General features: G+C 58.4%; 50 protein-coding genes, 1 other RNA gene and 1 other annotated feature (1 of these 52 cut by a window edge). Of the genes, 23 read left to right on the top strand and 28 right to left on the bottom strand.

What is annotated here, in order from left to right:
- Nucleotides 1–398: 398 nt before the first annotated feature.
- The 3 genes from clpB to rluD all read right to left on the bottom strand — a co-directional run bounded on the left by clpB (nucleotide 399) and on the right by rluD (nucleotide 4,810).
- Nucleotides 399–2,972: an ATP-dependent chaperone ClpB gene (gene clpB / locus CW267_RS06290; RefSeq protein ID WP_008806080.1), complete on the bottom strand. Its 2,574-nt coding sequence runs from the start codon at nucleotides 2,970–2,972 to the stop codon at nucleotides 399–401.
- A 129-nt stretch (nucleotides 2,973–3,101) separates the two neighbouring features.
- Nucleotides 3,102–3,833 (bottom strand): purine nucleoside phosphorylase YfiH, encoded by a 732-nt coding sequence (yfiH, locus tag CW267_RS06285; RefSeq protein ID WP_008806081.1) that lies wholly within the window; start codon nucleotides 3,831–3,833, stop codon nucleotides 3,102–3,104.
- The gene (gene rluD, locus CW267_RS06280; protein ID WP_008806082.1) at nucleotides 3,830–4,810 is read right to left on the bottom strand and encodes a 23S rRNA pseudouridine(1911/1915/1917) synthase RluD; all 981 of its coding nucleotides are present in this window, start codon (nucleotides 4,808–4,810) and stop codon (nucleotides 3,830–3,832) included. Before rluD ends, yfiH begins: the two co-directional genes overlap by 4 nt.
- Before the next feature lie 131 nt (nucleotides 4,811–4,941).
- Here rluD and bamD point away from each other — a divergent pair, with 131 nt between their 5' ends.
- The 4 genes from bamD (at nucleotide 4,942) to pheA (ending at nucleotide 7,701) form a co-directional block, all read left to right on the top strand.
- Nucleotides 4,942–5,679, top strand: coding sequence for an outer membrane protein assembly factor BamD (gene bamD, locus CW267_RS06275; RefSeq protein WP_004145664.1), 738 nt, complete (start codon nucleotides 4,942–4,944; stop codon nucleotides 5,677–5,679).
- Between the two features lie 271 nt (nucleotides 5,680–5,950).
- Nucleotides 5,951–6,286 carry a ribosome-associated translation inhibitor RaiA gene (raiA, locus tag CW267_RS06265; RefSeq protein ID WP_002914111.1) on the top strand — a complete coding sequence of 112 codons (336 nt, stop codon included), beginning with the start codon at nucleotides 5,951–5,953 and terminating at the stop codon, nucleotides 6,284–6,286.
- 105 nt (nucleotides 6,287–6,391) lie between these two features.
- Nucleotides 6,392–6,516: a sequence feature (Phe leader region), on the top strand.
- Nucleotides 6,393–6,440, top strand: a complete 48-nt coding sequence (gene pheL / locus CW267_RS06260; protein WP_100632159.1) for a pheA operon leader peptide PheL — start codon at nucleotides 6,393–6,395, stop codon at nucleotides 6,438–6,440. It overlaps the preceding feature by 48 nt.
- A gap of 24 nt (nucleotides 6,517–6,540) precedes the next feature.
- Nucleotides 6,541–7,701, top strand: coding sequence for a bifunctional chorismate mutase/prephenate dehydratase (pheA, locus tag CW267_RS06255; RefSeq protein WP_012540845.1), 1,161 nt, complete (start codon nucleotides 6,541–6,543; stop codon nucleotides 7,699–7,701).
- On the opposite strand, the gene CW267_RS06250 is transcribed toward pheA, so the two are convergent.
- The 3 genes from CW267_RS06250 to aroF form a co-directional block, all read right to left on the bottom strand.
- Nucleotides 7,698–8,570 carry an SMP-30/gluconolactonase/LRE family protein gene (locus tag CW267_RS06250; protein WP_100781484.1) on the bottom strand — a complete coding sequence of 291 codons (873 nt, stop codon included), beginning with the start codon at nucleotides 8,568–8,570 and terminating at the stop codon, nucleotides 7,698–7,700. The two genes, pheA and CW267_RS06250, sit on opposite strands and share 4 nt — an antisense overlap.
- A gap of 62 nt (nucleotides 8,571–8,632) precedes the next feature.
- Nucleotides 8,633–9,754, bottom strand: coding sequence for a bifunctional chorismate mutase/prephenate dehydrogenase (tyrA, locus tag CW267_RS06245; protein ID WP_008806085.1), 1,122 nt, complete (start codon nucleotides 9,752–9,754; stop codon nucleotides 8,633–8,635).
- Nucleotides 9,755–9,763: 9 nt separating this feature from the next.
- Nucleotides 9,764–10,834, bottom strand: a complete 1,071-nt coding sequence (gene aroF / locus CW267_RS06240) for a 3-deoxy-7-phosphoheptulonate synthase AroF (RefSeq protein ID WP_022064802.1) — start codon at nucleotides 10,832–10,834, stop codon at nucleotides 9,764–9,766.
- Nucleotides 10,835–11,176: 342 nt separating this feature from the next.
- Between aroF and CW267_RS06235 the strand changes: the two genes are divergently transcribed.
- From CW267_RS06235 to CW267_RS06225, 3 genes are read left to right on the top strand one after another with little or no spacing between them, the layout of a single operon-like run.
- Complete coding sequence (locus tag CW267_RS06235; protein WP_012540842.1) at nucleotides 11,177–11,686, top strand: YfiR family protein; 510 nt, start codon at nucleotides 11,177–11,179, stop codon at nucleotides 11,684–11,686.
- The gene (dgcN, locus tag CW267_RS06230) at nucleotides 11,679–12,902 is read left to right on the top strand and encodes a diguanylate cyclase DgcN (RefSeq protein WP_100781485.1); all 1,224 of its coding nucleotides are present in this window, start codon (nucleotides 11,679–11,681) and stop codon (nucleotides 12,900–12,902) included. The genes CW267_RS06235 and dgcN overlap by 8 nt, the downstream gene beginning before the upstream one ends.
- A gap of 13 nt (nucleotides 12,903–12,915) precedes the next feature.
- The gene (locus CW267_RS06225) at nucleotides 12,916–13,398 is read left to right on the top strand and encodes an OmpA family protein (protein ID WP_008806089.1); all 483 of its coding nucleotides are present in this window, start codon (nucleotides 12,916–12,918) and stop codon (nucleotides 13,396–13,398) included.
- Nucleotides 13,399–13,406: 8 nt separating this feature from the next.
- Here the strand turns inward: CW267_RS06225 and CW267_RS06220 are convergent, their stop codons facing one another.
- The 7 genes from CW267_RS06220 to ffh form a co-directional block, all read right to left on the bottom strand.
- A complete protein-coding gene (locus CW267_RS06220; RefSeq protein WP_100781486.1) occupies nucleotides 13,407–14,774 on the bottom strand; it encodes a PepSY-associated TM helix domain-containing protein in 1,368 nt (455 codons plus the stop codon).
- A 56-nt stretch (nucleotides 14,775–14,830) separates the two neighbouring features.
- Entirely contained in the window at nucleotides 14,831–15,289 is a 459-nt protein-coding gene (locus tag CW267_RS06215; protein ID WP_050887278.1) for a DUF2946 domain-containing protein, read from the bottom strand.
- 118 nt (nucleotides 15,290–15,407) lie between these two features.
- On the bottom strand, nucleotides 15,408–15,755 hold the full coding sequence (gene rplS / locus CW267_RS06210) for a 50S ribosomal protein L19 (RefSeq protein WP_002914145.1): 348 nt from the start codon (nucleotides 15,753–15,755) through the stop codon (nucleotides 15,408–15,410).
- A 39-nt stretch (nucleotides 15,756–15,794) separates the two neighbouring features.
- Nucleotides 15,795–16,562: a tRNA (guanosine(37)-N1)-methyltransferase TrmD gene (gene trmD / locus CW267_RS06205; protein ID WP_008806092.1), complete on the bottom strand. Its 768-nt coding sequence runs from the start codon at nucleotides 16,560–16,562 to the stop codon at nucleotides 15,795–15,797.
- 31 nt (nucleotides 16,563–16,593) lie between these two features.
- Nucleotides 16,594–17,142: a ribosome maturation factor RimM gene (gene rimM / locus CW267_RS06200; RefSeq protein WP_008806093.1), complete on the bottom strand. Its 549-nt coding sequence runs from the start codon at nucleotides 17,140–17,142 to the stop codon at nucleotides 16,594–16,596.
- Between the two features lie 18 nt (nucleotides 17,143–17,160).
- The gene (rpsP, locus tag CW267_RS06195; protein WP_012540839.1) at nucleotides 17,161–17,409 is read right to left on the bottom strand and encodes a 30S ribosomal protein S16; all 249 of its coding nucleotides are present in this window, start codon (nucleotides 17,407–17,409) and stop codon (nucleotides 17,161–17,163) included.
- A gap of 306 nt (nucleotides 17,410–17,715) precedes the next feature.
- The gene (gene ffh, locus CW267_RS06185) at nucleotides 17,716–19,080 is read right to left on the bottom strand and encodes a signal recognition particle protein (protein WP_002914152.1); all 1,365 of its coding nucleotides are present in this window, start codon (nucleotides 19,078–19,080) and stop codon (nucleotides 17,716–17,718) included.
- A 163-nt stretch (nucleotides 19,081–19,243) separates the two neighbouring features.
- Here ffh and CW267_RS06180 point away from each other — a divergent pair, with 163 nt between their 5' ends.
- Together CW267_RS06180 and CW267_RS06175 are read left to right on the top strand one after the other, a co-directional pair.
- Nucleotides 19,244–20,035 (top strand): inner membrane protein YpjD, encoded by a 792-nt coding sequence (locus CW267_RS06180; RefSeq protein WP_002914153.1) that lies wholly within the window; start codon nucleotides 19,244–19,246, stop codon nucleotides 20,033–20,035.
- Nucleotides 20,036–20,054: 19 nt separating this feature from the next.
- Nucleotides 20,055–21,341 carry an HlyC/CorC family transporter gene (locus CW267_RS06175; RefSeq protein ID WP_012540838.1) on the top strand — a complete coding sequence of 429 codons (1,287 nt, stop codon included), beginning with the start codon at nucleotides 20,055–20,057 and terminating at the stop codon, nucleotides 21,339–21,341.
- 120 nt (nucleotides 21,342–21,461) lie between these two features.
- On the opposite strand, the gene grpE is transcribed toward CW267_RS06175, so the two are convergent.
- Nucleotides 21,462–22,052, bottom strand: a complete 591-nt coding sequence (gene grpE / locus CW267_RS06170) for a nucleotide exchange factor GrpE (RefSeq protein WP_008806096.1) — start codon at nucleotides 22,050–22,052, stop codon at nucleotides 21,462–21,464.
- A gap of 124 nt (nucleotides 22,053–22,176) precedes the next feature.
- On the opposite strand from grpE, the gene nadK reads away from it, so the two are divergent.
- The 3 genes from nadK (at nucleotide 22,177) to bamE (ending at nucleotide 25,292) form a co-directional block, all read left to right on the top strand.
- On the top strand, nucleotides 22,177–23,055 hold the full coding sequence (gene nadK, locus CW267_RS06160; protein WP_002914158.1) for an NAD(+) kinase: 879 nt from the start codon (nucleotides 22,177–22,179) through the stop codon (nucleotides 23,053–23,055).
- An 86-nt stretch (nucleotides 23,056–23,141) separates the two neighbouring features.
- Entirely contained in the window at nucleotides 23,142–24,803 is a 1,662-nt protein-coding gene (recN, locus tag CW267_RS06155) for a DNA repair protein RecN (RefSeq protein ID WP_012540837.1), read from the top strand.
- Between the two features lie 147 nt (nucleotides 24,804–24,950).
- Complete coding sequence (bamE, locus tag CW267_RS06150) at nucleotides 24,951–25,292, top strand: outer membrane protein assembly factor BamE (protein WP_008806098.1); 342 nt, start codon at nucleotides 24,951–24,953, stop codon at nucleotides 25,290–25,292.
- 69 nt (nucleotides 25,293–25,361) lie between these two features.
- Here the strand turns inward: bamE and CW267_RS06145 are convergent, their stop codons facing one another.
- Nucleotides 25,362–25,652 carry an RnfH family protein gene (locus CW267_RS06145; RefSeq protein ID WP_004145682.1) on the bottom strand — a complete coding sequence of 97 codons (291 nt, stop codon included), beginning with the start codon at nucleotides 25,650–25,652 and terminating at the stop codon, nucleotides 25,362–25,364.
- Complete coding sequence (locus tag CW267_RS06140; protein ID WP_008806099.1) at nucleotides 25,642–26,079, bottom strand: type II toxin-antitoxin system RatA family toxin; 438 nt, start codon at nucleotides 26,077–26,079, stop codon at nucleotides 25,642–25,644. Before CW267_RS06140 ends, CW267_RS06145 begins: the two co-directional genes overlap by 11 nt.
- A 149-nt stretch (nucleotides 26,080–26,228) precedes the next feature.
- Here CW267_RS06140 and smpB point away from each other — a divergent pair, with 149 nt between their 5' ends.
- Both smpB and ssrA read left to right on the top strand, forming a co-directional pair.
- Nucleotides 26,229–26,711: an SsrA-binding protein SmpB gene (gene smpB / locus CW267_RS06135; protein WP_002914164.1), complete on the top strand. Its 483-nt coding sequence runs from the start codon at nucleotides 26,229–26,231 to the stop codon at nucleotides 26,709–26,711.
- A gap of 144 nt (nucleotides 26,712–26,855) precedes the next feature.
- Nucleotides 26,856–27,218, top strand: a transfer-messenger RNA (tmRNA) gene (ssrA, locus tag CW267_RS06130).
- 279 nt (nucleotides 27,219–27,497) lie between these two features.
- On the opposite strand, the gene CW267_RS06125 is transcribed toward ssrA, so the two are convergent.
- Together CW267_RS06125 and CW267_RS06120 are read right to left on the bottom strand one after the other, a co-directional pair.
- Complete coding sequence (locus CW267_RS06125; RefSeq protein WP_012967416.1) at nucleotides 27,498–28,298, bottom strand: hypothetical protein; 801 nt, start codon at nucleotides 28,296–28,298, stop codon at nucleotides 27,498–27,500.
- 124 nt (nucleotides 28,299–28,422) lie between these two features.
- Nucleotides 28,423–29,307: a LysR family transcriptional regulator gene (locus CW267_RS06120; RefSeq protein ID WP_012967415.1), complete on the bottom strand. Its 885-nt coding sequence runs from the start codon at nucleotides 29,305–29,307 to the stop codon at nucleotides 28,423–28,425.
- A gap of 210 nt (nucleotides 29,308–29,517) precedes the next feature.
- Between CW267_RS06120 and CW267_RS06115 the strand changes: the two genes are divergently transcribed.
- Nucleotides 29,518–30,090: a flavin reductase family protein gene (locus CW267_RS06115; RefSeq protein ID WP_008806104.1), complete on the top strand. Its 573-nt coding sequence runs from the start codon at nucleotides 29,518–29,520 to the stop codon at nucleotides 30,088–30,090.
- Nucleotides 30,091–30,109: 19 nt separating this feature from the next.
- On the opposite strand, the gene CW267_RS06110 is transcribed toward CW267_RS06115, so the two are convergent.
- Complete coding sequence (locus CW267_RS06110; protein ID WP_048268071.1) at nucleotides 30,110–30,463, bottom strand: helix-turn-helix domain-containing protein; 354 nt, start codon at nucleotides 30,461–30,463, stop codon at nucleotides 30,110–30,112.
- Nucleotides 30,464–30,796: 333 nt separating this feature from the next.
- Here CW267_RS06110 and oqxA point away from each other — a divergent pair, with 333 nt between their 5' ends.
- A complete protein-coding gene (gene oqxA / locus CW267_RS06105) occupies nucleotides 30,797–31,972 on the top strand; it encodes a multidrug efflux RND transporter periplasmic adaptor subunit OqxA (protein ID WP_008806106.1) in 1,176 nt (391 codons plus the stop codon).
- A 23-nt stretch (nucleotides 31,973–31,995) separates the two neighbouring features.
- A complete protein-coding gene (oqxB, locus tag CW267_RS06100) occupies nucleotides 31,996–35,148 on the top strand; it encodes a multidrug efflux RND transporter permease subunit OqxB (RefSeq protein WP_023298090.1) in 3,153 nt (1,050 codons plus the stop codon).
- 66 nt (nucleotides 35,149–35,214) lie between these two features.
- On the opposite strand, the gene CW267_RS06095 is transcribed toward oqxB, so the two are convergent.
- The 4 genes from CW267_RS06095 to CW267_RS06080 form a co-directional block, all read right to left on the bottom strand.
- Entirely contained in the window at nucleotides 35,215–35,694 is a 480-nt protein-coding gene (locus CW267_RS06095) for an RrF2 family transcriptional regulator (protein ID WP_032736298.1), read from the bottom strand.
- A gap of 272 nt (nucleotides 35,695–35,966) precedes the next feature.
- Nucleotides 35,967–36,359, bottom strand: coding sequence for a DUF6379 domain-containing protein (locus CW267_RS06090; RefSeq protein WP_012967411.1), 393 nt, complete (start codon nucleotides 36,357–36,359; stop codon nucleotides 35,967–35,969).
- Between the two features lie 11 nt (nucleotides 36,360–36,370).
- On the bottom strand, nucleotides 36,371–37,384 hold the full coding sequence (locus CW267_RS06085) for a sugar phosphate isomerase/epimerase family protein (protein ID WP_049011101.1): 1,014 nt from the start codon (nucleotides 37,382–37,384) through the stop codon (nucleotides 36,371–36,373).
- A gap of 20 nt (nucleotides 37,385–37,404) precedes the next feature.
- A complete protein-coding gene (locus CW267_RS06080) occupies nucleotides 37,405–38,178 on the bottom strand; it encodes a TIM barrel protein (protein ID WP_023323142.1) in 774 nt (257 codons plus the stop codon).
- 220 nt (nucleotides 38,179–38,398) lie between these two features.
- On the opposite strand from CW267_RS06080, the gene CW267_RS06075 reads away from it, so the two are divergent.
- From CW267_RS06075 to CW267_RS06065, 3 genes are all read left to right on the top strand, one after another.
- Nucleotides 38,399–39,856 carry an MFS transporter gene (locus CW267_RS06075; RefSeq protein WP_023298093.1) on the top strand — a complete coding sequence of 486 codons (1,458 nt, stop codon included), beginning with the start codon at nucleotides 38,399–38,401 and terminating at the stop codon, nucleotides 39,854–39,856.
- A gap of 128 nt (nucleotides 39,857–39,984) precedes the next feature.
- Nucleotides 39,985–41,484 (top strand): GMC oxidoreductase, encoded by a 1,500-nt coding sequence (locus CW267_RS06070; protein ID WP_012967407.1) that lies wholly within the window; start codon nucleotides 39,985–39,987, stop codon nucleotides 41,482–41,484.
- A gap of 269 nt (nucleotides 41,485–41,753) precedes the next feature.
- Nucleotides 41,754–43,001: an MFS transporter gene (locus CW267_RS06065; protein WP_012967406.1), complete on the top strand. Its 1,248-nt coding sequence runs from the start codon at nucleotides 41,754–41,756 to the stop codon at nucleotides 42,999–43,001.
- An 11-nt stretch (nucleotides 43,002–43,012) separates the two neighbouring features.
- On the opposite strand, the gene CW267_RS06060 is transcribed toward CW267_RS06065, so the two are convergent.
- Nucleotides 43,013–43,657 (bottom strand): TetR/AcrR family transcriptional regulator, encoded by a 645-nt coding sequence (locus CW267_RS06060; protein ID WP_012967405.1) that lies wholly within the window; start codon nucleotides 43,655–43,657, stop codon nucleotides 43,013–43,015.
- A gap of 202 nt (nucleotides 43,658–43,859) precedes the next feature.
- Between CW267_RS06060 and CW267_RS06055 the strand changes: the two genes are divergently transcribed.
- Genes CW267_RS06055 through CW267_RS06045 form a run of 3 tightly spaced genes read left to right on the top strand, consistent with a single transcriptional unit; the run spans nucleotide 43,860 to nucleotide 48,017 of the window.
- On the top strand, nucleotides 43,860–44,954 hold the full coding sequence (locus tag CW267_RS06055) for an LLM class flavin-dependent oxidoreductase (RefSeq protein WP_014907086.1): 1,095 nt from the start codon (nucleotides 43,860–43,862) through the stop codon (nucleotides 44,952–44,954).
- A gap of 20 nt (nucleotides 44,955–44,974) precedes the next feature.
- Nucleotides 44,975–45,598: an NADPH-dependent FMN reductase gene (locus tag CW267_RS06050; RefSeq protein WP_012967403.1), complete on the top strand. Its 624-nt coding sequence runs from the start codon at nucleotides 44,975–44,977 to the stop codon at nucleotides 45,596–45,598.
- Complete coding sequence (locus CW267_RS06045) at nucleotides 45,573–48,017, top strand: glycoside hydrolase family 3 protein (RefSeq protein ID WP_100781487.1); 2,445 nt, start codon at nucleotides 45,573–45,575, stop codon at nucleotides 48,015–48,017. The genes CW267_RS06050 and CW267_RS06045 overlap by 26 nt, the downstream gene beginning before the upstream one ends.
- 135 nt (nucleotides 48,018–48,152) lie before the next feature.
- Here the strand turns inward: CW267_RS06045 and CW267_RS06040 are convergent, their stop codons facing one another.
- The 4 genes from CW267_RS06040 to CW267_RS06025 form a co-directional block, all read right to left on the bottom strand.
- Nucleotides 48,153–49,463, bottom strand: coding sequence for a carbohydrate porin (locus CW267_RS06040; protein ID WP_023323147.1), 1,311 nt, complete (start codon nucleotides 49,461–49,463; stop codon nucleotides 48,153–48,155).
- 196 nt (nucleotides 49,464–49,659) lie between these two features.
- On the bottom strand, nucleotides 49,660–50,862 hold the full coding sequence (locus CW267_RS06035; RefSeq protein ID WP_223168617.1) for an MFS transporter: 1,203 nt from the start codon (nucleotides 50,860–50,862) through the stop codon (nucleotides 49,660–49,662).
- A gap of 229 nt (nucleotides 50,863–51,091) precedes the next feature.
- A complete protein-coding gene (locus CW267_RS06030; RefSeq protein ID WP_012967399.1) occupies nucleotides 51,092–51,883 on the bottom strand; it encodes a cyclase family protein in 792 nt (263 codons plus the stop codon).
- A gap of 3 nt (nucleotides 51,884–51,886) precedes the next feature.
- Nucleotides 51,887–52,713, bottom strand: partial view of a fumarylacetoacetate hydrolase family protein gene (locus CW267_RS06025; RefSeq protein ID WP_032731116.1) — the 3' portion only. The gene runs 157 nt beyond the window's last position; only the last 827 of its 984 coding nucleotides appear in the window; its start codon lies off the right edge, out of view — the gene reads right to left on this strand; the stop codon is at nucleotides 51,887–51,889.

Below are 52,713 nucleotides of genomic sequence, written 5' to 3'. Positions count from 1 at the left end.
TTTTTTGTCCGAAGACATTAAGAATCCATGTCACTTTGAGTGCCCACACAGATTGTCTGATAAATTGTTAAAGAGCAGTTGCGACGCGCTTTAGCGCTCTGTCGCGAGGTGGCGTATATTACGCTTTCCTCATTCAGAGTCAAGCGCTTATTTTGCTTTTCTCTGTCGGCTTTCAACGTCGATTTCCGTCGTTGAATCCTCCTGACCCGGCGGCTTGTTTGCCGTTGTTCCGTGTCAGTGGAGGCGCATTATAGGGAGTAATTCTGAAGTGACAAGGATAAATTCAAAAAAAGAATTCAACCGCTCACTTTTCAACCAAACCAGGTGTTGAGCTTTAATTCTTGCCTGGTTTTTAAACAAAAACGAGCCCGTTGGGCCCGTTTTTGTCGTTTTGTGATTTACTGCACTGCCACAATACGGTCGTCTTTCACCACCAGCTCGACAGCTTTCCCCGGAACCAGCTCACCGGAAAGGATCTGCTGGGCTAACGGGTTCTCAATCTGCTGCTGAATAGCGCGTTTCAGTGGCCGCGCGCCGTATACCGGATCGTAACCGTTGGCGCTCAGCAACTTCAGCGCCTCATCGGACATCCGCACTTCATACCCACGCTCTTCCAGGCGTTTATACAAACGCTGCAGCTGGATCTGGGCAATAGAAGCAATGTGTTTCTCACCCAGAGGATGGAAGACCACCACTTCGTCGATACGGTTAATAAACTCCGGACGGAAGTTCTGGCTTACCACTCCCAGTACCAGATCCTTCATATGACCGTAGTCCAGTTCGCCAAACCGTTCCTGAATCAGATCGGAACCGAGGTTCGAGGTCATGATGACCACCGTATTACGGAAGTCGACCGTTCTCCCCTGCCCGTCGGTCAGACGCCCGTCGTCGAGTACCTGCAGCAGAATGTTGAACACATCCGGGTGCGCTTTTTCCACTTCATCCAGCAGAATGACGGAATAAGGACGACGACGCACCGCCTCGGTCAGGTAACCGCCCTCTTCATAGCCGACGTATCCCGGAGGCGCACCGACCAGACGCGAGACGGAGTGTTTCTCCATAAACTCGGACATATCGATACGCACCATCGCGTCGTCGCTGTCGAACATAAAGTTAGCCAGCGTTTTACACAGCTCGGTTTTACCGACCCCGGTTGGACCGAGGAACAGGAACGAACCAATCGGCCGGTTCGGATCGGATAGCCCAGCGCGGCTACGGCGAATGGCGTTCGATACCGCTTCAACCGCCTCATCCTGGCCAATCACCCGATGATGCAGCTCCTGCTCCATACGCAGCAGTTTGTCGCGCTCGCTTTCCATCATCCGGGAGACCGGGATACCGGTCCAGCGGGCCAGCACTTCGGCGATCTCAGCATCCGTCACTTTATTACGCAGCAGACGCATGGTTTTCCCTTCGGACTGAGTGGCAGCCGCCAGCTGTTTCTCCAGTTCCGGAATTTTGCCGTACTGCAGCTCGGACATCCGCGCCAGATCGCCGACGCGACGCGCCTGTTCGATAGCGATTTTCGCCTGTTCCAGCTCGGCTTTAATAGTCTGGGTGCCGGAGAGAGAGGCTTTTTCCGCTTTCCACTCTTCTTCCAGTACCGAGTACTGACGCTCTTTATCCGCCAGCTCCTCGTTGAGCATATCGAGACGTTTCAGGCTCGCTTCATCAGACTCTTTCTTCAGCGCCTGCTGTTCCAGTTTCAGCTGGATAATACGTCTATCGAGACGGTCCAGCTCTTCCGGCTTGGAGTCGATCTGCATACGAATGCTGGACGCCGCCTCATCGATAAGGTCGATGGCTTTATCCGGCAGCTGACGGTCGGCAATATAGCGATGCGACAAGGTCGCCGCCGCGACAATCGCCGGGTCAGTGATCTGCACGTGGTGGTGCAGCTCGTAACGTTCTTTCAGGCCACGCAGAATAGCGATGGTATCTTCTACCGTCGGCTCGGCGACGAACACTTTCTGGAAGCGACGTTCCAGCGCGGCGTCTTTTTCGATGTACTGACGGTATTCATCAAGCGTTGTCGCCCCGACGCAGTGCAGTTCACCACGCGCCAGCGCCGGCTTCAGCATGTTACCCGCATCCATCGCGCCGTCGGCTTTACCAGCGCCCACCATGGTATGCAGTTCGTCGATAAACAGAATGACGTTGCCTTCCTGTTTTGACAGGTCAGTCAGCACGCCTTTCAGACGCTCTTCAAACTCACCGCGGTATTTCGCCCCAGCCACCAGCGCCCCCATATCCAGCGCCAATACCCGACGGCCTTTCAACCCTTCTGGTACTTCGCCGTTGACGATACGCTGCGCCAGTCCTTCGACGATTGCCGTTTTACCCACCCCGGGTTCACCAATCAGTACCGGGTTGTTTTTGGTACGACGCTGCAGTACCTGGATGGTACGGCGAATCTCTTCATCACGGCCGATCACCGGATCCAGCTTGCCCTGCTCGGCTCGCTCGGTCAGATCGACGGTAAATTTCTTCAATGCCTGACGTTGGTCTTCGGCACCCTGATCGTTCACGCTTTCACCTCCGCGCATTTGTTCAATCGCCTGAGTCACGTTGGCGGTTGTTGCTCCGGCGGATTTTAAAAGGTCGGTCAGCGTACCGCGCGATTCAAGCGCCGCCAGAACGAACAGTTCCGACGAAATAAAGTTGTCCTTTTTCTTTTGCGCCAGCTTGTCGCAAAGGTTCAGGATCCGCACTAAATCCTGAGAAGGTTGTACATCGCCGCCGGTGCCTTCCACCTGCGGTAAACGGCTCAAGGCCTGCTCGATGTCAGTGCGTAGTTTCCCGGCATTGACGCCCGCCGAGGTTAATAAAGGACGTACCGATCCCCCTTCCTGATTCAGTAAGGCGCTCATTAAATGAAGAGGTTCGATGAATTGGTTGTCGTGCCCGAGTGCGAGTGACTGGGCATCGGCAAGAGCAAGCTGGAATTTATTGGTAAGACGATCCAGACGCATAACTCCTCCCATAAACAGGTCAAATTTGCTACTGGAGATTAAATGAGGTCATCCCTCAATTATTCAAGGTTAAAGACCTGAACTATGCGAAAAATAAGTTTGCCTTCTGGATCGTCTTGATTCTCTAGGTTATATCAGCCAAATGAAACTTGCCATACGACCGGTGGTCTTGTCGCGCCGGTAAGAGAAAAAATCATCCTTTTCGCTTAGCGTGCAGCGATCGCCGCCGAAAATCTGCTCAACGCCGACGTTTGCCAGACGCTGCCGAGCCAGTTGATAGATATCAGCAAAATATTTCTCGCCTGCCGGACGAAAAGCCCGGTGCGCGTTCTCGTCTTTCGCCATAAAGGCATCCCGGACTTCCGGCCCCACCTCAAATGCCTGCGGACCAATGGCAGGGCCCAGCCACGCCATCATGTTTTCGGCTTTATCGGCGAAACGGGCAACCGTCTCTTCCAGAACCCCTTCGCATAAGCCGCGCCATCCCGCATGCGCCGCGGCGACTTCGGTGCCGTCGCGGTTACAGAACAGGACCGGCAGGCAGTCGGCGGTCATCACCGCACAGACGGTGCCTGGCGTACGACTATAAGAAGCATCTGCGCGTTTCGATGGATAGGGTCCGCCGTCCAGCGTCAGAACATCGGTGCCATGAACCTGCTCCAGCCAAACCGGGTAAGACGGCAAGCCACCGGCGGCAAACATCCGCCGCCGGTTTTCTTCAACATGCTGCAGATTGTCTCCGCAATGGGCGCCCAGGTTGAGCGAGTCATAGGGCGGCAGACTCACGCCGCCAATGCGGGTCGAACTACAGGCCGCCACGCTGCGGGGCATCGGCCACTGCGGTACAATCAGTTTAGTCATAACCAGTCAATATCGTCCTTATGGGCTTCAAAATCGGCACGCATCGCCTCGATGAGCTCGACCATATCCTGTGGGATGGGCGCGTGCCACTCCATTTCAATGCCGGTGATCGGGTGATACAGACGCAACATGGTGGCGTGCAGCGCCTGACGGTCGAATTTACGCAGCGCGGTGATGAACTCCTCCGACGCGCCCTTCGGCGGACGCGGCCGGCCGCCATACACCTGGTCACCCACCAGCGGATGGGTGATATGCGACATATGCACACGGATCTGATGCGTACGACCGGTTTCCAGGCGCAGGCGCAGGCGCGTATGGATGCGGAAATGTTCCATAATCCGGTAGTGGGTCACCGCCGGTTTGCCCATCGGATGCACCGCCATATGGGTACGTTTTGTCGGATGACGACTGATCGGCTCTTCCACTGTGCCACCGGAAGTCATGTGGCCGATGGCCACCGCTTCATACTCGCGAGTGATCTCGCGCAGCTGCAGCGACTCCACCAGCCGGGTTTGTGCCGGAATGGTTTTCGCCACCACCATCAGACCGGTGGTGTCTTTATCCAGACGGTGCACGATCCCCGCGCGCGGCACATCGGCAATCGGCGGATAGTAGTGCAGCAGCGCATTCAGCACAGTACCGTCAGGGTTGCCCGCGCCAGGATGCACAACCAGATCGCGCGGTTTGTTAATCACGAGGATGTCATCATCTTCGTAAACGATATTGAGCGGAATATCCTGCGGCTGGAAGCGCGCCTCTTCTTCGATTTCGACATCGATAGCGATGTGCTCTCCCCCCAGCACTTTTTCTTTCGGCTTATCGCCAATGTTGCCATTGACTAATACGCGTTGGTCCAGGATCCATTCTTTTATCCGCGATCGCGAATAATCAGGGAACAATTCGGCCAAAGCCTGATCTAAGCGTTGACCGAGTTGATTTTCGGTCACCGTTGCGGTGAGTTGTACTCGTTGTGCCATATACAGCTTCTTCGTTTAACGTTGGGTTTTACGGCTTTGCCGTTTAATATAGTGTGCTATTGTAGCTGGTCTTAATCGGGAGCAGGAACAGAGATTCTCCCGCATAAACATTTTGAGGAAGTCAAAACGTCATGACGCGCATGAAATACCTGGTGGCAGCCGCCACACTGAGCCTGGCTTTGGTGGGTTGCTCCGGCTCTAAGGAAGAGGTGCCTGATAATCCGCCGAATGAAATCTACGCGACCGCCCAGCAAAAACTGCAGGACGGTAACTGGAAACAGGCGATAACGCAACTGGAAGCGTTGGATAACCGTTATCCATTCGGCCCTTATTCCCAACAGGTACAGCTGGATCTGATTTATGCGTATTACAAAAACGCCGATCTGCCGCTGGCTCAGGCGGCCATCGATCGCTTCATGCGTTTGAACCCCACCCACCCGAATATCGATTACGTCATCTATATGCGCGGCCTGACCAACATGGCCCTGGATGACAGCGCCCTGCAGGGCTTCTTTGGTGTTGATCGCTCTGACCGCGATCCACAGCACGCGCGCGATGCCTTCAATGACTTCTCCAAACTGGTGCGTGGTTACCCGAACAGCCAGTACGCCACTGACGCCTATAAACGTATGGTGTTCCTGAAAGATCGCCTGGCCAAATATGAGCTGTCGGTCGTGGATTACTACACCGACCGTGGCGCATGGGTTGCCGTCGTGAACCGCGTGGAAGGTATGATGCGTAACTATCCGGATACCCAGGCCACCCGCGATGCCCTGCCGAAGATGGAAAACGCCTATCGTCAGATGCAAATGAACGCCCAGGCGGACAAAGTCGCGAAGATAATCGCCGCGAACAGCAAGAACACCTGAGTCTGATTCATGGATCGCAAACGGCAGCCACTGGCTGCCGTTTTTTTATACTTTATCTCGTCAAGCTGAAGCGGTTTAGCGCCGGGTTAACTCATCAAATATGGCCTGCTTTACCGGGTTCGACAAGTAAAATCTCACTTCTTCCTGCCCTGTCTCACAAAATGAATTCGTTGACAAAAAGTGACAATAAAATGTGATTTAGATCACGCTTTTTGACATTGGGAAAGGTATGCTGGATTCACCAAGACGGGAAAGACAAGAGGTAAAATTTATGACAATGAACATTACCAGTAAACAAATGGAAATTACTCCGGCAATCCGCCAGCATGTCGCAGACCGTCTCGCCAAACTGGATAAGTGGCAAACTCATTTAATCAACCCGCACATCATTCTGTCTAAGGAGCCGCAGGGTTTTATCGCTGATGCAACCATCAATACGCCAAACGGTCATCTGGTTGCCAGTGCGCGTCATGAAGATATGTACGCCGCCATTAACGAATTGATCAACAAGCTGGAACGGCAGCTGAATAAAGTGCAACACAAAGGGGAAGCCCGCCGCGCCGCAACATCGGTGAAAGAGGCAGGCTTTGTGGAAGAAGAAGAGTAATCCTTAACTTAAGTTGTGTCATGCCACGCGCCTTCGGGCGCGTTTTTTATTGACAGAGTGAAAACAGTACAGGTACTGTAATCCCCACTACCTCAAGGAATTTACCATGAAACGTGTCCCGTTCTTCTTCGCATTCTTTTTTACCTTCCCCTGACCGGGAGGCAATTCGTCGTATAAGAAAGAATGCGAAGACGAACAATAAGGCCTCCCACCCGGGAGGCCTTTTTTATTTGATAACAACAAAGGCAACATCTATGACCGAGGAAAACCCATTACTGGCGCTGCGCGATAAGATAAGCGCACTGGACGAGAAACTGCTTGCTCTGCTGGCGGAGCGCCGCGGGCTGGCTGTTGAGGTTGGTAAAGCCAAACTGGCCTCTCACCGTCCAGTGCGTGATATTGACCGCGAACGCGATCTGCTGGAGCGTCTGATGACCATCGGCAAGCGCCATAATCTGGATGCGCACTACATCACCCGCCTGTTCCAGCTGATCATCGAAGACTCCGTCCTGACCCAACAAACCCTGCTGCAGCAGCATCTGAATAAAATTAATCCGCATTCGGCCCGCGTGGCCTTCCTTGGCCCTAAAGGCTCTTATTCGCATCTGGCGGCGCGTCAGTACGCCGCTCGCCATTTTGAGCAGTTTATTGAGAGCGGCTGCGCGAAGTTCGCCGATATTTTTAATCAGGTAGAGACCGGCCAGGCCGATTACGCCGTGGTGCCGATTGAAAACACCAGCTCTGGCGGGATCAACGACGTCTACGATCTGCTGCAGCACACCAGCCTGTCGATCGTTGGCGAGCTGACGATCCCTATCGATCATTGCGTGCTAGTTAGCACCTCGACGGATGCCGATAAAATTCAGACCGTCTACAGCCATCCGCAGCCGTTCCAGCAGTGCAGCCAGTATCTGAGCCGCTACCCGCACTGGAAGATTGAATATACCGAGAGCACCTCGGCGGCAATGGAAAAAGTGGCGCAGGCGAACTCCCCGGCCGTTGCGGCACTGGGCAGCGAAGCGGGTGGCGCCCTGTATAGCCTGCAGGTGCTGGAGCACTGCCAGGCCAACCAGACGCAGAACATCACGCGCTTCCTCGTCCTGGCGCGCAAAGCGGTGAACGTCTCCGATCAGGTTCCGGCCAAGACCACGCTGTTAATGGCGACCGGTCAGCAGGCGGGCGCCCTGGTGGAAGCCCTGCTGGTGCTGCGCAACCACAATCTGATCATGACCAAACTGGAATCTCGCCCGATCCACGGCAATCCCTGGGAAGAGATGTTTTATCTCGATATTCAGGCCAACCTGGACTCGCTGCCCATGCGCAAGGCATTAAAGGAGCTGGCGGAAATCACCCGCTCCATGAAGGTCCTCGGTTGCTACCCCAGCGAAAACGTGGTGCCAGTGGATCCGGTTTAACGTTCGCGGAACGGTAATTTCTTCATCCCTGCCACCGCAACCGGCAGGGTGAAGATGGCGCCTGACAGCGGGTACTTCGCCAGCTCATCGTCCTCCATGTTTTCCCGGGTTGTGGTGATATAGAGCGTTTTCATATCCGCCCCACCGAAGCAGACCATTGTCGGACAACGAACCGGCATCGGGTAAGTCTCCAGCTCCTCGCCCTGCGGCGAGAAACGAGCAATCCGCCAGCCGTCAAACATCGCGCTCCAGTAACAGCCCTCCACATCGATCGCCGCCCCGTCAGGGATGCCTTCGCCCGGCTGGAAACGGCGAAACACCTCGCGTCGTCCAGGCTCACCCTGTTCATCCAGCGGCGTACGGTAGATCACGGCGTTCGGCGTATCAGAGGTATACATCCAGCGCTGGTCGGCGCTAAACGCCAGACCGTTGGCGCCATGGATATCACACTGGATCACTTTCGGCTTCAGGTCATTATCGACTCGCATCAGCAGCGCGCCGTTGTAATCCCCCGGCCCCCAGAAGGTGCCGGCATAAAAACGCCCCTCGCGATCGGTCCCACCATCGTTAAACCGCGCCAGCTCCGGATTGCTCGGATTATCACAGACTTTCCGCCGCAGCAGGCCGTGGGCGTCGGTCATCCAGATGCCACTGCGTAATGCAACGATAAATCCGCCCTTCTCACGCAGGGAGAAACAGCCGACCTCCTCCGGAAACTGCAGCACCTGGTGTTCGCCGCTGCGGGTATCGTAGCGGTGGATTTCACACTCCATGATATCGGCCCAGTAGAGGGCCTGTTCAGCCTCGCTCCAGGTCGGGCATTCCGGCAGGTATCCGGTGTAGTCAAACAGCGGTTGTGGTTCAGCCATCGTTGTCATCCCTATAAAAAAAGCCAGCGGTCGCTGGCTTTATTGTATACATCTTTTTCGCTTTACTGCCGATTATCGTTCGCCTGACGCAGTAGCGTGCGGCTCTCGCTCTGGAAACGCTGAGCGTAATCGCCAAACCAATGTTCGACTTTACGGAAGCTGTCGATAAACGCCTGCTTATCGCCCTGCTCCAGCAGGCCAATCGCTTCGCCGAAACGCTGGTAATAGCGCTTAATCAGCGCCAGGTTATTTTCCGATGACATAATAATGTCGGCGTACAGCTGCGGATCCTGGGCAAACAGGCGCCCCACCATCGCCAGCTCCAGCCGGTAAATAGGTGACGAAAGCGCCAGCAGTTGCTCAAGACGCACATTCTCTTCTGCCAGGTGCAGACCATAGGCGAAGGTGGCAAAGTGGCGCAGCGCCTGAATAAACGCCATGTTCTGATCGTGCTCAACGGCGCTGATGCGGTGCAGCCGCGCGCCCCAAACCTGAATTTGTTCGAGGAACCACTGATAGGCCTCCGGCTGGCGGCCATCACAATAGACCACCACCTGCTTCGCCAGGCTGCCGCTGTCCGGACCGAACATCGGGTGCAGGCCAAGAACCGGGCCCTGATGCGCTGCCAGCATCGCCTGCAGCGGCTCCGCTTTCACCGAGGCAAGGTCTACCAGAATGCAATCCGCCGGCAGCGGCGGCAGCCTGCCGATCGTCTCCACAGTGGTGTGAATCGGTACGCTGACGATGACCATGCCGGCATCGGCGACGATATCCGCCGCCCGGGCCCAATCGTCTTTTTCCAGAATACGCACCTGGTAGCCGGACAGCGTTAACATCTTCTCAAACAGACGCCCCATCTGCCCGCCGCCGCCGACGATGACCACCGGCCGCAGATTCGGGTGCAGGGTTTTGAAGCCTTTGTCGTTTTCGCTGGAATAGGATTCCCGCATCACGCGACGCAGAACATCCTCGATCAGATCCGGCGGTACGCCGAGCGCAGCCGCCTCTTCACGCCGGGAGGCGAGCATCGCCGCCTCGCGCTCCGGGACGTAAATCGGCAGACCATACTGGCTCTTCACCTCGCCGACTTCGGCCACCAGTTCCAGACGCTTAGCCAGCAGGCTAAGCAACGCTTTATCCACTTCATCAATTTGATCGCGTAACGCGGTCAGTTCAGCAACCATACTTTCCTCTTACACCAAACGGGCCGCCAGATGGCCGCGGAGATCCTTATCCAGTTCACGCAGCAGCGCATCGGTGGTTTCCCAGCTGATGCAGGCATCCGTCACCGAAACGCCGTATTTCATCGTCTCACGCGGCTGTTCAGAGGACTGATTGCCTTCGTGGATATTACTCTCGATCATCAGGCCGATAATGGAGCGGTTGCCATCTTTGATCTGTGCGACAACGGATTCAGCCACGGCTGGCTGGCGGCGGAAATCTTTATTGGAGTTCCCATGACTGCAATCTACCATCAGCGACGGTTTCAGTCCCGCCTGCGCCATCTCTTTTTCGCATTTCGCCACATCTTCCGGACCGTAGTTCGGCGCCTTACCGCCGCGCAGGATCACATGGCCGTTCGGATTACCCTGCGTTTGCAGCAGGCAGACCTGCCCGGCCTGGTTGATGCCGACGAAACGGTGCGGCATCGCCGCGGCGCGCATGGCGTTGATGGCCGTCGCCAGACTACCGTCGGTACCGTTTTTAAAGCCGACCGGCATCGACAGGCCAGAGGCCATTTCGCGGTGCGTTTGTGATTCCGTGGTACGTGCGCCGATAGCGGACCAACTGAACAGATCGCCAAGGTATTGCGGGCTGTTCGGATCCAGCGCTTCCGTCGCCAGCGGCAGTCCCATATTGACGAGCTCGACCAGCAGACGACGCGCAATCTTCAGGCCGCCTTCAACATCAAACGAACCATCCATGTGCGGATCGTTAATCAGCCCCTTCCAGCCGACAGTGGTACGGGGTTTTTCAAAGTAGACGCGCATCACCAGGTAGAGGCTATCGCTGACCTCTGCGGCAAGAGCTTTAAATCGACGAGCATATTCAATCGCGGCTTCCGGATCGTGGATCGAGCAAGGGCCGCAAACCACCAGCAGGCGCGGATCGCGGCCGGCGATAATATCGGAGATAGTCTCACGGGCATGCGCAATCTGCGCTTCCTGTTCAACGCTTAGCGGGAATTCCGCCTTCAGTTGCTCCGGGGTCATTAACACCTGTTCGTCGGTAATATGTACGTTATTCAGCGCGTCTTTTTGCATGATTGCGATCCTGTGTAGCTCGTTTGCGATAAAGGGTGCCTCAGCGGGCATGGCGTAACGATACCACACAAAGTAAAGAATTCAATCCATATTCCGTAAATTTTAATTTACACCAACAAATTAATTGCCACTTAACTCGACAAAATTCGTACAAAAATGTTTACACAACCAAAATTCACAGCAAACTTGCGCGCTATCGCGATCGCGATTACGAAAAATCCTGGTGAGATTTGTCCCAAAGCAAAGGGCGCATGTAATGACGGGTTTTGTTAACAGTGGTATTCTGCGCCGGGCATCGGCAGCGGCTTTTCCCGCGCTATGGCGAATTTGACGGAAGCGTTAATGACAGTATTACACCGTCTTTTATTGACTGTATTTTTTCTCATCGCGGTATCTCCTGTTTTTGCTGCCGGACCTTCAGAACATGTTCGCGCTATTGTTTCCGGGATCGTGACCTACACCCGTTGGCCGGCATTAACAGGGGCGCCGAAGCTGTGCATTTTTGCCTCATCACGCTTCACCCATAGCCTGGCTCATGAAGATCCGGATGCCTTGCCCTATCAACCGGTGATAGTACGTAATAGTGAAGAAGCGTTAAAAACAACCTGCGATGGTTTTTATTTTGGCAGCGAATCGCCGACCCAACAGTCGGAATTAACTCGCCGCTATGGCCCGAAGCCGCTTTTACTCATCGCAGAACAAAATACGGATTGCTCCATTGGTAGCGCGTTTTGCCTGATCATCAACGACGACAGGGTCCGCTTCTCCGTTAATCTGGACGTTCTGACGCACAGCGGGGTCCGGGTTAACCCGGACGTCCTGATGCTTGCCCGGAAAAAACCACATGAATAAGGACTTTTCACAGACCGCGCGCCCGACATTTAAACGCGCGCTTCGTCGAATTAGCGTGATAAGCGTGGTGATCTCCATGACGCTGGTCTGGCTGCTGCTAAGCACAGCCTCAATCTTCACGCTCAAGCAGTATGCGCAGAAAAATCTAGAGCTCACTGCCGCGACCATGGGTCGCAGCCTCGAAGCCGCCCTGGTGTTTGGCGATAGCGCGGCGGCGGAGGAGACCCTTGCTTCGCTGGGGAAGCAAGGGCAGATTTCCCAGGCGATTGTACTCAACGGCCAGAAGCAGCACTTCGCCGCATGGCGCCATGAACCGCTGGCCAACAAAGAACAAGTGAGCGGCCTTATCAGTCAATGGCTGTTTCCGGAGCCCACGGTGCAGCCCATCTGGCACCAGGGCAAACAAATCGGCGAGCTGCGACTGACCGCGCTTGATGAACTGATCAGCCACTTTCTCGGTATCTCGATTCTGGTACTGACCGGCAGCATTCTGCTCGCCTCGTTCATCGCCCTGCTGCTGACCCACTCCCTGCACCGGGGGATCGTCACCGCCCTGCAGAGCATCACCGAGGTTGTGCACGATATTCGTGAAAACCGTCATTTCTCACGTCGGGTGCCCGAGGAGCGTATTGAGGAATTCCATCTTTTCGCCCAGGACTTTAACAGCCTGCTGGGGGAGATGGAGGACTGGCAGCGCCAGCTGCAGGCCAAGAATGCCCAGCTGTTGCGTAGCTCGCTACATGACCCGCTGACCGGCCTGGCTAACCGCGCCGCCTTTCGCAACGCGCTCGCCGAACTGATGAAGAACGAGGTGGATCACCAGACCTCGGCATTACTGTTTCTTGACGGCGATAACTTCAAGCTGATCAATGACAACTGGGGGCACGCGGCAGGCGATAAAGTGCTGACGGAGGTCGCCAGCCGCCTGATGGCCTTCGCCGGAAAACGCCATCTGGCATGGCGTCTCGGCGGCGATGAGTTTGCCGTTCTGCTGCGTGGGGTGCGCTCGGAAGCCGAAGTGCAGGCTCTGTGCCAGGCGCTGTCGGAACAATTTCTTCCGCCATTCAACCTGCACAATGGCCATAGCGCCACGCTCTCGCTGAGCGTCGGTTATGCCCTGGCGTGGGAGCACGCCACCGCGGAATCACTGCAAGAACTTGCCGATCAGAATATGTATCGCATGAAAAACCAACGTATCCAGCAGACGCTGAAATAATAAAGGACTCATTATGCTCAGAAAATATTTCGTCCCCGCCCTGATGGCGGCGGCGCTTTTGACAGGTTGCCAGGCTCCTCAGGGAAAATTTACCCCCGAGCAGGTGGCGGCGATGAAATCTTACGGCTTCACTGAAAGCAATGGCGATTGGTCCCTGGGCTTATCCGATAGCATCCTGTTTGATAAGAATGACTACCGACTACGTCCCGACAGCCGCCAGCAGATCACCACGATGGCCTCGCGGCTGGCGGCGACCGGGATCACCCATAGCCGCCTTGAAGGCCACACCGATAATTACGGTGAGGATAGCTATAACGAAGCCCTGTCGCTTAAGCGCGCCAATAGCGTAGCCGATGCCTGGGCGGAAGGCGCCCATGTCCCGCGCAGTCATTTAGTCACCCGCGGCCTTGGCAAGAAATACCCGATCGCCAGCAACGACACGGCGGCCGGGCGCGCTGAAAACCGCCGGGTCACGGTGGTCATCAGCACGCCGTAAGCCTTCGCTTAATCGCTGGACTTCGCCATCCTCATTGCCGTTGCCGCGCGCCAGCGCAGGTAGTCAACGGCAATGAACAGCACCAGACTTGCCCCCATCAATGGCATGGCCAGACCCAGGGCTAACGCTATCCCCAGTACCAGCCCACGGGCAGGCCAGGCGAGCGACAGCCATGCCTGCAGCAGCGAATGCGCCGGATCCCAGACCGGCTGAGGCGGACGGCGGATCCACCACAGCCGGTAGCCCACGCCGATGGTGACGCACAGCGCGCAGCCGAACCCTACCAGCAGCAACTGATTCGCCAGACCAAAGAGGACCCCCATGTGGAAATCGACGCCCCAGCGGGTGAGCTTCGCCATCAGCGGGAAGTCGGCGAACCGGGTGCGATCCACCACCTGCATCGTGGCGCCATCGATCGCCACCGCGTCCACCTGCGTCGGCCAGCGGCGGTCGATCTCATTTACCGTCCAGGCACGTTCCTTCGAAACCGGCGGACGGATCTCCAGCCGGCTGGCGTTCAGCCCCGCCTGACGGGCCACCGCCAGCACCAGGTCAAACTGCGCTGGCTGCAGCACTGACTGATGCTGCATGGCCATCCCGTCCATATGATGCCCGGCGTGGGGATCGTGCGCCATCGGCGCCTCACCGTGCAGCAGGGTATTCACCTGCGGCGTCCACCAGCCGAAAGCCGCCCGCATTTTATCCACATTACCGCCAGCCCATTGCGACCAGGTCAGGCCGGTGGCGGAGAAGAGCAGCATGCCCAGCAGTAAGCCCCAGCCCAGCGTCACGTGCAACCGACGATGATTCTGCAGGACGTTATTGATCCGCCGTTTTGGACGTGTCATCGCCCACAGGGCAATGCCACCCAGCGCGGCAACCCACATCCATGAGGCAGCCAGTTCGCTGTATAACCTCCCGCTGTCGCCCAGCAGCAGCGAACGATGCGCATAATCAATCCACTGGCGCAGCGGCAGGATGCCGCTGGTACCGTAGACCGTCATATCGCCCTTCACCCGTAGCGAGATCGGATCGACGAAAATGGCCCGGGATTCTGACTCGCCCAGGCTCGGGTCAACAAACATAATCCGGGTGGTCTCCCCCATCGCGGGGGCCGGCCGCACCGCCAGTAGCCGCAGATTACCCTGGGTCGCTTCTTCCGCCACTGCAATCTGGGCGCTGAGCGGCTGCGGGGCCCCGTCGGCAAGGCCATGCAGCGCGTCGTGATAGAGCCAGTTTTCCAGCTGCGGCGTCGCCACGTACAGCGTGCCGGTCAGGGCAGCGACAAAGATAAACGGCCCGATAAACAGTCCGATGTAAAAATGGAGGCGACGCAGCAGGTTTAACCATGCCGCGCGCGAGGTGCAGGTTGTCATACTCTTCCTTTTTTAAAGCAAAAGAGGTTATTGCGCCGTGCGCAGATTGATTTTTATTAAAGGGAAAAAGCAGACAGCCGCGGCGGGGCGCGGGTTTCAGGGTAGAGCCAGGGGAAGTAGTGCCAGTGTTTTAATACCGGGCGAGAAACCGGCAGGCGAATGCGCCGCAGGAGTATGGCGACGAACAGCGCCAGCGCGAAAAGCAGCCCCGGGACATGGGCTAACAGCACGCAATAGCCACACGCTTCGGCATGGTCCAGCGGCAGTTCGTGTCCGGTATGCATGGCGCCGTCTGTGCTATGCATCATCGCCATCTCGTGGTCGGGCATTTGCGCCATGCTCGCGGACGAGCTGTCCATCATCATGGCGTGGTGCATGCCGGGCATGGCGCTCATGGGGTCTTTTTGCAGGGAGATGGAGATCAGGGGGGCCACGACGATCAACAGGATCGCCAACAGTGCCAGCCAGGCGGCTCGCCGTTTAGGTGTCGTTTGCTGGAAACTGTTGCTGACCACCGCCCCTCCGAATAGAGGGCGTATTGTAAATGATTTACATCACGATGGTTACAACAAAGATAAAAAAAGGGCCAGCCATCTGGCCAGCCCTTCTGTCAGGATGTCGCGAAAGCGAATCTTAGTTAAGACGCTCTTTGATACGAGCAGACTTACCAGTACGCTCACGCAGGTAGTACAGTTTAGCTTTACGTACAGCACCACGACGTTTAACAGCAATGCTGTCAACTACCGGAGAGTGAGTCTGGAAGACACGCTCAACGCCTTCGCCGTTGGAAATTTTGCGAACAGTGAATGCAGAGTGCAGACCGCGGTTACGAATAGCGATAACCACGCCCTCGAATGCCTGCAGACGTTTTTTGGAACCTTCAACAACCCATACTTTCACTTCCACGGTATCACCCGGACGGAAGGAAGGTACGTCCTGCTTCATCTGTTCTTGTTCAAGTTGCTTAATAATGTTGCTCATAATTTAATCTCTTATCCTGGGTAAACTGATATTGGGGGCTCACGCCTGCCCATCATGTTTATGCTGCTGTTGCGCGTGTTCGCTTTTGAACTGCGCCAGCAACTTTGCTTGCTCTTCAGTCAGAGCCAGGTTTTCCAGAAGTTCAGGTCTTCTAAGCCAGGTGCGGCCCAGCGACTGCTTCAGACGCCAGCGACGTATCTCAGCATGGTTTCCCGACAGCAATACTGGCGGTACTTCCATCTCTTCTAACACTTCAGGACGGGTATAGTGCGGGCAATCCAGCAACCCATCAGCAAAGGAATCTTCCGTTGCCGAAGCTTCATGGCCCAGTACTCCCGGAATGAACCGGGAAACGGAGTCAATCAGCGTCATTGCCGGTAACTCACCACCGCTGAGAACGTAATCGCCGATTGACCATTCTTCGTCAATTTCGGTTTGGATTACGCGCTCGTCTATCCCTTCGTAGCGACCGCACACCAGAATCAGTTTCTGATTCGTTGCCAGTTCGCTGACGCCCGCTTGATCAAGCTTGCGTCCCTGAGGTGACAGATAAATCACCTTCGCGCCTTCACCTGCCGCGGCTTTTGCTGCATGAATAGCATCCCGTAAAGGTTGCACCATCATTAGCATCCCCGGTCCGCCGCCGTAAGGACGATCGTCCACGGTACGGTGCCGGTCATGAGCGAAGTCGCGAGGACTCCAGCTTTCGATGCTCAGCAGGCCATTTTTTACTGCCCGGCCAGTTACCCCGTAATCGGTAATTGCGCGGAACATTTCAGGAAACAGGCTAATTATGCCAATCCACATAGCGCCGTCTTTTACCGTTTATCCGGAGAATTTAAAAACCAGGATCCCAATCTACTTCGATAGTACGCGTAGTGAGATCGACTTTCTTGATAACCTGCCCATCGAGGAACGGAACCAACCGCTCCTTGATGCCAAATGCATCTTTCAGGTTTGCCTTGATGACGAGTACGTCATTAGACCCGGTTTCCATCATATCAATGACTTTACCCAGGCTATAGCCTTCCGTCGTAACTACCTGGCAGCCCATCAGGTCTTTCCAGTAGTAGTCACCCTCTTCCAGCTCCGGCAACTGCGATGAATCCACGATAATTTCGCAATTAGTCAGTAGATTCGCGGCATCACGATCGTCAACGCCTTTCAGCTTGATGATGATGTCCTGATTGTGGTGGCGCCAGCCTTCCAGCTCAACAACCTGCCACTGACCCGCCTTCTGGATTAACCAGGGCTGATAGTCAAAAATGCTTTCGGCGTCTTCGGTGGAGGAAAACACTCTGAGCCAACCACGGATACCGTAGGAAGAACCCATTTTCCCCAATACGATCGGATCAACAGGTGCTTGTGCGGTGTGTTGCTTGCTCATCATGACCACCGTGACAGATTAAGCTGCTTTGTTAGCGGCTTTGATCAGCGCGGCAACGCGATCGGAAACAGTAGCGCCCAGGCCAACCCAGTGAGCGATACGATCCAGATCCAGGCGAGTTTCTTCTTCCGCGCCGCTAGCGATCGGGTTGAAGAAACCAACGCGCTCGATGAAGCGACCGTTGCGTGCATTACGGCTGTCGGTGACAACAACCTGGTAGAACGGACGCTTTTTAGCGCCGTGACGTGCTAAACGAATAGTTACCATAACATCCTCTTGTGTGAATAAAACAACCGGGCCCCATCGAGGAACGGAGCCCGGTGTCATATTAAAAGCCCGAAAATTTTACTGATTTCTGTGCAAAAATCAATTCAAAACTATATACGCTAAATAATTCGAGTTGCAGGACAAAACGCGAAAGCGTTTTGAACAGCGCTTGAGCTGGCCCCGAAGGGGTGAGGCCGAATGGCCGAATCACGCGGCAAGTGAGTAAATCCCCGGGAGCGTACACAAGTACGTGACCGGGGTGAACGAACGCAGCCAACGCATCTGCGGCTTGAATTATGACGCGTATTAGCGGCCAGGGAAGCCTGGCGGCATCATCCCTTTCATCCCGCGCATCATCTTCATCATGCCGCCTTTCGATTTCATCTTCTTCATCATGCGCTGCATGTCGTCGAACTGCTTGAGCAGACGGTTCACATCCTGCACCTGCATCCCGCAGCCGGCGGCGATACGGCGCTTACGTGAACCTTTGATGATTTCCGGTTTGGCGCGCTCTTTCAGGGTCATCGAGTTGATGATGGCTTCCATACGCACCAGCACTTTGTCGTCCATCTGCGCTTTTACGTTGTCCGGGATCTGGCCCATACCCGGCAGCTTGCCCATCAGGCTGGCCATGCCGCCCATGTTTTTCATCTGACGCAGCTGCTCAAGGAAGTCGGTGAGATCGAAACCGTCGCCTTTCTTCAGTTTGGAGGCCAGCTTCTCGGCCTGCGCGCGGTCAACTTTGCTCTCGATATCTTCGATCAGCGACAGCACGTCGCCCATGCCGAGGATGCGGGAAGCGACGCGGTCCGGATGGAACGGCTCCAGCGCTTCGGTTTTCTCGCCGACGCCGAGGAATTTAATCGGTTTGCCGGTAATATGGCGAATCGACAGCGCCGCACCGCCGCGGGCGTCGCCGTCCACTTTAGTCAGCACCACGCCGGTCAGCGGCAGCGCTTCGTTAAAGGCCTTCGCGGTATTCGCCGCATCCTGACCGGTCATCGCATCGACGACGAACAGGGTTTCAACCGGGTTAATGGCGGCGTGGACGTGCTTGATTTCGTCCATCATCGCTTCGTCAACGTGCAGACGACCGGCGGTATCCACCAGCAGCACGTCGTAGAATTTGAGTTTCGCTTCTTTCAGCGCCGCATTGACGATATCCACCGGCTTCTGCCCGACGTCAGACGGGAAGAAATCGACGCCGACCTGCTCGGCCAGGGTTTCCAGCTGTTTAATCGCCGCCGGGCGGTAAACGTCCGCGGAAACGACCAGCACTTTCTTCTTGTGCTTCTCGCGCAGGAATTTCCCCAGCTTACCGACGCTGGTGGTTTTACCGGCACCCTGCAGGCCCGCCATCAGCACCACGGCCGGCGGCTGCGCGGCCAGGTCGAGCGTCTGGTTCTCTTCGCCCATCGCCGCCACCAGCTCGTTGCGGACGATTTTGACGAACTCCTGACCCGGGGTCAGGCTTTTATTGACTTCATGGCCGACCGCGCTCTCTTTCACGCGGCTGATGAAATCACGAACCACCGGAAGCGCAACGTCCGCTTCCAGCAGCGCCATGCGCACTTCGCGCAGGGTGTCTTTAATATTGTCTTCTGTAAGGCGTCCGCGGCCGCTAATGTTGCGCAGCGTACGCGACAAACGATCGGTTAAATTATCAAACATTGTCTCTCGCCTGAGGTGGAAACGGTCGGTCGCCGCAGCGACACACAAAACGAATGTGGCGGAGTATAACACGACATCAATCTGAATGTGCTGCAACGGTTGGAGCAGAGGCCTGCTGACGTTATACTGCTTCTCTTTCTTATTTAGCCAACAGCCGACACCTATGCCTGTTTTTGCTCTACTCGCCCTTGTCGCCTACTCCGTCAGCCTCGCGCTGATTATCCCCGGCTTGCTGCAAAAAAACAGCAGCTGGCGGCGAATGGCGATTTTATCTGCGACTATCGCGTTGATCTGCCATGCTTTTGCGCTGGAAGCACGGATATTCCCCGGCGGCGAGAGCGGGCAAAACCTCAGCTTACTGAACGTCGGGTCGCTGGTCAGCCTGATGATCTGTACGGTGATGACTATCGTGGCCTCGCGCAATCGCGGCTGGCTGCTGCTGCCTATCGTCTATGCCTTCGCACTGATCAATCTGGCCTTCGCCACTTTCGTGCCTAACGAATATATCACCCACCTGGAAACCACCCCGGGGATGCTGGTGCATATCGGCCTGTCGCTCTTCTCGTACGCCACGCTGATCATCGCCGCGCTGTATGCGCTGCAGCTGGCGTGGATCGACTACCAGTTAAAGAATAAAAAGCTGGCCTTCAGCAGCGAAATGCCGCCGCTGATGAGCATCGAGCGCAAAATGTTCCACATCACCCAGGTCGGCGTGGTGCTGCTGACTCTGACGCTGTGCAGCGGCCTGTTCTATATGCACAATCTGTTCAGCAGCGAAAACATTGATAAAGCGGTGCTGTCGATTATTGCGTGGTTCGTCTATATCGTTCTGCTGTGGGGCCACTATCATGAAGGGTGGCGCGGACGTCGCGTGGTCTGGTTCAGCGTCGCTGGCGCCGGTCTGCTGACGCTGGCCTATTTTGGTAGCCGCGTGCTGCAGCAGTTCGTGAGCTAAGTCTTTTAAGGAATCCTACGTGGAACATATCTCCACCACCACGCTGATCATAACGCTGATCGTCATGGTGATTATCTCTGCCTATTTCTCCGGCTCCGAAACCGGCATGATGACGCTGAACCGCTATCGGCTGCGTCATATGGCGAAACAAGGCAACCGCCCCGCCAAGCGCGTGGAGAAGCTGCTGCGCAAGCCGGACCGCCTGATTAGCCTCGTGCTCATCGGCAATAACCTCGTCAACATTCTCGCCTCGGCGCTGGGCACCATCGTCGGCATGCGCCTGTACGGCGACGCCGGCGTCGCGATCGCCACTGGCGTGCTCACCTTTGTGGTACTGGTATTTGCCGAGGTGCTGCCGAAGACCATCGCCGCGCTCTATCCGGAAAAGGTCGCCTACCCCAGCAGCTTCCTGCTGGCGCCCCTGCAGGTGCTGATGATGCCGCTGGTGTGGCTGCTGAATACCATCACCCGCATGCTGATGCGCATGATGGGCATCCGCACCGATACCGTCATCAGCAGCGCTTTGAGCAAAGATGAACTGCGCACGATTGTGAATGAATCCCGTTCACAAATCTCCCGGCGCAACCAGGATATGCTGCTGTCGGTCCTGGATCTGGAAAAAGTCAGCGTTAACGACATCATGGTGCCGCGCAATGAGATTGTCGGCATCGACATCAATGATGACTGGAAATCTATCGTCCGCCAGCTGACCCACTCGCCACATGGCCGCATCGTGCTCTACCGCGATTCACTGGACGATGCCATCAGCATGCTGCGCGTTCGCGAAGCCTACCGTCTGATGACGGAGAAGAAAGAATTCACAAAAGAGATCATGCTGCGGGCGGCAGATGAGATCTACTTTGTTCCGGAAGGGACGCCGCTCAGCACCCAGCTGGTGAAATTTCAGCGCAATAAAAAGAAAGTCGGTCTGGTGGTCGATGAATACGGCGATATTCAGGGGCTGGTCACCGTAGAAGATATTCTTGAAGAGATTGTCGGCGACTTCACCACCTCCATGTCACCCACCCTGGCGGAGGAAGTGACCCCGCTTAACGACGGCACGGTGATTATCGACGGCAGCGCCAACGTTCGCGAAATCAACAAAGCGTTTAACTGGCACCTGCCGGAAGATGAAGCGCGCACCGTCAACGGTATCATCCTCGAAGCGCTGGAAGAGATCCCGGTCCCGGGCACCCGCGTGCGCATTGAGCAGTACGATATAGATATCCTCGACGTGCAGGACAACATGATCAAACAGGTGAAAGTGATGCCGGTGAAATCATTACGCGAGAGCGTCGCGGAGTAGCGCGAGCGAAGGAATTAACATCACGGCGGGCTGCGGCCCGCCGTTTTTTTATCTCGCGCCGGGAGCGGTGGCATAAAAAAACGGCCGCCCGCGGGCAGCCGTTGAGCAATGCAGCAAACGTTATTTCGCTTTCGCTACCGTCACCATCGCGGCGCGAATAGTACGGCCGTTCAGGGTATAACCTTTCTGCATCACGGCCAGCACGTTGCCCGCCGCCACGTCTTCAGATTCGACCATCGCAATGGCCTGGTGGACGTTCGGATCCAGCGGAACGTTGGTGTCGGCGATCACTTCCACGCCGAACTTACGCACCACGTCCAGCATAGATTTCAGGGTCAGTTCGATCCCTTCCACCATCGGCGCCAGGTCCGGGTTAGCCTTGTCGGCCACTTCCAGCGCGCGGTCCAGGCTGTCGATCACCGGCAGCAGTTCATTGACGAATTTTTCCAGCGCGAATTTGTGCGCTTTCTCGATATCCTGCTCGGTACGGCGACGCAGGTTATCTTCGTCGGCTTTGGCACGCAGCATCACTTCACGTTCACGTTTCTGCGCTTCAGCCAGCTGGGCTTCCAGATTCGCAATTTTTTCATCGCGCGGATCCACCTGCTCAGCCGAAACTTCAGGCTCTACTGCCTCAACGTCGTCGTGCTGCTCCGTGATAATTTCTTCCGGGGCTTGCCCCTCAGGCGTTTTCTGTTCTTTACTACTCATGAATTTCTCCGCGTTTTTTTCGCATTCATCTCGCTAACTTCGCTTATTATGGGGATCAGTTTCCGGGTTTCAAGGGAAGCGGACAGATTGTCACTATTTCATTTAACGCAAGGACATCCAGATCATGAAGAACCATTTCAAGTGTATCGGCATTGTGGGACATCCTCGTCACCCCACCGCCCTGACCACACATGAAATGCTCTGGCGCTGGCTGTGCAGCAAAGGGTATGAAGTGCTGGTTGAACAGCAGATCGCCCATGAACTTCAGCTCAGCAACGTGAAAACCGGCACGCTGGCGGAGATTGGCCAACAGGCCGACCTCGCGGTGGTGGTGGGCGGCGACGGCAATATGCTCGGCGCGGCGCGGACCCTGGCCCGTTACGACATTAACGTCATCGGCATTAACCGCGGCAACCTCGGCTTTCTCACCGACCTTGACCCGGACAACGCCCTGCAGCAGCTCGCCGACGTGCTGGAAGGCCACTACATCGCCGAGAAACGCTTTCTGCTGGAGGCCCAGGTGTGCCAGCAGGATTGCCAGAAACGCATCAGCACCGCCATCAACGAAGTAGTGCTGCACCCCGGCAAAGTGGCGCATATGATTGAGTTCGAAGTCTATATCGACGAAGTCTTTGCGTTCTCTCAGCGCTCTGATGGCCTGATAATCTCCACCCCGACCGGCTCCACCGCTTATTCATTGTCGGCCGGCGGCCCGATCCTCACCCCGTCGCTGGACGCTATCACCCTGGTGCCGATGTTCCCGCACACCCTTTCAGCGCGACCGCTGGTGATCAACGGCGACAGCACCATCCGCCTGCGCTTCTCTCATCGCTGCAGCGATCTGGAGATCAGCTGCGACAGCCAGATTGCCCTACCGATCCAGGATGGCGAAGACGTTCTCATTCGCCGCTGTGATTATCACCTCAATCTGATTCACCCGAAAGATTACAGCTATTTCAATACATTAAGCACCAAGCTCGGCTGGTCGAAAAAATTGTTCTGATTTACATCGCTGCCTCTTTACTGGATAAAAAACCAGTCTATACTGTACGAAAACACAGTATTGGTTTTTCATACAGGAAGGCAGCTATGTTGGCGCAACTCACCATCAGTAATTTTGCTATCGTTCGTGAACTGGAAATTGATTTCCACAGCGGCATGACCGCCATCACCGGGGAAACCGGCGCCGGGAAATCCATTGCCATCGACGCGCTGGGGCTGTGCCTCGGCGGCAGAGCGGAAGCCGACATGGTGCGTCGCGGCGCCACCCGCGCCGACCTGTGCGCGCGCTTCGCGCTGAAAGATACCCCGGCCGCCCAGCGCTGGCTGGAAGAGAACCAGCTGGAGAGCGGGCGTGAGTGTTTACTTCGTCGGGTGATCAGCGCTGACGGCCGCTCTCGCGGCTTTATCAACGGTACCGCCGTCCCGCTCTCTCAGCTGCGCGAACTGGGCCAGCTGCTGATCCAGATCCACGGCCAGCATGCGCACCAGCTGTTGACCAAACCCGAACACCAGAAAACGCTGCTCGACGGCTATACCGGTGAGTATGCGCTCACTCAGCGCATGGCCGAGCATTACCGCCAGTGGCACCAGAGTTGCCGCGAGCTGGCCCTGCACCAGCAGCAGAGCCAGGAGCGCGCCGCCCGCGCCGATCTGCTGCAGTACCAGCTTAAAGAGCTGAACGAATTTAACCCGCTGCCGGGAGAATTCGAGCAGATTGACGAAGAGTACAAGCGCCTGGCCAACAGCGGCCAGCTGCTCAGCACCTGCCAGCACGCCCTGACGGTACTGGCGGACGGTGAAGAGGCCAATCTGCAGAGCCTGCTTTATACCGCGAAGCAGCTGGTCAGCGAGCTGGTGGGTATGGACAGCAAGCTTTCCGGCGTGCTGGATATGCTGGAAGAGGCGGCCATTCAGCTCAGCGAGGCCAGCGACGAGCTGCGCCACTATCACGACCGTCTGGATCTCGATCCGAACCGTCTGTTCGAACTTGAGCAGCGGATTTCCCGGCAAATCGCGCTGGCGCGTAAACACCAGGTAATGCCGGAAGAGCTGCCGGCGGTTTATCAGGCGATGCTGGAAGAGCAGCGCCTGCTGGACGATAGCGCCGGCTCGCTGGAATCCCTCAGCCAGCAGGTAGTCGAACATCATCAGCTGGCGCTGGAGACCGCGCGTCAGCTGCACGCCCTGCGCCAGGCCAGCGCCGACGAGCTGACCCAGCTTATCACCGAGAGTATGCACTCACTTTCGATGCCCCACGGGATCTTCGCGATTGAGGTCGCTTTCGATGAACGCCATCTCACCGCCGACGGCGCCGATCATATTGAGTTCCGCGTCACCACTAACCCCGGTCAGCCGCTGCAGCCGATCGCGAAAGTGGCCTCCGGCGGCGAACTGTCGCGCATTGCGCTGGCGATTCAGGTGATCACCGCGCGTAAAATGGAAACCCCGGCGCTGATCTTCGACGAAGTGGACGTCGGCATCAGCGGCCCGACCGCCGCCGTGGTCGGCAAGCTGCTGCGCCAGCTGGGCGAGTCCACGCAGGTGATGTGTGTGACCCACCTGCCGCAGGTTGCGGGCTGCGGCCACCATCATTTCTTTGTCTGCAAAGAGACCGATGGCGAGATGACCGAAACCCATATGCAGCCGCTGGATAAGCGCGCTCGTCTGCAGGAGCTGGCTCGCCTGCTGGGCGGCAGCGAGGTCACGCGCAACACCCTGGCGAACGCGAAAGAGTTGCTTGCGGCGTAAACTTTTTGATTTTCACAGGGTCATAGTGAACAGCAAATTGCCTGCTGACCTGCAGCCGGAGGTTTCCATCGGCGCGAAGGTCTATTATTATCGGCATATTACAGATGAGCCACGTACTGCTCGGGCCCAAAAAGGAATCAAATCACTATGCGCTGTAAAACGCTGACTGCTGCCGCAGCGGTTCTTCTTATGTTGACCGCAGGCTGTTCCACTCTGGAACGAGTGGTTTACCGTCCTGACATCAACCAGGGTAACTATCTGGCCCCTAACGATGTAGCAAAAATTCGTGTCGGTATGACGCAACAGCAGGTTGCTTATGCTCTCGGAACGCCAATGATGTCGGATCCGTTCGGCACCAACACCTGGTTCTATGTATTCCGTCAGGAGCCGGGCCACGAGAAAGTGACTCAGCAGACCCTGACCCTGACCTTCAACAGCGGCGGCGTGTTGACCAACATTGATAACAAGCCCGCGCTGACCAGTCAGTAAGGCCCGGAAAAGCAAAAAGCGCTCAGTGAGCGCTTTTTTTATGGCTGATAGCCGGTCTGCTGCTGTGGGTTACTTCGCAGCGCTTTTCTCTGCCCGCTGGCGACGCAGTTCTTTCGGGTCTGCGATCAGCGGGCGATAGATTTCGACCCGGTCGCCGTCGTGAACTTCGTCATGCAGCTTAACCGGACGACTGTAGATACCCAGCTTGTTCTTCGCCAGATCGATATCATCACGCAAGGCCAATAGCCCGCTGGCGATAATCGCCTGCTCGACCGTCGCTCCCTCATCCAGGGTGACTCGCTGCAAATACTGCTTTTCAGGCAGCGCGTAGGCGACTTCAACACGAATATTAGCTGGCACTGTAGACCTCTTTGGCGCGCGAAGTGAACGCCTGCACCATGTTGGCGGCCAGCTCTTTGAAGACCCGGCCAAAGGCCATCTCAATCAGCTTATTGGTAAACTCAAAATCGAGATGGAACTCGATTTTGCACGCCTCGGGGCTCAGCGGAATAAACTTCCAGCCGCCAATCAGTTTCTTGAACGGGCCATCCACCAGGCTCATCAAAATGCTCTGGTTGCTGGTCAGTGTATTCCGGGTCGTGAAGGTCTTACTGATGCCGGCTTTGGACACATCAACCGCCGCCGTCATTTGCGTCGGCCCGAATTCCAGCACGCGGCTACCGGTGCAGCCTGGCAGAAAATCAGGATAGGACTTCACATCGTTTACCAGTTGATACATCTGTTCCGCGCTGAAAGGCACCAGCGCAGTACGGCTAATCTGAGGCATAGCAGGTTCCACATTTAAACACAGTGCAAATAATATCATTTATCTGCTGCTAAAAAAAACGCTGTGCCGCAACTCGTGCTAAGATGCGCAGTACACCTCGCAGGATGCGATCGAGGTAACTGTGTATAAGACGATGACTTCAGGACATTATGACTAAGAAAAAAGCCCACAAACCTGGATCAGCCACCATTGCGCTGAATAAACGCGCCCGTCACGAATACTTTATCGAAGATGAATACGAGGCTGGTCTCGCCCTGCAGGGCTGGGAAGTCAAATCCCTGCGTGCAGGCAAAGCCAACATCGGCGATAGCTATGTCATCCTGAAGGATGGCGAAGCCTTCCTGTTCGGCGCCAACTTTACGCCCATGGCCGTGGCTTCCACCCACTATGTGTGCGACCCGACGCGCACTCGTAAGCTGCTGCTTAACCAGCGCGAACTCGACACGCTGTACGGCCGCATTAACCGCGAAGGTTATACCGTTGTCGCCCTGTCGCTGTACTGGAAGAACGCCTGGTGCAAAGTGAAAATCGGCGTCGCCAAAGGTAAGAAACAACACGACAAGCGTACCGATCTGAAAGATCGTGAATGGGCGCTGGATAAGGCGCGTATTATGAAGCACGCCGGACGTTAATTTCCCCTCCCCGAGGGCCAGCTCTCGCTGGCCCTTACGCTATATCCTTGTTGATGCTGCTTTTTCGTCCACCCTGCTGAAATAATCCTGCGTGATGGGGCTGGTAACGACATTCACAAATCTGTTATACTTGACCTACACATTGGGGCTGATTCTGGATTCGACGGGATTTGCGAAACCCAAGGTGCATGCCGAGGGGCGGTTGGCCTCGTAAAAAGCCGCAAAAAATAGTCGCAAACGACGAAAACTACGCTTTAGCAGCTTAATAACCTGCTCTGAGCCCTCTCTCCCTAGCTTCCGCTCTTAAGACGGGGATCAAAGAGAGGTCAAACCCAAAAGAGATCGCGTGGATGCCCTGCCTGGGGTTGAAGCGTTAAATCTAATCAGGCTAGTTTGTTAGTGGCGTGTCTGTCCGCAGCTGGCAAGCGAATGTAAAGACTGACTAAGCATGTAGTGCCGAGGATGTAGGAATTTCGGACGCGGGTTCAACTCCCGCCAGCTCCACCAAAATTCTCCATCGGTGATTACCAGAGTCATCCGATGAAGTCCTGAAAGCCCGCACGGCGCAAGCCCTGCGGGCTTTTTTGTGCCTTGAATTTATCCCGCGAAGTCCGAAGAGAACTCATTAAATCCGAACCTTTTAGGCCCATTGATAGGCCCAACGAAAAGCTCTGTTGTTTTCGCGCTACCAATTACCCGCCAACCCCCCCTCTCAGAATTAGACCTCCCACGACACTCGCACAACCCTTTCACCCTCCGGCCGCGTCCGCGGCCGGAGAGATAGATTTACCCCTTGGCAGAATACACGTCCAGCATGGCAAGGACCGCCCGACGCGCTGCATCGTCTGCGATATTGTCAGGCAACGCATCAGCCCGCAGAGTGACATAAGCGTCAGCAGCCCTTCGAATGGCAATCCCGACGGAGTGACGATCGTGCGTTGCCAGGGTGGAAGTCAGCAGGCCATCGGGATCAATGCCGAGGGCTTCTATTCGGCGAACACCGCGTTGCGGTAGATTGGCGCGACGGAACAGCATCGGCCCCAGCACTTGTTCCCGGAAGAAAGACAGCATCCCCATCGCTTCGAAGAGTTCCCCCCTGCCCAGTTTAACCACGGCATAATGCAGCCAGATCCAGGCTCGGGACTCAAACCACTCCGGCGTCATATCCGGCCAGTGCGCGCTAAATTTTGCCAGTTGTCGCTCTAGAGCATCGTTATCTCGGGTAAATAACACGGCAGGCTCTTCAACGCGCTGAGTGAGCATGTCCAGAGTGATAAATTTCAGATCGACATGCAGAAGTTCCGGGCCAAACAGGCAGATCAGCAGGCGAGGCTCACCGACGTGTTCCCCGGTGAAAGCATGTAGCAGATGGCCGAGCGTTCCGGCGAACGCCATACGCTGAGCCATGATTTCGTCATAATAGAGAGGGTCGACCACCACCACGAAATCCAGATCGGAGTATTGATCAAACCCGCCATGGATAAACGAGCCGCCAGCGAGAAGGGAGTGGATCCGCGAATCAGACTGTAATTTAAGCTTCAGTTGCTCTGCAAAACTTCTGTGTAAATCGGGTAGCGTATTAAGCATACTTTTTCCTGTTCACAAAAAAGACAAAGCATTACAGAATATCGAGCGATTCATCAGCAGACCAGATATTTCTGCTGGAACCCTACGCTCCATCGCGAAGCGCTAAATGCAAGCAATACCTCCCTCAGACCACCTCGCTCATCCACTCAGCAAACGCCCGCACAGCGGGAGAGAGAAAGCGCTGGTGCGGATAGAGCAATGTGACGGGTACCGGGGGCGGCTGCCAGTCCGTCAGCACTTCCACCAGTCTCCCCTCCTGCAGGTGGTCAGCAACGATATTCTCCGCCAGCTGCGCCAGCCCGAAGCCCGCCAGGCACATTTTTATATAGAGCCCCGTTTCATTCACCGCGGCGTTGCCGCTGACGGGTACAGAAAAGGTCTCCCCGTGGCGAACAAAGCGGAACTCATCGGCCCGTCTCGCCTGGCCGGAGAAATAATGCACCGCCCGGTGCTTAGAGAGCGCCTCCGGTGACGACGGCACGCCATATTCCCTGAGATAGTCCGGCGACGCGCAGGTTACCCAGCGAAAGCGGCCCAGAGGGCGGGCCACCAGGCTGGAGTTGTTCAGCTCTCCCATGCGTATCACGCAGTCGACACCTTCCTGAATCAGATCGACCTGCCGATCGCTGACGCCGATCATCAGGTAGATATCGGGATAGCGCCGGTAAAAGTCCGGCAGATGCGGCATGACGATGAAATGCGCGATGCCCGCGGGCATATCAACCCGCAGGCGCCCCTGAGGCCGCGCGACAGACTCGCTGAGGCTGGATTCGCTATGTTCGATGAGGGCGAGAATTTCCCGGCACTGCGCCAGATACTGCAGCCCTTCCGGAGTGAGACTCACCCGCCTTGTGGTCCGGTTCAGCAGCCGCACCTTCAGGTATTGCTCAAGGTTTTTAATGGTACTGGTGACAGTGGAGGCAGGCAGGGAAAGGGTTTCCGCGGCACGCACGAAGCTCCCTGCCTCCGCAACGCGCATAAACATCTGCATAGCCTGGATACGATCCACCTTCTTTCTCTCCTGAAGCAAGCAACTTACCGACTGACGGCATGATTATTCGTTAATTATGAATAATGAAAACAATTTACGCACCTTTTTTCGCTTAATCGACTGGCGTATCGTTGCACGGTGGATTACGAAGGGGGCCCGAAAATGAACATGCCCTCAATAAATATCCAGATAATCATTACGTTAAATAGCATGCACAAAGGAAAAACCATGTCCGTTCAGCCTGTCGAATTAAGTAAGGCCTATCGTTTATTGCAGGTCGGGTCCACCACCATGATTTCCGCAAAATATGATGGTGTCGAAAATGTCATGTCAGCCGCCTGGGTTGGGCTGGCAGGCGAGCGAAAAGTGGTGGCCTATATCGGCCCCCAGGCCTTCACACGTCAGCTGGTGGAAAAGAGCGGCTATTTCGTGGTGCAGATCCCCGTAGTCAGCCAGATGGCAACCGTCCTCTACGCTGGCGGGCGCAGCTATGCCGACGCGCCGGATAAAAATGACTCCATCCCCTTCATTTATCAGCCGGGGTTCGACATCCCCCTCGTGGCAGGCTGCGCCGGCTGGCTGGTGTGCAAAGTGATGCCCTACCCGGACATTCAGCAGCAACACAATCTGTTTCTGGGCGACATCGTCGCCGCCTGGAGCGATGACCGGGTATTCCGTAACGGACACTGGATTTTTGATGATGCGCCGGACGAGCTACGGACCGTTCACTATGTCGCAGGCGGGCAGTTCTATGCCATCGGCAAAGGCAGCAAATTCGATCATGGACCGGGTCAGGACTGATCCTCCCCGGTCATGAAGATCACTGACGAGATGCTTGCCCTGCAGAGCGGCTGATACTCCGGCGCCAGACGCCGGGCGCCTGGCCGTACTGGCGCTTGAAGCTGCGGTTGAAGGACTGCTGGGAGTCAAAGCCGAGGGCGATCGCCACGTTCAGGATCGGCTCGTTGCTGTGGGCTAAGCGTTCAACCGACTTTTGCAGCTTTTGCGCCCGAATATATTCTCCGAGGGGCTGCCCGGTATGTTCTTTGAAGATCCGCTGCAGGTGCCACTTCGAATAGCCGGATCGTCGGGCAACGGTGTCAATATCCAGACGGCTATCAAGATGGTTGTCGATCCAGTCGATCAGATCCTGAATGATGGCGCCAGTATTCATCATGTTACCTCCGCGCAGCCGGTTAAAAGCATCTTTGTCAGTTGCATTTAAAGGTGGCCTGTTTTTACACAAAATGCAAGTTTTATTGTTACATTTAAATCCACGCCGGGATCGCGGTTTTTGTCTCCCCCCTGGACCGCACATAAAGTGCAACAATTATTATTGCACTTAGTTAAGCGCCTTCCTACAATCGCCGCGATAGTGTATTCGAAATTGTTACAGTTTTGTGGCGATGATCGACACAAATGGCCTTAAGCCAGCCCGGACAAAGGAAGTGGCGCGGCCTCTCACGCTGCGTCTTGCCCGGCGGCTACAATTACCGGAATAAAAATAATGAGCCTGCAAAAAACCTGGGGAAACATTCACCTGACCGCGCTCGGCGCGATGATGCTCTCCTTTCTGCTCGTCGGCTGCGACGACAGCGTCGCGCAAAATGCCGCGCCTCCCGCCCCGACGGTCAGCGCCGCTAAGGTGCTGGTGAAGTCGATCAGTCAGTGGGATAGTTTTAACGGTCGCATTGAAGCGGTGGAGAGCGTTCAGCTTCGCCCTCGCGTCTCGGGATATATTGATAAAGTGAATTACACCGACGGTCAGGAGGTGAAAAAGGGCCAGGTGCTGTTCACCATAGATGACAGAACCTATCGCGCCGCGCTGGAGCAGGCGCAGGCGACGCTGGCGAGAGCCAAAACGCAGGCCAGCCTGGCGCAAAGCGAGGCGAACCGCACCGATAAATTAGTCCATACCAATCTTGTCTCCCGTGAAGAGTGGGAGCAGCGCCGGTCAGCCGCGGTTCAGGCGCAGGCTGATATTCGCGCCGCGCAGGCGGCGGTGGATGCCGCGCAGCTTAACCTCGACTTCACCAAAGTGACCGCCCCTATTGACGGCCGCGCCAGCCGGGCGCTGATCACCAGCGGTAACCTGGTCACCGCGGGCGACACCGCCAGCGTGCTCACCACTCTGGTCTCGCAGAAGACGGTGTACGTCTACTTTGACGTCGACGAGTCAACCTACCTCCACTATCAAAACCTCGCCCGCCGTGGGCAAGGGGCGTCCAGCGATAATCAGGCGCTCCCGGTGGAGATTGGCCTGGTTGGCGAGGAGGGTTACCCCCATCAGGGCAAAGTGGATTTTCTTGATAATCAGTTAACGCCGAGTACCGGCACCATCCGCATGCGCGCGCTGCTGGATAACTCGCAGCGTCTGTTCACACCGGGGCTGTTTGCCCGCGTGCGTCTGCCGGGCAGCGCCGAGTTCAAAGCCACGCTGATCGACGACAAAGCGGTACTGACCGATCAGGATCGTAAATACGTCTATATCGTTGATAAAGATGGTAAAGCGCAGCGACGTGATATTACCCCGGGGCGTCTGGCAGACGGTTTACGCATCGTTCAGAAGGGGTTGAACCCTGGGGATAGCGTCATCGTCGACGGGTTACAAAAAGTGTTTATGCCGGGTATGCCGGTGAATGCCAAAACCGTTGCCATGACCACCAGCGCCGCCCTCAACTGATCCCTAATCAGAGAATCCAACACATGGACTTTTCCCGCTTTTTTATCGACAGGCCGATTTTCGCCGCGGTGCTGTCGATTTTAATTTTTATCACCGGGTTAATCGCTATCCCGCTGCTGCCGGTGAGCGAATATCCGGACGTCGTCCCGCCGAGCGTCCAGGTGCGCGCGGAGTATCCCGGCGCCAACCCGAAAGTGATTGCCGAGACCGTGGCGACGCCGCTGGAGGAAGCGATCAACGGCGTTGAAAACATGATGTACATGAAATCGGTCGCTGGCTCCGACGGCGTGCTGGTCACCACCGTCACCTTCCGCCCGGGTACCGACCCGGATCAGGCGCAGGTTCAGGTGCAGAACCGGGTCGCGCAGGCGGAAGCGCGTCTGCCGGAGGATGTACGCCGTCTGGGCATCACCACCCAGAAACAGTCTCCGACGCTAACCCTGGTGGTGCATCTGTTTTCGCCAAACGGTAAGTACGACTCGCTGTATATGCGCAACTACGCCACGCTGAAAGTGAAGGATGAGCTGGCGCGCCTGCCCGGCGTCGGCCAGATCCAGATTTTTGGCTCCGGTGAATATGCGATGCGCGTCTGGCTGGATCCCAATAAGGTCGCGGCCCGCGGTCTGACAGCCTCGGATGTGGTGACGGCGATGCAGGAGCAAAACGTCCAGGTGTCTGCCGGACAGCTTGGTGCCGAGCCGCTGCCGCAGGAGAGCGATTTCCTGATCTCCATTAACGCCCAGGGCCGTCTGCATACCGAAGAAGAGTTTGGCAATATCATTCTGAAAACGGCGCAGGATGGCTCGCTGGTCCGCCTGCGCGACGTGGCGCGCATCGAGATGGGTTCCGGCAGCTATGCGCTGCGCTCCCAGCTCAACAATAAGGATGCGGTCGGGATCGGTATCTTCCAGTCGCCGGGGGCTAACGCCATCGATCTGTCGAACGCGGTACGCGCCAAAATGGCCGAGCTGGCCACCCGCTTCCCGGAAGATATGAAATGGGCGGCGCCGTACGACCCGACGGTTTTCGTGCGCGACTCCATCCGCGCGGTGGTGCAGACGCTGCTGGAAGCAGTGGTGCTGGTGGTGCTGGTGGTGATCCTGTTCCTGCAGACCTGGCGCGCGTCGATTATCCCATTGATCGCCGTGCCGGTATCGGTGGTGGGTACCTTCAGCATTCTCTATCTGCTGGGCTTCTCGCTGAATACCTTGAGCCTGTTCGGGCTGGTACTGGCTATCGGTATCGTGGTGGACGACGCCATCGTGGTGGTGGAGAACGTTGAGCGTAATATCGAAGAGGGGCTTGCGCCGCTTGCCGCGGCGCATCAGGCGATGCGTGAGGTCTCCGGGCCGATTATCGCCATTGCGCTGGTGCTGTGTGCGGTGTTCGTGCCGATGGCGTTTCTCTCTGGGGTCACCGGCCAGTTCTACAAACAGTTCGCGGTGACCATCGCCATCTCGACGGTGATCTCGGCCATCAACTCGCTGACGCTCTCCCCGGCGCTGGCGGCCCTGCTGTTAAAGCCGCACGGCGCGAAGAAAGACCTCCCTACCCGGCTGATCGATCGTCTGTTTGGCTGGATTTTCCGTCCGTTTAACCGCTTTTTCCTGCGCAGCTCGAACGGCTATCAGGGACTGGTGAGCAAAACCCTCGGACGCCGTGGCGCGGTGTTTGTGGTGTATTTGCTGCTGCTCTGCGCCGCTGGGGTGATGTTTAAAGTCGTCCCCGGCGGGTTTATTCCCACCCAGGATAAGCTGTATCTCATTGGCGGCGTGAAGATGCCGGAAGGTTCGTCGCTGGCGCGCACCGACGCGGTGATCCGCAAAATGAGCGAGATCGGGATGAATACCGAAGGGGTCGATTATGCGGTCGCTTTCCCGGGGCTTAACGCGCTGCAGTTCACCAACACGCCGAATACCGGGACGGTCTTTTTTGGCCTGAAACCGTTCGACCAGCGCAAACACACGGCGGCGGAAATTAACGCGGAGATCAACGCCAAAATCGCGCAAATCCAGCAGGGCTTTGGCTTCTCCATCCTGCCGCCGCCGATTTTAGGACTGGGTCAGGGTTCCGGCTACTCCCTGTACATCCAGGATCGCGGTGGGCTGGGCTATGGCGCGCTGCAAAGCGCGGTGAATGCGATGTCCGGGGCGATTATGCAGACGCCGGGGATGCACTTCCCGATCTCGACTTACCAGGCTAACGTGCCGCAGCTGGACGTGCAGGTCGATCGCGATAAGGCGAAAGCGCAGGGGGTGTCGCTAACCGATCTGTTCGGCACGCTGCAGACCTATCTCGGCTCGTCTTATGTCAATGACTTTAACCAGTTCGGGCGTACCTGGCGCGTGATGGCCCAGGCCGATGGGCCATTCCGCGAGAGCGTGGAAGATATTGCTAATCTGCGCACCCGCAATAATCAGGGCGAAATGGTGCCGATCGGCAGTATGGTGAATATCAGTACCACCTACGGGCCGGATCCGGTGATCCGCTACAACGGTTATCCAGCGGCGGACCTGATTGGCGATGCCGATCCGCGGATCCTCTCTTCTTCGCAGGCGATGACGCATCTGGAGGAGCTGTCGAAGCAGATCCTGCCGAATGGGATGAATATTGAGTGGACGGATCTGAGCTTCCAGCAGGCCACCCAGGGCAACACGGCGCTGATCGTCTTCCCGGTGGCGGTGCTGCTGGCGTTCCTCGTGCTGGCCGCACTGTATGAAAGCTGGACCCTGCCGCTGGCGGTGATCCTTATCGTGCCGATGACGATGCTCTCCGCGCTGTTTGGCGTCTGGCTGACCGGGGGCGATAACAACGTCTTCGTGCAGGTGGGGCTGGTGGTCCTGATGGGCCTGGCCTGTAAAAACGCCATTCTGATCGTCGAGTTTGCCCGCGAACTGGAGATCCAGGGGAAAGGCATCATGGAAGCGGCGCTGGAGGCATGCCGCCTGCGTCTGCGCCCGATCGTGATGACCTCCATCGCCTTTATCGCCGGGACCATTCCGCTGATCCTCGGCCATGGCGCGGGGGCGGAAGTCCGCGGTGTCACCGGGATCACGGTGTTCTCCGGGATGCTGGGCGTAACGCTGTTCGGTCTGTTCCTGACGCCGGTGTTTTACGTGACGCTGCGGAAACTGGTGACCCGCAGGAAGCCGGTCCAGGAGGATCTGCCCGCCTAGCCTGCAGCAGATAACAAAAAACCGCCTTCACAATGAAGGCGGTTTTTTTTCGTCATCAGATAGGAATTAAAGCGCTTTCTTAAAGCGGGCGATCATTTCCGGCACCGGATCGCAGCCGCTGGTATCGGCGTTTTTGACCGCCTCCAGCGCGCTGGCCACGGTGTGACGAGCAAGGACGTTTAGCGAAGCCTGCTCTGCTTCATCGGCAATCGATTTGAAGTACCAACAGGCGTTGGCGCTGACCACGCAGCGAGCCGGAACTTCAGGACGCGACGCCCACAGCTTTTTATCTTCAATAACCGAAAGATAGATATCACGCAGGGTGATCTTGTCCGCCGGGCGGCCAAGATGAATAGAGCCGTTGCGGCCAAGCGTGGAGACGATGATGCCGTCACGAGTAAGCGGAACCATTAGTTTACGGATAAAGCTCGGGTTCGCTTCCAGGCCGTAGGCCAGAATCGCACTCGTCGAACGTTCACCCATCTGCTCCGCCATTGCTACGCTGAGAACCATCTGCAAAGCTGTCGGGAAGCGGTAATCTAACATGGTATTGTCCTGGGTTGCGGTGAATCTTGTTCTTTTTGGCACCGCAGAGGTGAATAATCAATGAACAACAATATAACAAATACGGGAATTTTTTTGAAGCAATCTGCGGTTAGCCTGCGAAGTAAATTTTCTGATTTCGTCGGCAAAGGCAGGCTGAGAAAACGCGCCCTTCCGTACCGGTTTTCCTGAACGGCAATCGCCTCACCGCTCCCCAGTGGCTGCCCCGTGTTATAGAAATCCGCTGCCATAACGGCAGCGGATCCTGCGGGGTGTTAGGCCGTTAATTCCAGCTCGGTTTCAAAGGTGGTCACCGGCACAAACGGCAGGTAAGAGATCCGCAGCCTCTCGGCCACCTTCAGGCGATGCCATCCGGCCGGCAGGCCGCCTGGTTTGAGTACGGTGATGGTGGCCTTTTCGCCGAAGTTCCACCGGTCATCGTAGACGCTCTCCAGCTCGTCGAGCGTCCACTCCCGGCCGCGCAGCGCCAGGCGGATCGCCTGCCGTGGGATAGCTTCGCCGTTGAGGGTCACGGCGATATCTTCCACCATCGACAGCCCCAGGCCACGGTAGTAAGGCAGACGAGCCAAAAAGCGCACGCCGATAATTTCCCCGTCGCGGGTGACGTTGTCGAACCCTTCACGGCAGATAATATGCTGATCAAACATGATAATGCTCCTTACTGGCCCAGCAGCGCCGGGGGTGGGGTTTCATCTAACAGGCGGCAGAACATCAGCTGCTGGCGGCGGACCTGCTCCAGGCTGTCCACCTCCTGCGCGTCTTCCACCCAGCGGTTACCTTCGTACTCGGAGCACACATATCCCTCATAGCCACCCTTCTGCAGCACGCGGAAGATCTCATCGTAGGAAATCGACCACTCGGTTATCTCGTCGGTCATCTCATAGAATTTGGCATGGATGTTGTGGATCCGCGGCATAAAATCGAGCATCCGCTTCGGCTCGAACGCCGCGTTGTGGCGCAGGGTTTCCGCCATCGCCAACTGCGGGCCCGGCCCCCATTTTTGCATCACATCCAGGATCACGTATTCGCTGAGCGTCCGGTCTTCATAGGCTTTCTCGATAAAGTCCGCCGCCGCCTGGGGACAACCATTACGAATAAAGCGTTCTTTCCACACCCGCGGGAAGCGGGCTAAAAACATCCCCATATCCGGCAGGAAACCCAGCGCCCGGGTATGGGCTTTTTCATAGGCTTCGGCATGGCGAATAATCCACGGATGATCGAAATGCAGCGGGGCATGCACTTCCAGCAGAATGGTGATCCCTTTGTCTTCCGCATAAGGCGCCGCCGCCACCAGCACCTCCGGCGCCACGGAAACCAGGGAGCGGATATAGCGCATGCCCAGCCGGGCGGCAAAGTCGATGTCGTTTTGTACGCTGCGCACCTGCTCGTCAAACGGCATCGGCCGGTCTTTATATCGCTTATAGTCGAGCATAAAGTCATGGCATACCGGCACCGTATCATGGCGCTGCATCAGGCGATGCCAGTCGGCGATCGCCGCCTCCGGCATACCGCATTCGGGCCAGCCGGCGAAGGTCTGTTCGCCGACGACTTCAATGCCGCGGGCGCCGAACGCCGCGCAGTGACCGATCGCCTGATCGAGTGACATTTTGCCGAGGTAGGTCTCATTCTGAAAACTATACAGACTGACGCCGCGTTTTATTTTCTGAGTCATAAAAGTACCAGGTAAGTTGTTTAACAGGATAAGCCGGTCGCTTCGCGGGCGCGAGCTACCGAGGCCGCTGCGGGCAGCGACGGTTTGTACTCCAGACCAATGGCCCCGTTGTAGCCCAGCCGTTGCAGCCTGGCGATCAGCGCTGGCCACTCGCCGCTGCGCGGATCCGGTTCGTTACGATCCGGCGCCTGCGCTATCTGCACGTGCCCCACCAGATGCATTCTGCCGGCGAGCACCTCCTCCATCTCCTCTTCCATTACCATCGAGTGATAGACATCAAACAGCAGTTGCAGCCGCGGGCTGTCGACCGCCTCGATAATATCCAGCGCCAGCCGGGTATCGTTTAAGAACATCCCCGGATGATCGATGCGGGTGTTGAGCGGCTCCAGCAGCAGGGTGACCCCGGCGGCTTCCGCCAGCGTCGCTGCCTGACGCAGGATGTGGACCGCCTGCGCCCGCTGCTCGGCAATATCGACCCCTTCACGACTGAAGCCGGAGGCTACCACCAGCGGTGGCGACCCCAGCTGACGTGACACCGCCAGGCTGTCGCTCACTGCCGCCAGAAACTGCTCATGCTCCGCCGGATCCACCAGGCTGCGCCGGGGCTCCACCACGAAGCTAGACAGCGTCACGCCCGTCTCCTCCAGCGCCTGCGCCAGCGCTGCCAGCGGTTTATCGCGCCAGAGGTGAAACTCAACGTGGCTGAATCCCTGCGCTTTCGCCGCCCGGACCCGATCGCTGAAATCGGGATACTCTTCACGAAACAGCCATTCAATACATGCGGACAAATACATCCGACCCCCTTCTCTACTTGCCAGATCAAAACAAACAAAATTAGAATAAGAATTCTTATTCTGTTTCGGAGCGGCAGTGTGACGCCTTCCCCTCTGGCTTATCGGTCAACGGCAGGATCTGACGCGGCATAACCAGAATGAGTGCTCTAATTCTAATCTCTGATTGCTATAAATTGTCAATATTATTTAACAAGTATTTAACTAAATCTGAAGGTACATCATGCTCAATAACGCTTCGGCGGCCACAGTTCAGGCGCCTCCCTACACCAGCGAACGGCAGCGCACGCTGGCCACGCTGGTGGTTTCGATAGCGCTGGTGCTGGAGATCATCGACGTTTCAATCATCAATGTCGCCATCCCGGTGGTACAGCGCGACCTGCTCGCCAGCCCGCGGCAAATCGAATGGGTGGTCACCGGCTACCTGTTCTTTTTCTCCATTCTGCTGCTTACCGGCGGCCGTCTCGGCGATCTGTATGGCTACCGGCGGATGTTCATTAGCGGCCTGCTGGCGTTTGGCGCCGCGTCGGCCGGTTGCGGGCTGGCCACCAGCCCGGAAATGCTGGTCGCGATGCGTATTGTGCAGGGGGCCAGCGGGGCGATGATGGGCCCGCAAATCCTCTCCCTGATGCAGGTTCTGTATCGCCCGCACGAGCGTTTTCGGGTGATGAGTATTTTCGGCCTGCTCGGCGGCGCCGCCGGGATCCTCGGCCCGGTACTTGGCGGGATCATCATCGAAAGCAATCTTTTCGGCCTCAGCTGGCGGCCGATCTTTTTGATCAACGTGCCGGTGATCGCCATCGCCGTCGCTCTGGCGTGGCGGGTGCTCCCGGCGGTGCGCAGCCCGGAGGCGAAAGGCATCGATCCGCTGGGAACCCTGCTGGCGGTGGTGGGCGGCGGCGCGCTGCTGCTCACCCTGATCGAAGGCCCCGCCCTGCGCTGGCCGGCCTGGATGGTGCTGCCGCCGCTGCTGTCGGTCATCACGGTGTCACTCCTCTGGCGCCATCTGCTGGGACGCGAACGCCGGGGCGGCACGCTGTTGTTGCCGCCAGCCGTACTGCGCGACCGCTTTTTTCGCGCCGGGATTATCATCACCCTGCTCTATCAGCTGACCACCGCCTCGCTGCTGCTGGCCACCGCGCTGGTGCTGCAGAGCGGACTGGGCTTCAGCCCGTTCCACACTGCCCTGATGCATATCCCCTTCGCGCTTGGGGCGATGTTTTCCATCGCCGTCGCTGGACGCCGGCTGTCACTTCGTCTTGGGCGCAACGTGACGCTGGTTGGGGTGGCGGTACAGATGAGCGGCCTACTGCTGATGGGCTACGGGATCGCCGCAGCGCCGGGGACGCTGCCGCTGACCGCGCTGGGTCTTGGGTTCGGCCTGTGCGGCTGTGGGATGGGGCTTATCTCCGCCCCGCTGCCGGCCTTTGCTATGGCGGCGATACCGGTGGCCCACGCCGGCGCGGCGTCGGGATTATTTCGCACCGGCCAGCAGTTTGGCGCCGCCCTCGGCATGGCGACCCTCGGCGGATTCTATCTGGCGCAAAGCGCCTCCGCACCGGAGGCCTGGCGCGGGGCCTTTATCACCCTGCTGACCCTTGGCGCCCTGATCCTGCTGGCGATTGCCGCCCTCAGCCGCCTGCTGCCCGCCTCAGTGCTTCCCCCGGCGGGTAAGCCATGACCTATCGCGTCCGGCAATGGCTGCTATCATGAGGAACCATTTATCAGGACGCACCAGGCTGTAGTACCTATTTTCTGTACACCTGCAACGGGCATACGCCCGGAGAACAATAAAAGGTAAGAACTGATATGGATGAAAACATCGATGTACTGATTATTGGCAGCGGCCCGGTGGGCGCCGCCTTTGCCCGCCGAATTGCCGATCGCAGCGCCGCGCGGATCCTGGTGGTGGAGGCTGGCGAAGCGCTGACCCCCGCGACCGGCGTCAATATCCGTAACCTGGCGCCTGAGCAGCGGGAAGCGGCGTACGCCAGCGCCCGGGCGTTTCCGCTGGCCGCCCTGCCGGAGAGCCTGCCGGCAGACGCTCTGCAGGCGCGGCCGGGCACCCACCTCCTCGACCCGGCGTCGCCCCACAGCGGCATGCCGGCTGCAGCGCTCTCCACTAACCTCGGCGGCATGGGCGTCCACTGGACCTGCGCCTGTCCGCGGCCGGGCGGCAGCGAAGTCATTCCTTTTCTCGATCCCCGAGAGATGGCTGACGCCTGGGAATCGGCAGAGCATTATCTGCAGGTGACCCGCGAAGGATTTCCGGCCACCGCCATCGGCCGGCAAATCGTCGATGCCCTTAACCAGCACTTCGCCAGCGACCGTCCCCCGGCGCGGCTGGCGCAGCCTATGCCGCTGGCCTGCGCCGCGACGCCGGAGGGCAAACCGCGCTGGTCCGGCGTCGACGCGGTGCTCGGCGAGCTGGCGGAGGAAGAGACCCGCCGCCAGCGCGGGGTGGAGATCCGCACCGCCACCCTGTGCACCCGGATCCTCAGCGAGAACGGCGTCGCCCGCGGAGCGGAGATGCGCGATCTGCGCAGCGGTGAACAGTACGTGGTGACGGCCAAAGCGGTGGTGGTCGCCGCCGATGCGCTGCGCACCCCACAACTGCTGTACGCCTCAGGCATCCGCCCGCGGGCGCTGGGCCGCTGGCTCAACGATCAGCCACAGGTGATCGCCCTGATTGAAGTGGACGCCCCGCCTGCCGTCGCCGCGCAGGCCAACCCGGTGCGCGACGGACGGGACAATGTCTCCGGCGTCACCTGGCTGCCGTTTCATGAGCCCGATTTCCCGTTCCACGGTCAGCTGATGCAGATGGATACCTCACCGATCGCCTTTACCCAGCCGCCGGGGAGCCCGACGAAGCCGGTGGTCGGTCTGGGGCTGTTTCTCGCTAAGGAGCTACGCGAGGAGGATCGGATCGTCTTCAGTGATAACACCGACGCCGTAGGGCTGCCGAAAATGCAACTGAACTATCAGTTAACCGACGGCGATCGCCGCCGGTTACAGCAGGCGGTGGCGGTGACCGAACGCGTCGGCGTCGCGCTGGGCCGCGTGGCGCCCGGTGGAGAAGCCATTATCCTGCCGGCAGGCACCTCGCTGCACTACCAGGGAACCTGTCGCCTGGGAGAAGCAAACGACGGCAGCAGCGTGGCCGATCGTCACTCGCGGGTCTGGGATTTTCACAATCTGTACGTCGGCGGCAACGGCGTGATCCCCACCTCAACCGCCTGCAACCCGACGCTGACCAGCGTCGCCCTGGCGATCCTTGCCGCGGATGATATCGTGGCGCGGCTGCTGTAGCGCCTCTGGCTTACCGGGGTAAAAGCGGCCCTGGTTCCCCGCGAAAGGCGACATCGGTCGCCTTTTTTATTGCCGCAAAACCACAACAACTCAATGGTATTTTTGTTTGTGATGGATCACATACGTAATCACAATTTTTCCCCGCGCCGTTCCTGCTCCTACTCTTAAATCCGCGGCGATTCCCGCCGCCACCTGTATCCCTGACCTGCATACTAAAAAACCGCGCCACCGCCGACGACAGGCGACCCGCGCGATAAAAGGAGAACGTCGTGAGCCATAGCCTGAATCCGCCCCACGCGCCGCAAGCCGGCGCGATCCAGGGCATCATCATCGCCCTGACCGCCTTTCTACCCATCCTGGCGATCGTTTCCCTGGCGCCGGCGGTCCCGACGCTGATCCAGCACTTCGCCGGCGTGCCTTATGTCGAAACCCTGGTACCGCTGATGCTCACCGCGCCCGGTCTGGTGATCGCCATCGCCGGGCCCTGCACCGGCTGGCTGGCGGATAAATTTGGCCGCCGTAAACTGCTGCTCAGCGCCACGCTGCTGTATGGCATCTGCGGCACAATGCCGCTCTACATCACCTCCCTGACCGGCATCTTTTGCAGCCGCCTCGGCGTCGGACTGGCGGAGGCGGTAGTGCTGACCATCGCTAACACCATGCTGATCGATTACTTTGACGACAAACAGCGCCGCTTCTGGCTGACGGTGCAGGGGGTAATTGGCCCGGCGCTGGCGGTGCTGGTGCTGGCCAGCTCCGGCTATCTGACCGCCCTGCGCTGGAACGGCGCCTTTATGATCTACTTTGTCGCCATCCTGTTGTTCCTGGCGATGTACTTCTGGATGTTCGAACCGGCTCAGGCGGCCCGTCCGCAGCACGCTGCCCAGGCGGCGCAGCATAATCAGTTTCCGTGGCCGCGAGTGATCACCCTCAGCGTGCTGACGTTTGTCTGCGCCATCATTTATTACGTGTACACCATCAATGGCGCCAACGCCTTTCATACTCTGCAAAATGCCACTCCGCAGCGTATCGGCCTGATTATGTCGCTGGTCAGCCTCGCCGTACCTGTCGGTTCGCTGCTGTTCGGTCTGGTCTCCCGCCGCTATACGCCGGAGCGCGTGCTCGCCATCATGCTCTGCCTGATGGGGATCGGGATGCTGGTGGTGGGCGAATCGCGGACGGTGATCGCCATGGGGATCGGCTCCGCCATCCAGCAGCTGGGGGCCGGAATGGCGATTAACGCGATGATTTACTGGGTAGGGTCGCTGATTCCGCCCGCCTACTGCGGCCGGGCGATGGGCGCCTGGTCCGGGGCCTTCTTCGCGGGCATGTTCGTCAGCCCGATTATTGTCGGCGCGATCCGCCTTCGGGCCGGGAACGATGTGCTGAGCGCCTTCCTGACGCTCGGCATCGCGGCGCTGGTTCTGGCCGCCGCGATATTTCTTTATACCTTCTCCCGTCATAGCCAGCGCCTGCGTCAGCATAAGCAGGCCAGCGCCTGGCAGTTAGCGAAGTAAGATCCCGCGGCTTAGCCGGCCTCGACGGGGGTGACCAGATAGCTCAGACACATCATGCCCAGATGGCGTTTGAGCTGTTCCCAGTCGCCCTCACCGGCAGCTTCTGCCGCCGACCCCAGGCCGAGGAAGCGGGCCAGCGCGGCATACGAAACCGTAAAGCAGAAGCGGGCGGCCTGTTCCGGCTCGGGGTGGCGGATCTCCGCCGCGGCATCGAGCAGCTGGTCGATAAAGGTCTGTTCGTTTTTCTGATAAGCGGCTTTACCAATCCCCGCCACGCGCTCATCATCCGCCCGCGCCATAAACGGCCGCAGGATCCCGGCATGGCGGCGCAGATACTCCGCCTGGACATCCATCAGCGCCGGAAGCCGCTGGCGCAGCGGCAGATTGCGTGCGTGCAGCTGCTGGATCAGTTGCTGCCATTCGGCGTCCAGCTCCTGCATCACCTCCATCATGACGGCGATAAACAGATCTTCTTTGCCGCCAAAGCGGGCATAAATCGAGCCGACAGAAACGCCCGAGCGTTTACTGATTTCAGCAATGGTCAGCAGCTCAAAGGTGCCTTCATGCAGGATTTCACGGCTGGCGGCCATCAGCCGCTCCAGCGCCACCCGGCTCCGGTCCTGTTTCGGCTGGCGCATCGCGGGAAGATCGGTCATCGCAGTTCTCACCTCTTTATCCATAGAAAACCCCCGCAGTGTATTGCAGTTAGCAACCGCGCTGCAAATTACCCGCCCGACTCACCTGTGGGCCATGTGGCAAAAGTGTGATGGCGGTCATTTTCATTCTTTGATAAACAACTAGAATCATAATTCTAGTTCCATTTAATAATAACAACCACCACACAACCCAGGAGTTGCTATGCGTTTCTCTGTTTTCCTCGTCGGCCGTTCCACTGCCCCCGAGCAGGATCGTTTCGTGATGCAGTCACTGATCGATCACGCGCGCCAGGCCGAAGATCGCGGTTTCGATGCGGTCTTTATGCCAGACCATCACTTTACCGGCTATGCGCCGATGTCCAGCGATCCGTTTGTCTTCGCCGCATACCTGGCGGGACAGCTGAAAAAGATCCACTTTGGCATGTCAGTCACCACCGTCCCGCTGCACCACCCGGTGCGCTTCGCCGAGCGCGTTAACCTACTGGATCAACTCACCGAAGGCCGCCTGCTGGTGGGCATCGGCAGCGGCACCACGCCGGAAGAGATGATCGGCTTTGGCGTGAACTACAAGGACGCCTCCAGCCTGCTGCAGGAGAACCTCGATCTGGTCCAGCGGCTGTGGGAGAAAAACATTGAAGACGATCCGATCATCTTCGAGACCGGCCACTATAAGGGCGCGGTGGTCCAGCGCATTGTTCCTGCCCCCTGGCAAAAACCGTTTAACCGCATCATGCCGGTGGCCCTGCGTGAAACCAGCATGCAGCGCGCCGCCGACAACGGCTGGCCGGCCTTTATACCCGCGTTTACTCCGCCGATCCCGGCCAGCAACGATCCGTTTGGCCAGCTGACCCACTATTTCACCCGCTACCGCGATGCCCTGCTCAACGCCGGCCATAGCGACGAGGTGGTGAACCACTGCCTCTCGTGGACCACCCATACCTGGCAGTGCGTCCATATCGCCCCCACCGACGAGCAGGCCCGCGAGGAGATGCTGCAGATCATGGGCTGGTACCAGCAGGCCATCGACCGGGAATATGAGTACAACAAGCGGGCGGAAGAGTTTAGCGGCGTTACGCTGCACCGCCATCCGGACTGTTTCAGCGAAGAGTGGATCAAAACCTGGTGCCTGTACGGCAGCCCGGAGACCGTCGCCGAAGAGCTGGAACGCCACCAGCAGCTGGGCATCGGCAACGTGCTGCTCGGCTTCACCAACGGCCCGCTGACCGAGGAGCGCCTGCGCCTGAGCCAGCAGTCGATCTCGTTGTTCGCGGACCAGATCCTGCCGCGCTTTCGCTAATCCGACCGGGAGATCCTGCTATGAATAAGCCTGTTTTCTCGCGCCCGCCGCTGCTGATCGGTATCGGCGGCACTACCCGCCCGGGCTCCAGCACCGAGCGCGCCCTCGCCGCCGCGCTGGCCCATGCCCGCACGCTCGGCGCGCAAACCCAGCTGTTCGGCGGCGCTGAACTGGCGGCCCTGCCGCCGTTTAACCCGGAAGTGACCACCCGCACGCCGCAGGAGGTAGCGTTTGTGGAAGCCGTGCGCCAGGCCGACGGCATTCTGCTGGCCTCGCCGGGCTACCACGGCGGCGTGTCTGGCCTGGTGAAAAACGCCATCGACCTGCTGGAAGATTTGCGCGGCGACAGCCGGGTCTATCTCGATGGCCGGGCGGTGGGCTGCATCGTTACCGCCGCCGGCTGGCAGGGGTGCAACACCACCCTCGGCGCCATGCGCGGTATCGTTCATGCCCTGCGCGGCTGGCCGACCCCGCTGGGGGTAACCCTCAACACCGCCGGCGTGTCGCTGTTCGACAGCGAGGGCCGCTGCACCGACGACGCGGTCCAGCGCGCGCTGGCCACCGTAGCCGAACAGTCGCTGGCCTTCACCCCTGACGCCCTCTTACGGAGACATGCCGATGCCTGCGCTCAGTCTGTCGCTTAGCGTTGCCGAAAAAGTACGGCTCACCGCCGGGATGGGGATGTGGTCTACCCACCCTATCCCGCACTCCACGCTGGGATCGGTCACCTTGTCCGATGGCCCGATGGGGATCACCGGCGGCCGGGTTGACGAGCGGGATATTGCCCTGCTCAGCCCCTGCGGGCTGGCGCTTGGCGCCAGCTGGGACCGCCAGCTGGTCAGCCGGGTGGGCGGCGTCATCGGTCAGGAGGCGCTGCGCACCGGGACGCAGGCGCTGCTGGCGCCTAACCTGAACCTGTTGCGCAGCCCCCTTGCCGGCCGCGCGTTTGAGCTTTTTGGCGAAGACCCGCGGCATATCGCCGAGCTGGGCGCGGCGTGGATCGACGGCGTTCAGCGCCAGGGAGTGGGCTGCATCGTCAAACATATGGTCTGTAACGATTCAGAAACCGATCGGCGGACCATGAACGTGGTCGTCGATGAAGCCACCCTGCGCGAAGTCTATTTCTGGCCGTTCGAAGTGGCGGCCAGCCGCGGTGTCTGGGGCATGCTGACCGCCTATAACCGGGTGAACGGGATCTATTGCGCCGAGCAGCATCAGGCCATCAGCCAGTGGCTGAAGCGCGATCTCGACTGGAACGGGCTGGTGATGTCCGACTGGTTCGGCACCCAGAATGGCCCGGCCAGCTTCCGCGCCGGACTGGATCTGGAGATGCCGGGCCCGGCCCGCCATATGGGCGACCACCTGCTGCCTGCGCTGATGGATACCGACAGCGATGCCCGGCGTCTCGACGATGCCGCCGCCCGGCTGGCGCGGCTGGCCGAACGGGTCAGCCATCCTCTGCCGTGGGATGGCTCTGCGGCCGCCCAGGCGCAGCGGTGCCACACGCTGGAGGAAGCCGCGGCGGCGGGGTTTGTCCTGCTGCACAATCGCCAGCGGCTGCTGCCTCTCGACGCGCAGGCGGGACAGCGGCTGGCGGTGATGGGTCCCAACGCCACGACGCCCTGCTTCCAGGGCGGGACCTTTGCCAGAGTGGCGCTGATGCCGGGACTGATCTCCCCCCTGGAGGCCATTCGTCAGCGCTTCTCCGCCGCCGGGGTTGAGATAAGCTATGCCCAGGGGGTGGAGAGCGATTACCGCATCCCGCCTCTGCATCATCTGCCGCTGCGCACCGCCGCCGGCGAACGCGGACTGGACGTTGCCTACGCCACCGCCGCCGGGGAGGTGGTTCACCGGGAGGTGCGCGATGCCTCCTCGCTGATCTGGTTTCGCGATATGCCGGGCGTCGGCGACATGCTGCGCCTGACCGAACGCGCCACCGTGACAGTAAGCTGCCAGTTCACCGCGCCGGTCAGCGGCCGCTACGGCTTCTGGATCGGCGGCACCGGGGAGGTCGCCCTGCAGCTGAACGGCGAACGCGTGGCGACCTTCAATGGCGAGGCGCTGGACGGGGATATCATGGGCAAGCTGATGCAGGCCCCCCATACTCGCCTTGAATTTCCGCTACAGGCCGGGGAATCCCTGACCTTCCGGGCCGAGATGGCGCTCGGTAGCAGTATCGCCCACGGCATCTGGTTTGGCTGCCAGCCCCCGCAAACCATCGATCTGCTGCAGCAGGCGGTCGACCATGCCCGGGCGGCCGACAGCGTGGTGCTGGTGATTGGCGAAACGGCCGATGCCGGTCTGGAGAGCATCGACCGCGACGCCACCGCGCTACCGGGGCATCAGGTTGCCCTGATCCGCGCCGTCTGCGCGGCGAACCCGCGGACGGTGGTGGTGCTGAACGTTGCCCATCCGGTGGATACCGGGTGTCTCGCCGACGCGGCGGCGGTGATGGTCGTCTGGTATCCGGGCCAGGAGTTTGGCCCGGCGCTGGCCTCGGTGCTGGCCGGGGATCGTGAACCTGGCGGTCGCCTGCCGGTCACCTTCGCCCAGCGCCTGGATGACTATCCGGTACGCAGCCTGACGCCGGACGCCGCGGGCGACCTCTGGTATCACGAGCGCCAGCAGGTCGGCTATCGCTGGTTTAGCGCCCGCGAACGTCCCGCCGCCTGGGCCTTTGGCCACGGTCTGGGGTATGCCGATATCACCCTCAATGCCGCCGCACTGACAGGCGACGAGGTGGACGGGCTGCAGCTGCGCTGCCAGTTGCAAAACCGCGCCGCCCGCGACGGGAAAGCGGTGGTCCAGCTCTACCTGCGGGGGCCGCAGACGGCGTGGTCGGCGCTGGCGGAGTTTGCGGCAGTCAGCGTCCCGGCGCACGACGAAGCCACCCTGACCCTTGACCTGCCGCGTCACGCGCTGCAGCGCTGGCAGGTGCCTGCCCAGGAATGGCAACTGGCCAGCGGCCCCTGGCAGCTGGCGGTGGGTTTCGCCAGCGACGATATCCGGGCAACCTTCGATTTCGTACTGACCCCCGACGGGAAAATCAGCCACCGGGGCTAAACCCGGATCGATGGCAAAGAGGGTCGGCAACGTGCCGACCCTCTTTTTTTGTCCATCCGCCAACCGGTTCGCGAAAAAAACCGCCCGGCGGCAGCGTACCGGCGGGCGGGGTTAAAATCCTCAGGTGGTCTGTGGTCAGAAGTTCCAGTACATGGAGGACTGCCAGAGAACCGCCGACTCATGCTTCGGTACCAGCGTCGGGTTATCCTGCCAGGTGATACCGTTGATCCAGTAAATGCCTTTGGTCAGGCGCAGAGCGTGCGACAGGGAGATGGCGTTGATGCTCTGCGGCGCCTCCATCCCGGCCTCGCCGACATAATCGCGGAACTTTTTACTGATAAAGGAGCGGGTATAGCCCAGCGAGGTCATATCCTGCTCGCGGCCGGGAAACAGGCCGATATCAAAGAAGGTGACCTGGAAGTCGCTGGTGTAAGCGTTGCGATCGTCCGGAGCATAGTCCGCTTTCACATCAAGATACAGCCCCAGCGGAAGCCCTTTTTTCGGCTGGGTCAGCTGCACAGTGTTGGCGACATAGAACGCGTAGTTACTGCTGCTGTCGCCGGGCTGGTCAAAATACTGGTAATGCGAGGTGTTGTAGATTGCCCCGGCGCGGAACCACAGCGAGCGCTGCGACTCGCCCGCCGGCTGCTTAAAGCCAAACTCATCCACCAGGATCGGGTTGGCGCCATCAACGTGCCATTTCAGGCCCGAGGGGTTCTGCTCCACGTCGTCGAGGTGCCCGGCAGGCGACATACTGCGGCTGACGGCAAAGTTGTTATAAAACTTCTTTTCGCTATCGCGGACGATGGCGGTGAAGGTCGGCGTCGGCGCGTTGAGACTGATCCCCACCTGCACCGGGATCACGCTGGTCGGCCCCAGCGCGGCTGAAGAAGAGTTGCCCCCCAGCACCATGCCGTAAAACTGGCGAATTAACGGATAAAAACCATATTGCAGCTCCAGCTGGCCGTTTAATAAGGGTTGGTTCACCGCCAGCACCGCAATATTATGCAGCTCCGGATAACTGTCATGATAATTCGAGGTCGCCCACTGGGGAGAGAAAGTAAATTGCGCGTCTTTAGTAAACCCAATTCGGCTTAAATCGTAGGTGACGTTCAAAGACATATTTTGCGACCAGGTAAAACTTTGCCCGGCATATTGTTGCGGGTCGGCGGACTGGCCTTTCAGATCGTACATCACCATCGGGTTCCAGCTTAACTGAACGCCCCAGCCGCGGTCGGCCAGCGCGCTGCGAAAGCCGCCAATATCGCCGATAAGCGATTCGCAGGTCGACGGAGGGCTGACGACCTGCGCGGAGCGGGTATTCAGTTTATCCAGTTGCTCACAGGTCCAGGTATCCGCCAGCGCGGTACTGGAGAATATCGCCAGCGTCAGCGCCGAAAGGGGAAAAATTATTTTCTTACTTACGTCGGTACAGCAGAGACTCATAATAAACCCTCATTTTTATTTTTTGCAGGTAAGATGCGCCATATCGTGAAAAATAAATTCGTCACAATACGTTTATTAACAGGGATTAATTAGGCTGAAAGTTAACGCTAAATAAGGTGTAGGCTTTTTTAAATAATAACCTCCCGTTCCCGCCGGGAGGCCAGCGGGCGTATGGTGATATCTTCGTCAGGTGAAATTAGCGGGCCAGCGCGCGGCGGCCCCCCATCCGGGCGCTGGCGATGCCCGTCATACCGGCGATAGCCAGCGTCAACAGCGCAAACCACAGCAGGCTGTGCTGCAGGCTACCGGTAACGCCATTCAGCATGTTCATCAGTACTGGACTGATGAACATGCCGAGGAAAAAGAAGGTATGCCAGATGCCGATCCCCGTCGCGCGGTGCGGCGCCGGCAGGGTCTTCATCATCCAGGCCAGCATCAGGGGGATCAGCATTCCGTTACCGATTTGCGCGACGAACCCGGCCGCCACGCCGGCCAGCGGATTGCGGGCCACAGCGATAAACAACAGGCCGAAACCAAAAATGGCGTAAAACAGCAAAAACTGCCTGTCGATACGCTGCTTCGCGCTGCGGCCATACAGCCAGGCCCCCAGCGGCACCCCCACCCCAGCCATGGCGGTAGCGATGCCGATCTGGCTACTGGAGGTCAGCCCGAGCTGACTGAACACCAGGCTTATCTGCAGCGGCTCGAGAAAGTAGAGGATTGCGCTGCCAAGGGTAATCAGGCCGATCGCCGCCATTTTGCGCCGCGGAAAAGCGACGCCCTTCTCGTCAGCGATATTGTCCGCGCGATGGCGGAGTGCCGGTTCAGCGGTGAACAGACACAGGCCGATAAAGACCGGGATCGCCAGGGCATACAAATAGATCGGCCCATACCAACCCAGGGTTCCCAGCAGGCCAGCGCCCAGCACAATCAGCGTCGACAGTACCGACCCCATGCCGCTCTGCACCGCCAGCCATTTACTGCGCGCCTCGCCGGCAAAGTAGTCGCCAATCAGCGCATTGGCGGTGGTGAGGATAAAAGCGTCGGCGATGCCCATCACCAGCCGCGCCAGCAGAATGGTATGCAGATCGTCGAGCATCACCGGTAGCAGGCCAAACACCGCGTACACGCCGGTGGCGGCGATCAGCAGACGGCGACGACTCAGGCGATCGCCCACCATTCCGGCCAGCGGCGCCAGCAGCGCCATGCTCACCGCCGGTAAGGTGATGATCATCGGCACCAACAGCTGAGCGTGCGGCTGCGCGGCAAAATGGCCGAACAGGATCGGCATCACCGGCAGCATGGTCAACGTCCCCATGATCGGCAGCAGGGCCGCCAACATCAATAACATCGCCTGTACGACCCCCGCCTCGCGCGGGGTTGCTGAAACCTTGTGCATCACCATTTTCCGCTCTCCGTCACTGCCCTTTATTTAGAATATGAATTACAGTTCTATTTTTTTATCGATAAAGAAAGGCGTTTTGCGCCCCGGCATACTGGCTGACAACGCATTAGCGAACTCAGCACACATACCGTTCTACCCTACCGGATGCAGGTGGCGTGGACTGCGATTGCTATCACAATTAACACAATACATTCACATTAAATTAACATAACCTTCCGTAGTTTCAGGCGTCGACAATCGCCACCGCGCGGATAAACCCGGCCGAACCGCGGCGGATCTTGTAGGGAAAGCAGCTCACCCAGAAGCCGTAGTCGGGAAGCTGCTCCAGGTTGCTCAGCTTCTCCATTTGCCCATAGGCGATCTCCCTGCCGGCTTTATGCCCCTCCCAGATCAGCCCGGCGTCGCCGCTGGCCTGAAAGCGTTCGCGGGTAAAGTGGAAGGGTGCATCCCAGCTCCAGGCGTCGGTGCCAACAACCCGCACGCCCTGCTCCAGCAGCCACAGCGTCGCCGCCCGACCAATACCGCAGCCGCGCTGGAGATAGTCCGGCTGGCCGTAGCGGGCGCCGGCTGCGGTATTGATTAACACGATATCCAGCGGCGACAGGCAATAGCCTATCCGCGCCAGCTCGCGCTGCAGATCCTCCGGCTGCAGGATCGCCCCGTCGGCGACGTGGCGGAAATCCAGCCGGACGCCGGGGCGCATGCACCACTCCAGCGGCAGCTCATCGATGCCAAACGCCGGTTCGCCGCCGTTGGTGGTCGAGCTGTAGTGCCAGGGGGCGTCCATATGGGTGCCATTGTGCGGCGTCACGGTCAGGCGCTCGGAGGCCCAGGCCTCCTCTCCCGGCATCTGCGATTTTTCCAGTCCCGGGAACATCGCCGCCATTTCCGGCCACCCCTGCTGATGATCCTGATATTCAATGTTCGGCAGCAGCGGCGGCGGATCGGTCCAGGGATTGTTGTCCAGGGTGACGGAAAGATCGACCAGCCGACGCCCTTGTAAAAGATTGATCATGGTTTACTCCATTAACATCACAACGTGTTGATCCAGCACGCCAAACAGCGGCCGGCCATCGGGGGCGTGGGCTGCCATCGTCACCCGCTCCCCTGGGGACAAAAACGGCGTACGCGGTTCACCATGGGCCAGCATCTCCATGGCCCGCACCTCGGCGATACAGCTGGCGCCGCGGCTGGCGTCCGGCCCGGACACCGTGCCGGAGCCCACCACCGTCCCGGCGCGCAGGCGGCGGGTCTGCGCCGCATGGGCAATCAGTTCGCCAAAATGGAAATGCATGTTACTGCCTGACTGGCAGCCAAACGGCTCGCCATTGCGCATCACCTGCAGCGTCAGCGCCACCCGCCCATGCTGCCAGGCCTCCCCCAGTTCATCCGGGGTAAGGGCCACCGGCGCAAAAGCCGAGGCGGGTTTGGCGTGAATAAAACCAAACCCGGTCTGCATCTCGCGCGGCGCCAGCGCCCGCAGACTGATATCGTTGAGCAAGACGATCAGGCGGATATAGCTCAGTGCCTGCTGCGGCGAGCAGCCCTGCGGCACCTCGTCGACCACCACCGCGAATTCGCCCTCAAAGTCGAGGCCATCCTCGACCCGGCGGCAGCTTATCCCGGCGTGAGGGGGAAGAAAGTCGTCCCCGCTGCCCTGATACATCAGCGGCGTCTGGTCGGCGCCGGCAATCGGCGGCAGATGAAAGGCCCGCTGCATGCGCTCGCCATGGCTGAGGAAGGCCGATCCATCCAGCCACTGCCAGGCGCGGGGCAGCGGCGCCAGCAGACGCCAGGGATCATAGGGTTGTGCCGCCGGGTAGCGGCGCGCATTGAGCGCCTGAT

The sequence above is a fragment of the Klebsiella sp. X1-16S-Nf21 genome (genome assembly GCF_002837615.1).
Taxonomy (GTDB): domain Bacteria; phylum Pseudomonadota; class Gammaproteobacteria; order Enterobacterales; family Enterobacteriaceae; genus Klebsiella; species Klebsiella variicola.
Note: the sequence above shows the minus strand (reverse complement) of the source record. Positions and strands in the feature narration are given on the sequence as shown.

Coding starts and splice junctions, on each gene's coding strand:
- clpB (WP_008806080.1), bottom strand. CDS start 2,972: ATGCGTCTGGATCGTCTTACCAATAAATTCCAGCTTGCTCTTGCCGAT.
- yfiH (WP_008806081.1), bottom strand. CDS start 3,833: ATGACTAAACTGATTGTACCGCAGTGGCCGATGCCCCGCAGCGTGGCG.
- rluD (WP_008806082.1), bottom strand. CDS start 4,810: ATGGCACAACGAGTACAACTCACCGCAACGGTGACCGAAAATCAACTC.
- bamD (WP_004145664.1), top strand. CDS start 4,942: ATGACGCGCATGAAATACCTGGTGGCAGCCGCCACACTGAGCCTGGCT.
- raiA (WP_002914111.1), top strand. CDS start 5,951: ATGACAATGAACATTACCAGTAAACAAATGGAAATTACTCCGGCAATC.
- pheA (WP_012540845.1), top strand. CDS start 6,541: ATGACCGAGGAAAACCCATTACTGGCGCTGCGCGATAAGATAAGCGCA.
- CW267_RS06250 (WP_100781484.1), bottom strand. CDS start 8,570: ATGGCTGAACCACAACCGCTGTTTGACTACACCGGATACCTGCCGGAA.
- tyrA (WP_008806085.1), bottom strand. CDS start 9,754: ATGGTTGCTGAACTGACCGCGTTACGCGATCAAATTGATGAAGTGGAT.
- aroF (WP_022064802.1), bottom strand. CDS start 10,834: ATGCAAAAAGACGCGCTGAATAACGTACATATTACCGACGAACAGGTG.
- CW267_RS06235 (WP_012540842.1), top strand. CDS start 11,177: ATGACAGTATTACACCGTCTTTTATTGACTGTATTTTTTCTCATCGCG.
- dgcN (WP_100781485.1), top strand. CDS start 11,679: ATGAATAAGGACTTTTCACAGACCGCGCGCCCGACATTTAAACGCGCG.
- CW267_RS06225 (WP_008806089.1), top strand. CDS start 12,916: ATGCTCAGAAAATATTTCGTCCCCGCCCTGATGGCGGCGGCGCTTTTG.
- CW267_RS06220 (WP_100781486.1), bottom strand. CDS start 14,774: ATGACAACCTGCACCTCGCGCGCGGCATGGTTAAACCTGCTGCGTCGC.
- rplS (WP_002914145.1), bottom strand. CDS start 15,755: ATGAGCAACATTATTAAGCAACTTGAACAAGAACAGATGAAGCAGGAC.
- trmD (WP_008806092.1), bottom strand. CDS start 16,562: ATGTGGATTGGCATAATTAGCCTGTTTCCTGAAATGTTCCGCGCAATT.
- rimM (WP_008806093.1), bottom strand. CDS start 17,142: ATGAGCAAGCAACACACCGCACAAGCACCTGTTGATCCGATCGTATTG.
- rpsP (WP_012540839.1), bottom strand. CDS start 17,409: ATGGTAACTATTCGTTTAGCACGTCACGGCGCTAAAAAGCGTCCGTTC.
- ffh (WP_002914152.1), bottom strand. CDS start 19,080: ATGTTTGATAATTTAACCGATCGTTTGTCGCGTACGCTGCGCAACATT.
- CW267_RS06180 (WP_002914153.1), top strand. CDS start 19,244: ATGCCTGTTTTTGCTCTACTCGCCCTTGTCGCCTACTCCGTCAGCCTC.
- grpE (WP_008806096.1), bottom strand. CDS start 22,052: ATGAGTAGTAAAGAACAGAAAACGCCTGAGGGGCAAGCCCCGGAAGAA.
- nadK (WP_002914158.1), top strand. CDS start 22,177: ATGAAGAACCATTTCAAGTGTATCGGCATTGTGGGACATCCTCGTCAC.
- recN (WP_012540837.1), top strand. CDS start 23,142: ATGTTGGCGCAACTCACCATCAGTAATTTTGCTATCGTTCGTGAACTG.
- bamE (WP_008806098.1), top strand. CDS start 24,951: ATGCGCTGTAAAACGCTGACTGCTGCCGCAGCGGTTCTTCTTATGTTG.
- CW267_RS06140 (WP_008806099.1), bottom strand. CDS start 26,079: ATGCCTCAGATTAGCCGTACTGCGCTGGTGCCTTTCAGCGCGGAACAG.
- smpB (WP_002914164.1), top strand. CDS start 26,229: ATGACTAAGAAAAAAGCCCACAAACCTGGATCAGCCACCATTGCGCTG.
- CW267_RS06125 (WP_012967416.1), bottom strand. CDS start 28,298: ATGCTTAATACGCTACCCGATTTACACAGAAGTTTTGCAGAGCAACTG.
- CW267_RS06115 (WP_008806104.1), top strand. CDS start 29,518: ATGTCCGTTCAGCCTGTCGAATTAAGTAAGGCCTATCGTTTATTGCAG.
- CW267_RS06110 (WP_048268071.1), bottom strand. CDS start 30,463: ATGAATACTGGCGCCATCATTCAGGATCTGATCGACTGGATCGACAAC.
- oqxA (WP_008806106.1), top strand. CDS start 30,797: ATGAGCCTGCAAAAAACCTGGGGAAACATTCACCTGACCGCGCTCGGC.
- oqxB (WP_023298090.1), top strand. CDS start 31,996: ATGGACTTTTCCCGCTTTTTTATCGACAGGCCGATTTTCGCCGCGGTG.
- CW267_RS06095 (WP_032736298.1), bottom strand. CDS start 35,694: ATGTTAGATTACCGCTTCCCGACAGCTTTGCAGATGGTTCTCAGCGTA.
- CW267_RS06090 (WP_012967411.1), bottom strand. CDS start 36,359: ATGTTTGATCAGCATATTATCTGCCGTGAAGGGTTCGACAACGTCACC.
- CW267_RS06085 (WP_049011101.1), bottom strand. CDS start 37,384: ATGACTCAGAAAATAAAACGCGGCGTCAGTCTGTATAGTTTTCAGAAT.
- CW267_RS06080 (WP_023323142.1), bottom strand. CDS start 38,178: ATGTATTTGTCCGCATGTATTGAATGGCTGTTTCGTGAAGAGTATCCC.
- CW267_RS06075 (WP_023298093.1), top strand. CDS start 38,399: ATGCTCAATAACGCTTCGGCGGCCACAGTTCAGGCGCCTCCCTACACC.
- CW267_RS06070 (WP_012967407.1), top strand. CDS start 39,985: ATGGATGAAAACATCGATGTACTGATTATTGGCAGCGGCCCGGTGGGC.
- CW267_RS06060 (WP_012967405.1), bottom strand. CDS start 43,657: ATGACCGATCTTCCCGCGATGCGCCAGCCGAAACAGGACCGGAGCCGG.
- CW267_RS06055 (WP_014907086.1), top strand. CDS start 43,860: ATGCGTTTCTCTGTTTTCCTCGTCGGCCGTTCCACTGCCCCCGAGCAG.
- CW267_RS06050 (WP_012967403.1), top strand. CDS start 44,975: ATGAATAAGCCTGTTTTCTCGCGCCCGCCGCTGCTGATCGGTATCGGC.
- CW267_RS06045 (WP_100781487.1), top strand. CDS start 45,573: ATGCCTGCGCTCAGTCTGTCGCTTAGCGTTGCCGAAAAAGTACGGCTC.
- CW267_RS06040 (WP_023323147.1), bottom strand. CDS start 49,463: ATGAGTCTCTGCTGTACCGACGTAAGTAAGAAAATAATTTTTCCCCTT.
- CW267_RS06035 (WP_223168617.1), bottom strand. CDS start 50,862: ATGCACAAGGTTTCAGCAACCCCGCGCGAGGCGGGGGTCGTACAGGCG.
- CW267_RS06030 (WP_012967399.1), bottom strand. CDS start 51,883: ATGATCAATCTTTTACAAGGGCGTCGGCTGGTCGATCTTTCCGTCACC.